Genomic DNA, 57,671 nt, shown 5'->3' with positions numbered 1-57,671 from the left:
ACCCGGCCCGGGATAAGACCGTGATCTGGCGCGGGGATGCGCGGGAACTCGTGGTGGACGCGGTGGTCAACGGGGCGCGCCCCAACCTGCTGGGCTACCGCGATTACAATAAGCCCTCCATTGACCAGGCCATTCATGGCCAGGCTGGCCCGTGGCTGCGCAATGACTGCGCCACGCTGTACTCGATGTCGGATCGCGAACTGGAACCGGGCGAAGCGGTGCTCACCCGCGGGTATCGCCTGCCGGCGCGCTATGTGCTCCACACCCTGCCGCCCACGGTGGAAGGTGAGGTCACCGATGCGGATCGCGCGGCGCTGGCCAGCTGCTACACCCGCTGCCTCGACCTGGCTTCGGAGAAGGGCGATATTACTTCGGTGTCCTTCTGCTCGCTGGCCACCGGCCATTCGCATTTCCCCTTCGCGGAAGCCACGCGGATCGCGCTGGATACCGTGGCGCAATGGCTGCACCAGAATCCGCGCTCGAATGTGAATCTGGTGGTCTTTGATATCTTCGCTGATGAAGATGCGGAACATTTCGTGCGCACGATTGAGCGCTGGGTGGAGGAATAATGAGCCAGGGAACTCCTGACTCCGTGGATCGCGGCCAATCTGGGTTCCAGGGTCAGTACGGTACGCCCGCAGCGGCGGGTTCGGGTGCGGGCGTGGGCCCGGATCCGAACGCCGGTGCAGCCGCGGGCGGCGGTACTGGCACAGGCACCGGTACTGGCTCAGCTACCGGCACGGGCGCTGGTACCGGCGCCGGCCCGGCGTGGCCGCCTTCCACACCTCCCGCGCCTGCTGGGGAAGAAGAACAGCATCCCAGCAGCCGCGGATTCTGGGTGATGATCACCGTGCTGGCGATTATTGCCCTGGTAGTTTTCGCGGTGCTGCTGACCCTCGGTTCGTCCAACGGGCGTTTCGGGGGCGGCGCCGCACATCCCACCACAACAGCTACCGCGCCGGCCACTCCCGGTGCAGGCGGCGCGGGGCAAGACTCTCCGGGCCAGGGCGGGCCTGGATCCCTCCCGAATACCACGCCCGGACCCGTTGAGACGCGCTACACCCAGCTCGCCACGGAGCGTGGCTGGGTTGCCGGTCAGGATTACATTCCCACCCAGCCCGATGAGATTCGCACCCAGCTCCAGGCCCTGCCGCAGCTGGAAACTGCCTCCGGGCAAACCGCCGGGGACCCGAAGGCCCCCGTGCACGTCACGATCTACTCCGATTACGCTTGCAGTTTCTGCAATAAACTCCACGCCGAATCCGTACCGCAGCTCCTGGAGCTGGCCAAAAAGGGCGATATTTACCTCGCGTACGTGCAGGTGCCGATCTTCAAAGACACCGTGTCCAGTGATCGCGCAGCCGCCGCCGCGCACGCGGCCGGATTGCAGGGCAAGTTCTGGGAGTATTCTTCTCTTCTTTTCGACGGCGCAGCTGCCGCCGGCCACGACCCTGACAAAGCACCGTCGATGTTCTCCAACGAGAACCTCGACGCTTACGCCACCCAGCTGGGCTTGGACGTGGAAGCTTTCCGGGCCGCGCGTGACAGCGCGGAAACCACCAGCTTCATTGCCGCCCAAGAATCCTTGGGGCTAGAAACCCTGGGGTTGCGCGGCACCCCCGCGATTATTATCAACGGCACCGCGAGCACCGGCTACCAGCCACTCACCGCAATCACCAATACGATTGAGCTCGAAAAAGCGCTGGTAGACGCGGCGGGGTAACGGGCTGAACAGCTACGCGGCGCGCGATATGCTCGCCACCTTCACCACGCTGCCGGTGGTCCTCTCCGCCCCGCTGTTCTACGAGCTCAGCTCCGCGCCCGCGTACCTCCAGGTCATCGCGCGCTGCAACCCGCTCACGTATCACGTGCAGTGGATGCGCGCACCGGCGGCTGCGGATATCGTGTTCGCGCTTCTCTGGGTTGGAACGACGACGGCGCTAGCCCGCTACGCCCTCAGCCGCGCAGATAGGCTCAGCTCCGAGCGGTAACCTCCCCGGCCCGGCGGCGCGAAGCACAAACTAGAGCTGATCACCTCACGGAGCGCACTCGCGCCTCACCCTTTCATCCTCACACCTCCGGCACATCAACCGCCTGCCACATCTCCCACAGCCGGGCGTATTCCCCGCCGCGTTCGACCAGCTCATCGTGGCTGCCCAGCTCGGCAACCCGCCCGTCGATCATCACGGCCACCCGGTCCGCGGAATGCGCGCTATACAACCGGTGCGCGATGGAAATAACGGTGCGCCCTTCCAGCACCCGGGCCAGGGCGCGCTCCGCCGAACGCGCCGCATTCGGATCCAGCATCGCGGTGGCCTCGTCCAAAATAAGGATCTGCGGGTCCAGCACAATAATGCGGGCCAGCGCCAATTGCTGGGCCTGCGCGGGTGACAGCTCGCGCGCCCCGCCCGCCAGGCGCTCCTCCAAAGGCAGATCCAGTTCCACCGCCGCGAGCGCGGCCCGCATTTCCTCCTCGCTGGCATCCGCGCGAGCCATGCGCAGATTATCGGCCACCGTTCCCACGAACACGTGGTGCTCCTGCGTCACCAGCGACACCGTGGTATGCAGGTGATCCTCCCGGATCCGGGAAGCATCCGCCCCACCAATCCGCACCGTTCCCGATTCGGGGCGGTTAATTCCGGCGATCAGCCGGGCCAGCGTGGATTTCCCGGCCCCGGACGGCCCCACAATCGCCAGGTGCTCCCCGCTGCGCACCTCCAGATCCACGCCCTTAAGCGCGTAGGCGCGTGGCTCGCTGGGCCGGGCGTCGTCGTTAATGGTGCGGCCGTAACGGAAACGCACCCCGCGCAATTCAACATCGGTTCCGCGCGGTACGTCGGGGCGCGACTCCGGCGGCACCGTATCCACCCCGAAAATGCGGGCGAAGGACACCAGGGAATACTGGAGTTCGGTGATGAACCAGCCGAGTTCTTCGAGCGGGCCGGCTAGCTGGATCGCGAGCATCGTGACCGTGATGACCTGGCCGAGGGTCGCGGCGCCGCGCGGGATGAGCAGCGCGCCCACCAGGGGCGTGACCAGGACCGGCAGCCACACGGTGAGCGCCACGCCGGCGCGGAACAGCCATACAATCCCCGGGCCGTAGGTTTCCACGCGCACGTGTTCCTCGATGAAGGTGTCCAGGCGCCCGAGGCGCACCCGCCCCAGGTTGAGGGCGTCGACGGTGGTTTTTTGGGTGACGGTTTCGGAAACCGAGCCGGCGAAAGCCGCGCGCACCGCGCTCCCGGACTGGAAAACCGGGACGATGCGGCGCAGGAACCAGCGCACTACCGCCGTGACCAGCGCCGTGAGGAATAGCGTCCAGCCGAGGGCCGGGGCCGCCAAGAGCGCCGCGCCCAGCGAAACGCACACGGTGGTCACCAGCACCACGAGACTGGAAATTCCGCGTTGGATGAAGAATTGCACGCGGGTGATATCGTCCGTGGTGCGGCCGAGGAGATCGCCGGAGCCGGCGCTTTCCACCAGGTCAAGGGGCAGGTGGGTGATGCCGTGCACCACGCCGTCGCGCAGCTGGGCGAAGACCCGGTTGCCGAAGTATTCCGCGCGCAGATCCGCGAGGAAGGTGAACAGCGTATGGACCGCGACCGCCCCGAGCATGAGGGCGATGAGCCCGGCCGCGCGGCTCGCGGCTTCCGGGTGGCCGGCGATATCGATGGCGCGGCCGATCACGATGGGTGAAATGACCGCCGCGATGGCCGCCACTAATTGCAGGCCGACGACCAGGCTGAATTCGCCCAGGCGCCCGCGGACAATGCGCGCCAGGGCACGCACGGAAAAACGGCGCGATGCGATGGGAAGGATCATGCCAGCTCCTCTCCGGGTTGCGGGGTTTTCGCGGCGGCGCGGTTTGCGGCGGCGGGCCGTGCCGCGGATCCGGTTTCACCGGGTTGCGGTTCTTCTCCGGTTTCCCGCACCACGATGCGGCGGTAGTCCGGGTGGTCGAGTAGGTGCGCGTGCGTGCCGCGCGCGATTTCTTTGCCGTCGCGAATAAGAACGACGACGTCAGCCACCCCCAGCACCAGCGGGGATGCCGAAACGACTACGGTGGTGCGCCCTTTTCGGGCTTGGGATAGGGCCGCGGCGATACGAGCCTCGGTGTGGGAATCCACCGCGGAGGTAGGGTCCACGAGGATGGCGATGTCCGGGTCGCTTGCCAGCAGCCGGGTCAACACCAGGCGTTGGCGCTGGCCACCCGAAACATTGCGGCCGCGCTCGGTGACGGTGCCGTCCAAGCCGCCTAGCGAATCCACGGCATCACGAGCCTGAGCCGTGGCCAGCGCCCAGGTGAGCCGATCATCGGCACTGGTATCCGCCGGGGCATGCTGGTGGCCGGCCTGTCCGCTCGAATAGTCCTCGAAAAGCTGGGCGAGGGTGCGGGCTGGCACCTCCGGGGCGTGCTCGCCCTGGAGGTTTTCGCGTAGAGTGCCAGCGAAAAGATCGGCGACCGGCCCCGAGTAGCGGATATGGGCGCGTAGTTCGTCCAAGGGAATATCCGCGGCGCGGGCTTCGCCCGGGGTGGGCGCTTTGCCGGCGGCGGGCCCTTCGCCCGGCTCACCGTTAGCTGTCGGAGCGGGCCAGCGCAGGCGGATATCGGCGTCGTCGTTCATCCGCGCGAGCCGCGCCGCAATCGCGGTGCCCTCCTCCACGTTCGCGCCCACCACGGCGGTGAAGCGCCCGGCTTCGATGTGCAGCTCCGCCGCGGCGTCGTACAGCGAAACCGCGTGCCAGGCAGGCGGGATCACGGTGCCGGTATCGGGCAGGAGCGGTTCGGCCGCGAGCGCGCGGGTAATTTTCTTGGCGCTCACCCAGGCAGCCACCGCAGTTGCCGCGAAGCTCGCGAACATGATGATGGGCATGGAGAGGATGGCGCAATAGCCGGCGAACGCGAAGAGTTCGCCGGCGGTGAGGTGCCCGCTGAGCAACATACTCACGCCCACCGTCACGATGACCGCCTGGAAAATAAGCGGGCCGCCGTTGGTCACGGTGGACATGAGGGCACGCGACGGGGCGGCGTCGAAACCGGCCTTTTTGACCGCTTCCGATTGTTCGCGGTAGCGCGCATTGTAGTAATCTTCCCCGCCAACGCCGCGCATCACCCGCAGCCCGACCACGCCGTCCGTGGCCAGCGTGGTCAGTTTGCCCTGTTCTTCGCGCAACGGTTCACGCCATTTGGCCATGATACGGGAAATCCAGGAGACAACCGCCATAACCAGCGGCAGGCCGATAATCACCGCGAGGCCAAGGGGCACGCTCATCCGCATCATGAGCACCGCCACCAGCCCGAAGGAGAGGAACGACGCAATCGTGGCCGGCGTATTAATGAGCATCGAACCGACCATATAGGTATCCGAGTTGAGCACGGAGACGACGTCGCCCGTTTGCATCTCCAGATTGGTGCGGCGCGGGAAAAGCCGGGCGGCGAGGGTGCGCTGCGGATGGATCATTGCCCGCATCCACAGCATATTTTCGGGGATTTCCGTGCAGAGCGTGAGCGCGAGGATAAGAGTGGCGACGACGAAAGCCCCTGCCGGAGCGAGGAGCTCAGCGGTGATACCGTGCTCCAGCCCGGAATCTAGCATTTTCCCGACGAAGTGAATTTGGGCCACGCTGGCCACCGAGGTTAGGCAAGCGATCAGCGTGGTCAGCGCGATCAGCCCGGCATTTTCACGGGTGATGGCGAGGAGGAATGCGAGGGGCCGGTTCGGGTAGGCGTGGATATGTTCCTCAGAAAAGCGCAGCGAGCGCGGGCGGAAGGCGGCGAAGCGGGAAATATGCGGGGTGGGTTTTGGATGCGTGGCGGAAGCGGAACGCGTAGCGGATGTGGACGCGGCCGATGGCTGGGTCATGGGATTCCTCAAGATGCTGTGGTTCGAATATTCCGTGGAGGTGGAGCAGAGCACGCAAAAATTGCGGGGGTACGAGGGGTGAGCGCGAGTGCGCCAATGTACCTACCGGTGAGTGTTGCGTGCGTGACCTGGCGTGACTGCCGCGCTTCAACGCGAGGCGCCACGCCGATCTACAGGAATAGTTGAATGCCCATGGGTGGAATCGTAGCACAGAAATTCCGGGCGCCGAGCGCAGCCCCGGTCGGTAGCAGCATGCCCGGAAGCGGAGCGTTCCGCATACCGAGCGCCAGATAAGCCAAGCGTTTCGCGAGTCGAGCGAGCCATAAGCCGGGTGCCCTATGATCCCCCATAACTCGAACCTCAGAATTCACACCAGCACCTGGGGAGGAGGCATGTGTTGTCAGAGCTGTACCTCGTATGTACGACATCGGCAGTACATCCCGGAAAACACATACCAGGTTCGGCGGCCTACGCGCTCGCGATATTGCCCGCGCGCGTACCAGAATCCAGCAGGCCCCGCAAAGTGTGCGTCCCGAACCTCGCGGCTCGTAAAGTGTGCGTGAGGAACATGAAATCAGGTGAAAACGGTGCTCGCACGCACACTTTGTTTCCAGGCACGATTCGGGAGCGGTACTGCCGTCCAGAGTTGAAATCAAAGACCCCGAGAGGGCTTATAGGACAAAATGTGTTGGTTACGATTCCGTAGGTTTCCCTAGATTTAGCCCGCCGAGCAGGCCTTCACCCGAGCCCGATCCCGTGTTTACGTAGTTTCCGACACCCCGCCCCGTTCGTACATACCGCGGATTGGCCCTCGCCAGGGTCCGCCGTCAAGCGTGCGAATCCGTTGCTTTGCGGGTCAAACGGCGGCGGATGCCCCTCCCGCGTACCCTGCCGCATGTGGCGGGCGTGGAGGGGCGCCAAACGCTTGTGTACGCGGACGACGGCGCGCTTTGCGTACGTGCAGGCTTGGGCGGGCGCTGAGCGGGAAAATGGGCGGAAAGCGGGTCTTCAATCCGGGCTTTTCCGCGCCAGAATGCGGGAAAGTCGGGGTTAAACCAACATGTTTTGTCCATCCAAAAACTCGAGTCAAACCGAGTTTGAATCCGACTTTAGCCTGCTAGTAAGCCGAAAAGTCCGGATAAAACCAACACCAAGTGTCCTATAGGCCGAAATGAAAGACCCCGGCGGTGAGAGCGCCGGGGTCCCTGATCGAAAGGAGGTTCCGATGAAAAGGAACTATCCGACAGCAACTATATGGCACAACGCCATCGCGGCGCAATGGAAAATTGGGGGGTTATGCCATTTAGGACGATGTCGCCAAACCGCTATGAGAAATGCCAGCGGCGCCCATATCAATTGTGGTGCTCAAGGGGGGAGTTGAACCCCCACGCCCTCACGGGCACACGGACCTGAACCGTGCGCGTCTGCCTATTCCGCCACTTGAGCAAGTGCACGTATGAGCTTATCGTCTCATCCCCGTTTAGTCCAAGTTTTTGCAGCGCGAATTTACGTGAGACGCGTCGCAGCGCTGGGGCTCGGGCTCGTGGTCCCGGCGGCCGCGCAGAGTTGCGGCAGCGGGAAGTACGCCGCGGCGAGGACGCACCTGCGCCACAGCGCCGCGCTGCCAGCTGGGCGTCGTCGCCCCACCACCCGCTCCGCTCACGGCGCGGAAGGTAGCGGCGCACCGGCGCGGGCGATTACAGTCGCCTATAGAAGCTGAAGCTACAGAAGCGCTATAAGCTACACGAGCTGCAGAAGCGAACAGGAATAGGGAAGGGGCAGGGCCATGGGCGCCCTCGGGAAGTTTGAAAAGGGAGTGGAGAACGCCGTCGCCGGGGCGTTCCGCGTTTTCCAGTCCGAGCTGAAGCCGGTGGAAATCCTCACCGACATCAAAAAGGCCATGACGCGCGATGCCGCGGAGCTTTCCCGCGACCGCACCGTTGCCCCGAATGTGTTCACCGTTGCGCTCGCCCCGGCGGATCTGGCTCGGGTGGATTCCTGGGGCCAGGAAGCCCTCCGCGAGGAACTCTCCCGTTCCGCCGTGGAATACGCCACCGAACAGGACTATTTATTCGTCGGCCCGATTGAGATCACATTCGAGGAGGATCCCCAGTTGCGCGAAGGAACAGCACGCACCCGGACAACCACGCAGCGCGGCGCCATCGCCCCGGCCACTCGCAGCGCCGGCACGGAGGAAAACCCGCTCATCCAGGTGGGGCGGGATCGCTACCTCCTCACCGGCACCACCGCGATTATCGGCCGCGGCTCCGATTGCGATATCAGCGTGGACGATTCTGGCATCTCCCGCCACCACCTCGAACTCCAGGTCACCCCGAATGGCGTGATCGCCACGGATCTCAACTCCACGAACGGCACCTTCGTGGAAGGCCACCGCATTAGCGCGGCCACCCTGGTGGACGGCAATACCATCACCATTGGCCGCACCCACATTATGTTTTGGACCGGAACGGCGTCCGCCTCATGAATCTCGCAATAACTTTATTGCGCTTCGGTTTTCTAGCGCTGCTGTGGCTGTTCATTTTCGCCGTCGTGCTGACGGTGCGCCGTGATGTGCTGGGAACGGACGTGCGCCGTCGTTCTTCTCTTCTTTCGGCACGACGCCGCAGCATCCACGCGCCCGCCCCCGCGGAAAACGACTCCCCCACACCGCCTGCCGCGCCGGTCGAACGGCCCGTCTACCTGGTGGTGACCGGGGGTCCGCTGCTGGGAACCGCGGTACCACTCAGCTCGCAACCGGTCTATATCGGGCGCGCCCCGGATAACACGCTCGTCCTGGATGACACGTACGCCTCCGGGCATCACGCCCGTATTTACGCGGCGGAGGGCCGGCGCTGGGTGGAGGATCTGGGCTCAACAAACGGTACCCTGGTAGGGGGGATCCGCATTAACGGCTCGACCGCGCTGGACCCCGGCGTTGTTATTCAGGTGGGGGAAACCACGATGGAGCTACAAGTTTGAGTATTCAGCTACGCTACGCGGCGTTTTCCGATGTCGGCCTGGTTCGTTCCAATAACCAGGACGGTGGCTACGCCTCGCCTCATTTGCTCGTGGTGGCAGATGGGATGGGCGGGGCGGCCGCCGGGGATATCGCCTCATCGGTGACGGTGGGTCATTTGGTGGCGGTGGATGATGTGCACGCCGCCGATGATTTGCTGCCGCTGTTGCGCCGCGCGGTGGAGGCCGCGCATGATGACATGCTCGCGCTCGTGGCGGAGAACCCGAAAATGGCGGGCATGGGCACTACCTGCATTGCTATGCTGCGTGCTTCGAATAAGCTCGCGATGGTTCATATCGGCGATTCGCGGGCGTACCTTTTGCGGGATGGCAAGCTCGGCCAGGTGACGCATGACCACACCCTCGTCCAGTACCTGGTGGATCACGGCCGGCTCACCCCGGAGGAAGCCGAACACCACCCCCAGCGCAATGTGATTATGCGAGCGCTCGGGGATACCCCCGGCGAAGTAGAACTGGACGAATCCGTGCGGGAAGCCCGGGTGGGGGACCGCTGGCTGCTATGCTCGGACGGCCTGTTCGGCGTGGTCGCGCACGACACCATCGAGCACGCCATGTCCGCCATTCCGGACCTGCACCAGCTGGGCGAACACCTTATTGATCTAGCGCTGGCGGCCGGGGCCCCTGATAACGTCACCGTTATTCTTGCGGATGTTATTGACGACGCCGCACTTACCAGCCCGCTGCCCTCCCAGCCTATTGTGGTCGGTTCGGCGGCGCGCGATTACCGGAGGCCCACCCGCGGGGGAAATTCCGCCGCGGCCAAGGCGGCGACGCTGACGCGGAATGCGAACGCCGGGGCTGGCTGCGGCACTGCGGGCACGGGAGCTGCGGCGGCGGCTGCGGCTGATGGTGCCGCGGGCACGAACGGGTCAGCGGCACCGGCTGGAGAAAATTGTTCAGGAACCGACACCAATTCCGGCGCTGGCACAGCTTCGCGCATTGGCCGCAAGAATAAAGCTGCAAAAAATAGCCCAGCGAGTGGGGCTACCGGCGGCGTGGACGGCGCATCCTGCGTGGGCCGCGGGTCGGGTGCCGGCCGCGAGAGTTCGGGTGCCGAGGGTAGTCCTCGCGCACGCTGGGGAGCACGCCTGGCTGTTATTCTGACTGTTTTGGCCCTGGCGGTGGCCGGCCTATTTGGCGCGTACCGCTGGACCCAGAGCCGCTACTACGTGGCCAATAACAATGGCACCGTTACGATTTACCGGGGAATCCCGCAGCGCCTCGGCCCACTGGAGTTCTCCCACGCGGCGGAAGCCACTGATCTCCAGGTCCGCGATCTCACCCCGGTGGCCCAAGATCGGCTGGCCACGCCCATCACGCGCGCTTCGCTGCGCGAAGCGCGCGCCGTCGTCGCCGCCCTGCGTGAGCAAAAAGCACAGAACAACGAACCTACGCCAGCGCCCGCGCCCGCTACGCCCGGTGCATCGGCAACGCCCGCGCCACCCGCGAACTCAAGCCCCGCGCCCAACGCGCCGGCCGCACCCGCACCGGAATCGGCCGCACCCGCGAACCCGGGAGAGAACCGATGAGCACGGTGGTTCCCCCGCGCACGCGCCGCGGCCGCTGGCCGGAAATTACCCTGCTGCTCCTGGCCGGAGCCATCGGGGTGGGTGCCTATTACCTGGTGTGGACCGGGCTGGATAATACCGGCGCGGATACTACCGGGTTGCCGCCCAGCTTCGCGCTGGTGGTGGGCGCCGGCGCCGCCCTGGTTTTTGCCTGCCACCTGCTTATTCGCGCACTGTGCCCCTACGCGGACCCGGTGCTTTTCCCCTGCGCGATCGCCCTCAACGGGCTGGGCCTGGCCATGATCTACCGGGTGGATGCCGCGGCAGATACCGACCACGCCCGCAGCCAGCTCATCCTCACCGCCGGGGCGCTGGTGTTCTTCGCCATCACCATCCTTGCGATGCGTAATTACCGGGTGCTGCAAAATTACATGTGGACCTCGCTCATCGCCGGGGTGGTGCTGCTCCTGCTCCCGCTCAGCCCGCTGGGCCGCACCCTCAACGGCTCGCGTCTGTGGATCGGGGTGGGCGGGATGTCCTTCCAGCCGGCGGAGGTCGCGAAAATCTGTTTCGCGGTGTTTTTCGCGGCCTACCTCGTAACCGAGCGCGATAACCTGGCGCTCGCCGGCCCGAAAATCCTGGGTATTCGCCTACCTAAAGCCCGCCATATTCTCCCGCTTCTTATCGCCTGGGCGCTATGCATGAGCGTGCTCGTTTTTGAACGCGATTTCGGTACCGCGCTGCTGTTCTTTGGGCTCTTCGTGGCGATGCTGTGGGTCGCCACCGAGCAGGTTTCCTGGCTGGCCATCGGCGCGCTCCTCACCGTGGGCGGCGTGTGGTTTATTTCGACAACGGTTTCCCACGTGCAGGCACGTTTCGCCATCTGGCTCGACCCCTTCGACCCGGAACTGTACGACGCCGTCGGCGGCTCCTACCAGGTGGTTCAGGGTCTCTTCGGCATGGCCTCCGGCGGGCTCTTCGGCGCGGGGCTCGGGCGCGGCTACCCGAACCTGGTGTACGCGGCACATTCCGATTTCATTTACGCCTCTTTCGCCGAGGAACTCGGCCTGGTGGGCGTGGGCGCGATCCTGTGTATCTACCTGCTTCTCATCAGCCGCGGCATGCGGGTCGCCCTGGAATCACGCGACGGCTTCGGTAAACTCCTCGCTTCCGGGCTGTCCTTCGTACTCGGGCTGCAATGCTTCATCGTTATCGGCGGGGTGACGCGCATTATCCCGCTGACCGGCCTGGCCCTGCCCTTCCTCGCGCACGGCGGCTCGGCGCTGCTCACCAACTGGATTATTATCGCGCTGCTCATCCGCATGTCACACACCGCGCGCCGCCCCGAAGAAGCGCGCCCGCTGCCCACCACCGACGAACTCGCGGTCCTGCGTGGGAGCGCCGATGAGGGCGATAGTGAGGGCGACGACGACGCGCGCCGCGCCCCGCGCGGCGCGGGAAGGCCGGCCGGCGGCGTGCGTTCGGCTGGCACAGCTAACTCGCCCAGCGGGGACTCCCGGAACTCAACGCCCGGCGGCGCCCGCACGGAGGTGGTGCGCCCGTGAATCGCCCTATCCGCCAGCTCGTCGCGGTCCTCGCGGTCATGTTTTTAGGTTTGGCCGGCTCCACCACCGCGATCCAGTTCTTCCAGGCCGCCAGCCTGAATGCCAACGCGTGGAATGTGCGTACGCTCTACCGCGAATACGGCACCCAGCGCGGTCCCATTATCGTGGCCGGGGACTCCATCGTCTCCTCCCAACCCATCGACGATGCCTACAATTACCTGCGTGTTTACGAGCGCCCGGAGATCTACTCGAACCTCACCGGCTACTACTCCATCGCCCATAACTCGATGACGGGCCTGGAACGCGCCATGAACCCGGTCCTGGGCGGCTCGGATTCCTCCCTGGCCGGTCAACGTATCGAAGAACTCATCACCGGTTCCCAACCCCAGGGCGGGGGCGTTGAGCTCACTATCGATCCCCAGCTCCAGGAGGCCGCAGCCGCCGCGCTGGGTAACCAGCGCGGCGCCGTCGTCGTACTTAATTCCCGCACCGGAGATATTCTGGCGCAGGTCTCCACCCCCGGATTCGATCCGAACGGGGTGGCCACGCACGATACCGCGGCCGCGCGCGAAAACTATCAGGCCCTCGAAACCGATCCCACCAAGCCGCTGATCGACCGGGCTACCGGAGGGGACCAGTACGCGCCCGGCTCCTCCTTCAAGCTGCTCACCGCCACCGCGATGATTGAGAACCTCGGGCTCACCCCCGATTCGCCGGTGGAGGCCCCCCGCACCTTCGTGCCGCCGGGAACCACCCACGATATGTGGAATCCGGGGCAGGCCGCCTGCGGGGACGGCTCCGGGAAAGTCACGCTCACCGAAGCTTTCGCGCAATCGTGCAATACGCCGTTCGCGATTGGCGGGATCGCGGTGGGCCCGGAAAAAATGGTCGCGCAGGCCGAAAAATTCGGATTCAATAGCGAGCTGGCCACCCCGCTGCCGGTATCCGCGTCGCGCTTCCCCGCGCCGGAAGATGCCGCCGCGCTCGCCATGGATTCCATCGGCCAACGCGATATTCGGGTCACCCCAATGCAGATGGCGATGGTCGGGGCGGCGATAGCTAATGACGGCGTCGTCATGAAACCGAATCTGGTGCGCCGCACCCTCACCGCGGATCTCGAACCCGTGAGCGAAAGCGAACCGGAAGTGCTGTCGCGGGCGATGAGCCAGCAAACCGCGAGCTATATGCACCAGATGATGGTCAATGAGGTCAAGCACGGCACCGGGTATCTTTTCACCCTCCCCGGCATTGAAACCTCCGGGAAAACCGGGACCGCGGAAATCACGAACGATATCCCCCCGCACGCGTGGTTCGTGGGGAATGCGACCATCGGGGACACGGCCTATACCGTGGCCGTTGTGGTCGAAAATTCGGGCAATGCCGTGTGGGATGGCGACGGTGGCTCCGTTGCCGCCCCCCTTGCCCGCACAGTACTTGAAGCTAAGGTGAACTAAGCAGATGCTCAGCAGAAAGGTGACGCGACGTGAATGATATCCCCCGCGTACTCGGCAACCGCTACCAGGTGGGCGAGATCATCGGTCGAGGCGGTATGGCCGAGGTACATCTCGGCTACGACACCCGCCTCTCACGCACGGTAGCGATTAAGATCCTGCGCACCGACCTGGCGCAGGATGCCACCTTCCTGGCCCGTTTCCGGCGTGAAGCGCAATCAGCGGCCGCGCTCAATCACCCCTCCATCGTGTCCGTGTATGACACCGGTGAGGAAACCGTGACCTCTACGGGCGGTACCGAGCTGGCGCTGCCCTATATCGTCATGGAGTACGTCAAGGGCCGCACCGTGGCTTCCCTGCTGCACGGCGGGGACCCGGTACCCATCGGGGAGGCCGTGCAGATTGTGGTGGGGGTGCTCTCCGCGCTGGAATACTCCCATCATGAGGGCATCATTCACCGCGATATCAAGCCGGGCAATATTATGCTCACCACCGGCGGCAAGGTGAAGGTCATGGACTTCGGGATCGCCCGCGCCATTGCCGATTCCGCTGCCACGATGACGCAGACCAATTCCGTGGTGGGCACCGCACAGTATCTCTCCCCCGAACAGGCGCGCGGGGAAGTGGTGGATGCGCGCTCCGACCTGTATTCCACCGGCTGCGTGCTCTACGAGCTTCTCACCGGGCGCCCGCCTTTCGTGGGCGATAGCGCGGTGGCGGTGGCCTACCAGCATGTTTCCGAAACCCCGAAGCCGGCTTCCCAGATCGCTTCCGATATTCCGGATGCTATTGACCGCGTGGTCATGAAATCCCTGGCGAAGAGCCGCGAGGACCGCTACCAGGACGCCGCAGAATTCCGCGCGGACCTGCTGGCAGCGGCGCGCGGGGAAGGCGTGGACGCCCCGGCGGTTTCTTCTTGGAATGCTTACGGGGCGGGTGCGATTGCCGGTGCCGGTATCGGCGCGGCGGGTGTTGCCGGTGCGGCGGGCCTTGGCGGCGGCGCGGGGGCCAATGCCGCGACGGCTGCCACTCAAGCATATTCGGCCGCTAACACGCGCCCCGCTTCCACTACTGCTTATCCCACCGCGACTGCCGGGAGCGCCGGTGGTCCTGCGGGCGGCGCCGGTGCGGGGGCGATTTCTAGTACGACGGCGCAGCCGGGCGGCGCGCCCACCTACCCGGGTGGGTACCCGACGGGCGCCTACCCCGGGGCTTACCCCACGGGCAGCTACCCCACCGGGAGCTATCCGGGCTATGACCCAACGGCCACCGGGGCACAACCGCCGGTAAAGAAGAAGTCCGGTGCGCCCTTCATCTGGGGCGGGGTGGTTTTGCTTGTTATTGCCCTGGGGATTCTGGGCTGGTTCTTCCTATCCGGGCGGGGCGGCTCCGCCGAACCGCAGCCCACCGAAACCGCGGTGGCGCAGGTGGCGATCCCCGATATGGTGGGGTGGACCGAGGTGCAGGCCAGCCAGCAGCTGACTAGCTTGGGCCTGGAGTTCGTGCGCGGTACGGATGTAGCCAGCGATACCGTGGACAAGGGGTTGGTTGTGTCCTCCAATCCGGCGATGCGGAGCACCGTGGATGTGGGCAGCCGGGTGACCTTGCACTTCTCCTCCGGTCCGTCCGCCGTGCAGGTTCCCGATGTGGTGGGGATGAGCACGGATCAAGCCTCCCAGGCACTGCGCGCGGCGGGGCTGACCGTGGGCGGTATGGAGCAGGTCAATGACCCGAGCGAGGACCGCGACCGGGTGGTGTCCACCAGCCCTAATGTGGGTGAAAGCGTGAAGCCGGGCAGCACCGTGAAACTGCAGGTGGCCAGCGGCAATGTGGCAGTTCCGGATGTGCGCGGCATGAGCGTGGATGAGGCGCGGGCGGCGCTGCGCGATGCGCGCCTCACGGTTGTGGGCCAAAGCGAGCAGGAAGTCAGCGACCCGGCGAAGGTCGGCAAGGTCGTGGATGCGAGCATCGCTCCGGGCACCGTGGTGCAGCGCGATACCGAGATGCGTATTACCGTGGGCATCGCCCCGGCACCTACTCCCACCCCGAGCACCCCGCCCGCCGGCTCAGGTTCCGGCGGCTCCGGATCGGGCGGATCGGGAGGCTCCGGCGGTTCGGGCGGCGGTGCCCATCCCAATCCCGCACCCACCGGCCAGGGGAACGGGTAAGTAACTAGCTACCGGTTCCGGGCAGCACGGCCTAGCTCGACGCCAGCTCAGGCACGGCGCGGTTCCGAACGGCCTAGCCCACGAAAAAGCAACCACAGCTACATTAACTTTTCTGAATCATGCACTGGTGTTGCTTTTGTGCGCTCCCGGCCCGGAGCGGTCTATGCTTGTATACCCCTGGGGGAAGAAGTAGGCATTGCGCAGGCCAACAAAGTGTACGTGGGTGACAGTTTTTCCCTGTTTTATTGTCAGGGACGTACATTTTGTGGCCTATACGGTTCAGAATGCACGGTTTGCGCCCCGCTGGAGCATCGCTGCCCCGCGGCCGCCGGGGGCGGGGTGTTTTTCCGGGGTGTACTGCGGATGTCGCACATGCGAAGTACACCTAGGAAAAACACGGCCCCTCCCCAGGTGCTGGTGAGGCGCCCGAGGTAGATGTAACTATTGCCGAACAAAGTGGTACTCCAGAACAGAAAACCGGCCGTTGGATGTAGCTCCAGTACCACTTTGTTTCCAGGGGCGGGCTACTGGCTGATGGTGGTGTCCTGCGGGCGGAATACGGTATTCACCCAGGGGAAAACCCACTCGAATAGCGCGAAAACAATCGCGGCGATGATGATGAGGGCCTCGATGACCTTCAGCCACGTCGGGCCGGGCAGATGCCGCCAAATAAATCCGTACATTACGTGCTCCGTTTCTTCTTCATGTCTGTCTGTTAGTACCGGGAGCAGTCCGGTTTGTAGGTGTTCGTGGACCGATGTCACGCGGACCAGGCCCGCGGGACTTCGCGCGGCCGGTGACAGGAACGTTCACGCCCGGGTTGCGCTCGAGCGCAACACCCGCGCCAGCCCCGCACCGCACCGGCCGCCTACTTCACCAGCTCCGCCGGGGCGCCCTCGGCGGCGTCGACCCAATGATCGAGGGTGGCGTAGGTGATCCAGCGATCGCTGGACACAAAGGGCGGATGGCAGGTGGTGATGGTGAGGATACGCTGGGTGGGTGCCTCCTCCGGCTTATTCGGCACCGGGGCCAGTACGCCCACCTGTGTGGGCGGCACCACTTCGTGTTCGCCCACCTTGTACACGTAGTAGGCGTTCTTGGTTTGTACGATGATAGGGTCGCCGGGCTGGAGCTCGGGCACATCGCGCATGGCCGCGCCGTAGGTTTGGCGGTGCGCGGTGATCGCGTAATTGCCGACCTCACCCACGTACTGGGTATCCGGGTAATGCCCGAAACTCCCGGTATCCACCACGGCTTCCAGGTCCACGCCGTATTTGACGGTGTAGCGCCAGTCGGCACCGAAACGCGGGATGTAAATAATGCCTTCCAGGTCACCCGTACGATTCACGTGATCCGCGGCCGGCGGAGCATCCGTGCGCGGGGTCCCTACCTTAGTGGCCCCCCGCGGATCGCCCCATTGCTTATTGACAGTCTCAATCTGCTGGGCCTGATCGCGATTCGCGCCCAGGTCAGTCCAGTACACCTGCCACACGATGAAGAGGCCCACCACGATGCCCGCGGTAATAAGCAGCTCTCCGATCACACCAATAATCGCGTTGAGGATGCCACCGCGGCGCTGAGCGGATGCGGCCGACCGGGTTGCGGTGAGGGCGGTGGCGGCGGCCTGGGCGGGAAGCTGCGCCGTCGTACCTGCACCGGACGTACCTGCACCGGCGGTAGCCGGGCGGTACCGCCCCACAGCTTCGTGCCGCGGCGCGCGAGCGGCGTTCCCTTCCGCCGCACGCCTTCCGGAGCGGTGCCCCCGTTCGGGCTGCTGTTCGCGCATAGTCTCACCTTCCACTGCCACCGGATTCGTACTAGAAACAGAATAGTGGTTCCGGCTCGAAAAATGCGGTGAGATAACTCCCCTCATTTTTTACGACGACGCCGCCCCTGCGCCCGCGCGCTACCCGCCGGCGGCCGCGCACATGGCCCCGCGCCGGCTTTTGTGAAAAAATACCAGAGGAATCGGGCGATGCGGCGCGCCACCGAGCGCGTTACTTCGTTAGGCTTAGGGGCGGAAGGAACCGCGGAAGGTAGAACATGACAGATCAACAGTACGACGAACCCGAACTTTCGGAAGCCGCCGGCAACGCTGCCCCGGCTCGGAAGTCGCGCAAGAGCGCTGCTCCCTCGGCGAAGGACGTGCGCCGCCCCGGCACCAAACGCGATATTGAGGCGCAGGCCAGCCGGGAAAAGGAAGCGGCGAAGCGCTCTCGTAAGGTCGCGCAGAAGGATCGCCGCTCGCCGAGCTGGTGGGCGCCGGTGATGTGCACGCTCATGATTATCGGGCTTATCGTGGTGGTACTCGCTTACGTGACGGGTGGCCGCTTCCCCATTCCGGGGTGGAATAACGGCAATCTGTTCCTCGGATTCGGCTTTATGATCGTCGGATTCCTCATGACAATGGGGTGGAAGTAGCCGATGGGGAAAGCAGTGAAGCGGGTCGGTATCCTCACTGCCGGCGGGGATGCCCCCGGGCTCAATGCCGCCATCCGCGGTTTCGGAAAAGCCGCGATGGGCAAATACGGCATGGAGCTCGTGGGGTACCGCAACGGTATTACCGGGCTCGTCAATAACCGCTATATGCCGCTGGATTCGGATTCCTTGGCCGGGATTTTGACGCAGGGCGGCACCATGCTTGGGACTTCGCGCGATAAGGTCCATAAGTTCCCGGACGGTAACGGCGGGTACGTGGATATGATCCCGCAGATCGCCCAGAACCTTGAAGATGAGCACATCGATGCGCTGGTGTGCATCGGCGGAGGCGGAACCGCGAAGAACGCGAACCGGTTGGCGCAGGCGGGGCTGCCTGTCATCCACCTGCCTAAGACCATCGATAACGACATCATGCACACGGACACCAGCTTCGGTTTTTCGACGGCGCTGTCCATCGCCACCGATGCTATCGACCGGCTCCATTCCACCGCACATTCCCATCACCGCATTATCGTGGTGGAGCTCATGGGGCATCGCGCCGGGTGGCTGACGCTGGGCGCCGGGATTGCCGGGGGTGCCGATATTATTCTTATCCCGGAGATTCCGTATTCGATTGAGTCGTGTGCGGCGTCGATCCGGCGGCGGGCGGAAAACGGGCGGCCTTTCTCCGTGGTCGCCGTGGCCGAAGGTGCACATTCCATTCCGGTGGCAGCGCAGCTGGCTGCCGCTAATGATCTGGTGCGCCACGCCCCGACCCCGGAGGCGAAGGAGGCAGCGAAGAGCCACCGGCGTTCCATTGAGGAAAACGAGCGGGAATCTACTTTCCTGGTGGCGCAGCAGCTGGAGGAGGCCACCGGCCTGGAAGCACGCGTGACCATCCTCGGCTACGTGCAACGTGGAGGAATTCCCGACGCCGCGGATCGGCTGTTGGGAACCGTGCTCGGGAGCGCGGCTGCCGATGTGGTAGCGCACGGGAAATCCGGCGTGATGATTGCCTCCCAGAACGGGCAGGCCGTGCCGGTGCCGCTGGAGGACGTGGCCGGGAAAGACAAGCTGGTCCCGGTGGATCATCCCTGGGTTGCCGCGGCGCGCGCCGTCGGCACCAGCCTGGGTGAGGCGATCTAGGAGTACCGCTAGTACTGCTGACAAATATGGGGGCGGCCGCGCCATGTGGCGGGCCGCCCCCATATTGTTTATGTTCGCGTTAGTTGGCGCATTACGCCTGGTTAGCGGGCGAACTTAGCGCCGCGCGTTCGTGCTTAGCGCCGCACCGCCGGGGTATCGGTTCCGTTACCGTCCCAATCACCCACGTACAGTTCGTCACTCACGCGCCCGTAGCTGAGAACGGAATCGGCGTTCCCGGCACCCAGCGAGTTCTTGACGTAGATGGTGTTGCCGCGGCGCACCGCGAAGGTATCGCGGCCATCGCCGTCGAAATCACCCAGGATGGTGGCATCACCGGCGCGCCCGTAGGCGAATACATGATCCGCGATTCCCGAGGAAATGTGGTTCTTCACGAAGTAGGTGCTCCCGCGGCGCACCGCGAAGGTGTCGACACCGTCGCCGTTGAAATCACCGGCGTACACGGTGTCCCCGTAGCGGCCGTAGTTAATGACCTGGTCCGCGTTCCCGCTGTGGAGGGAATTGAGGACGTAGAAGGTATTACCGCGCCGTACCGCGAAGGTATCGCGGCCATCGCCATCGAAATCACCCACGAGGATCTCATCGCCCACGCGCCCGTAGCTGAAGGCAATATCAGCGGCGCCGCCGTCCACGGAGTTCTTCACGTAGATCATGTTTCCGCGGCGCACCGCGAAAGTATCCGTGCCATCCCCGTTCCAATCCCCGACGAGCACCTCATCGCGCGCCCGGCCGTAGGAGAACACCGAGGATGCCTGCGTGGATGTCCAGTCATTCGATACGTAGAAGACGTTGCCGGTATCGGCCGGACGCACCGGGGTATCGATCTGGTTCACCCGCTCCTGGGCGCGCAGCACCTCGGCTTCGGCCTTCGCGAGCTTAGCGATGAGATCGCCAGCTTCGGCCATCTTGGCATCAACATCCTTGAAACGCGCCACGGCCTTTTCCCATGCCTTCTTGGTTTCCGGGAAGGTCTTTTGCGCCTTGAGTGCTTCATCGTAGGAGTGCTTGGCAACGAAGTGAACGCTGCGAGCACTCTTCAGGGCTTCCCGGGCCTTGTCGAGTTTTTCGCGCGCGGCCGGATCTTCCTTGCCGGCGTTCGCGCGCTGGAAAGCATCCTGCGCTTCCACCACCGCGCGGCGGGCTTCAGGGGTCCCGTGGGTCATATTTTCGCGAGCGCTACTGATGTATCTGTCCAGGCGAGCCAGGTACTCCGCGGTGGTGTATCCGGGCAGGAACTGATCGCCAATCATGCCCTTGCTCGCGAAGGTGTTCCCGAAGAAGTAATAGGGCAATTGATCGGGATCCGCAATGGCGAAGCCGGTGGTCACATAGCCCGGATCAATAATATTGACGTAATGCCCCACACTCGGGCCGCGCACGCCTCGGTCATACTCAGCCTTTTCCTTGTCATACCACAAGGTGAAGGGATCCCCACTGCGGCTGGGCATGGCAGCGATATTCTCGCCGTAATTGAAGCCCCCCACGTGATCGAAGAAGCCGCCGTGCACATTCACATTGGCGTTAAGCTGGGCATGAGCCATAAGCCCGGAGGAAATCTTGAGCGGGGCGAGCCCGTGGCGCGCCCGCAGCTCATTGAGCTTATCCACTCGGTGAATCGATTCGCGCATGAGATCAAGATTCGTCGCATCCCCGGGTTGCCCGAGCTTGGTGTATTGCGGAATCGGGACATCGTTGATGGTGCTCGTTTGAGAGAAAGCCTCAACAGCCACCGTATCGCCCATGGCCTCGAAAAATCCGAGCGATCCACGATTCCAGCGGGCCTGAGCTTCCCGCTTGGATGCTTCAAGGGCGGCATTCGCGCTATCCATCTGGCGCTGCGCCGCGGCCACGGCCGCCGGATCGGGCTGGGTAGCTGCATCGTATTTTGCCTGGGCCTGGTCAAATGCACGCTGCGCTGCCGCCAGTTTGGCAACGGCATCATCGTATTTCTTCTTGATCTCATCAAAGTTATCGACGTAATGCTTTTCGTTGTTATAGCGCGCTTCCCAGGTACTACGCCCCATATCAGCCCTGGCCCATTCCTGCGCGAGCTCGCGCGCTTCTGCCACGTCAATTCCCTTGGCTTCCAGTTCGGCAGCGATAGCATCGCGATCTTTAATAGCTTTCGCCAGGCAAGCTCGCAGCTGGTCCGGTGACATTTTCCCCGCATTGCAGACCAACCGGGCCGGCTCGTTCGGGGTGGTGGCCGGCAGAGCGTGGACTGCCAGCGGGGCGAGAAGCGTTCCCGCCAACATGAGTGCTGTTGTGCGCATATGTGTCTCCTTCGATCAGCGCTATGCTCCCAGGTAATTTTCAGAATATAGGCACATACGTTGAAAAATAAGTGACCCTGCGCACTGTCGCGAAGTCGCCGGGGACAGCCGGTGCAACCCGGAATACACACCCAGCTCAGGGGTCTGTTATCCCCAGCCGGGGATAACCCTGTGGATAATTACATCGATGTTATTTGGGTGCGGATTGCGAGGTGGCGGCGTCGTCGTACAAAGAAAGAACGACGGCGCAGCTTGACGCTCCCCTACCGGTACCCGAAGAAAATCGCGGCCACCAGGAATGCCGCGCCGAGCAGCAACACTGCAATATCGCGGGCGGTGAGCGCGCGGGAAACGCGGCGCCGGCGCGAAATCACGGCCATGAGCAGCGCGCCCATGAGGAGCCCGCCCACGTGGGACTGCCACGAAATATTGGTGCCGGGCAGGAAACTGATCGCGAGGTTGATGGCGATGACCACCGCCATTTGGGTGAAGCTGCCGCCGAAACGCCGCAGCACCACGAACATCGCCGCGAAAATGCCGAAGACGGCGCCGGATGCGCCGACGGTGCCGGTGTAGTAGTCGATGTCGGTGGAGACGGTGTAGAGGACCATGACGTTGCCGGCCACCGCGCTGAGCAGGTACAACCCCAGGAAACGCCACCAGCCGATCATGCGCTCAAGCACCGAACCGATCAGCCACAGCGCATACATATTGAAAAGCAGATGCGTGAAGCCGGCGTGCATGAACGTGGAGGAGATGAAGCGGTAGGGCTCTTCGTGGGCGATGCCGGGGGCGAAAATGAGGACTTGCCCCACGCGGGCGTCGAGCCATTGGGCCAGCAAAACCGCCACATTCACCACGATCAACGTGATGGTGACATAGGGGACGGGTTTGCGGATCTGAAGACGGCGCTTCTTGGGAACGTTGTGCACTTTCGGCCTCTCTGCGCGGTCATCCCGCTCGACAACTCTGAATCAAGCGTACCGGACGGCGCGGGGGTGTGACCGGGTGGACGGTACCGGACAGGCGCGGCACCGGATAGATGCGGAACCGGATAGATGCGGAACCGGGTGTAGCCCGCAAGCTCTCAACTTAACACTCAACTCAACACTCATGTATGTGAGTGTTAAGTTGAGTGTTGGGATGAGTGTTGAGTGAGTGTTCCCGCACGCCGAGCCGCGAGTGCACCTAAATGCCAGGTTGAGCGAGGCGGTAACGCTGCTTCGGACTTGTCTTAGGCTCAGTGCGCTGCACCTGCCCCTCAGTGACCAGGGTATTGAGCACAGCCCGGGTGCCGCCCAGGCTAATCCCGGCAGCGCCCGCGAGTTCGCGGCTGGTAGCACTGGCGTGGGTGCGCAGATATTCAAGAACACGCTCACGCGAGGACGTTCCCGCCGCGGCACCCTGCTCCGCGGGGGTCATGCGGCGGCGCTCGAAGGTGAGGCTGAAACTATCCAACCGGTCGACGGGCCGCGCTGGCGGAAGCATTTCCCGCTCCAGCTGAGTCATAATTTCCTGGTAGCCGCTCCCTCGGTTTTCCGCCACAAAACCGCCCTCTTCGAAAGGCGTGGATTCCAGCAGCCGCGCCAGGAATTGGTTGCGCGTGGAAGACAGCCCGGTTGTGCCCAGGGAATCAATGGTGACCGTGCCGAACAGCCCGCCTGGATTGATCACTTCCAAACGATCCGCGTAAAGGTTCAACTGCACCTGGGTGCCGCGCGCCACCGGAGAATAATCGCGATGCATAAGCGCATTCGTGAGCGCCTCGCGCACCGCAACGAGCGGATAATCCACCAGGTCATGCCGGAAAGCACCGCGCACCACGCCACCCACCCGCATATTTTTTGCGACGACGCCGACACCGTCGGCCACCAGGGCGGGAATGGGACCCGCCAGCGTCCCCGAGTCCAGATGCCGCTGCCCGGAAAGCGAAGAAGCTTTGGTTGATCCCGGGTAAACCGCGTAGGTAACCGTGAGGCGAGGGAAGAACTCCTGGGGATACGTACCTAAGCAGAGCAGACCAGCCAGGGTGGGATGGCGCTGCCCATCCGGGCCAGTTCCGATAATACGTAGCTGCTCCATCGCGGTTTCATCCGGAAGTTTCCCGAAAATGCGCGGGTGGTTGAGGCGTTCGCGTTCTAGGACCGCGTGGAGGAGGTCTGGGTCTAGGGAATCGAGGCTGGCTTCCTCCACCAGGTCGGTATCCCAATGCGGTTGTGTTTTGTTTTCCAGGAGGCGATCAATTTCGTAGGCGGAAAGTTTGCGGTCCCCATCGCCGGTGCGGATATAGGATCCGCCGTACACATTGCGGGTGGTGACATAGCAGGGTTTATCGCGCGGCTGGAGCGGCGGGATCGCGGCCATGACCAGCGTGGTTTCTCCATCAGTGGTGTCTCCATAGGGAACCATGGCGATATCCGCGCGGACCGGTGGCGTGAGGCTATCGCTGCACACCCCCGCGAGCGCATCGTAAATCCGCGCTGCCGGGAACTTAGGAACCGGCGTGAAGCCGCGGGCCTCATCGAGGCCAAGAACAATCAAGCCACCCGAACCGTTGCTGAATGCCGAGATAGTCTCCACGATACTTTTGGGCAAGCCGTGGGCGGCCGCTTTCACTTCGATGTGCTGAGAATCGCGCCCTTGCTGGCGAAAACCCTCAATAAGACGGCCCGTTTCCTCGCTTGTTGTGGGGATGCGCATAGCGCCATCCTACGAGCTCTCAACTTAACACTCAACTCAACACTCATGTATGTGAGTGTTGAGTTGAGTGTTGGGATGAGTGTTGAGTGAGTGTTCTGGCGCGCGGCGAGCATCGCCGCCGGCAGAGCACACAAAAGCGGGGCGGTACCTGGGTACCACCCCGCTCATCACGTATGCGGAATTTTGCGTATTGCTTAGTCAATAATCTCGACGGAGGAAATCACCACGTCATTGAGCGGGCGATCATTTCCGCCGGTGGGCACCGCGGCGATCTTATCCACAACCTTGGTGGATTCCTCATCGGCAACCTTCCCGAAGATGGTGTGCTTGCCGAGCAGCCACGGGGTGGGTGCCACGGTGATGAAGAACTGCGAACCGTTGGTGCCCTTGCCGAAGCGGGTTCCGGCATTGGCCATGGCCAGCACGTAGGGGGCATCAAAGTTGAGGCCGGGGGCGATTTCGTCGTCGAACGTATAACCGGGACCACCGGTGCCGTTACCGAGCGGATCCCCGCCCTGAATCATGAAACCGGAGATCACGCGGTGGAAGATCGTTCCGTTGTACAGCGGATCGGTCGAAGCCTGACCGGTGGCGGGATTGGTCCATTCGCGTTCACCGCGAGCTAGTCCGGTGAAATTAGCGACCGTTTCGGGCGCTTCGTTCGGGAAGAGTTCGACGCGAATATCGCCTTCGCTTGTGTGAAAAATTGCTTCCATGCGCTCAAGTCTCGCACACCTCATGGTTTTATGCCACGCGAAAAGCAAACGTGATTCACGTGACAAATGGGGGGTGAAAAGTGAAACAATAGAGGGGTACTCAATCGCAGGAGAATTCTGTGGTTCAACGGTAGGAGGTCAACGATGGCTTGTGGACGAAGCCGCGCGGACAAGCGTGCCAAGAAAGCGCAGCGGGAGGTTGACGCCATTATGGCGAAAATCGATGACCTGCGCAGCCAGGCCGAACGCACCGCAAAGAAAGCCCAGCTCAAGGGGAAGCGGAATCAGAAGAAGTGGGAGCACAAGGCAAAGAGCGCCGCGTCCGATTTCCAGGATTACGCGAAGCAGGCCGGTGAACGCCTGAGCGATTACGCCAATCAAGGTTACGAATGGGCGGCACCACGCGCCCAGGAGCTGGCCGAAAAGGCGAAGCCGTACGTGGAACAGGCGAAGGCCGTGGGCAACGATCTTGCGGAGAAGGCCAAGCCCTACGTGGAGCAGGCCCGCGATAACGCTTCGGAGTTCGTGGAGAACGTGCGCAATGATTACCTCCCGCGCGCCCAGCGTGCCCTGCACGCCGCCGCCGAGGCCGCCAAGGGGGAGGGTACGGTGGCCGAACGCGGCCAGAAGATCGCGCGGGTGGCCTCGCGTGAGATTCAAACTCCCGAACCGGTGAAGAAGTCCCGCGGGAAGGGCCGAGTTTTCGGCACCATCGCGCTGGTCGGCGGCCTTGGGGTTGCGGTCTACTACCTGTGGAAGCGCTCCCAGCCCACGGAGGATCCCTGGGCGGAGGCCTACTGGGAAGATGTGGACGGCGTGAAGGATCCCGCGGAAGATGTGGAGGATTCCGTGAAGGCCGGTGCTGAGGAGGTTGCGGAAGCTGCGGAAGAGGTTGTGAACGACGCCGCAAGCGCAGCTGGCGACGTAGCGGATAAAGCCAAGCGTGCTGGCTCCCGGGCTGAAGATGCCGTCAAGGAAGGCGCACACGAAGCCAAGGATGCGGCTGAAGAGGTAGCCGATAAGGCCAAGGAAGCCGCGCAGCACGCGGCTGACCAGGCCAAGGATATCGTCGAAGATATCGCGGAGAAGTAAAACTAACACAGCAGTAGCGAGCGCGGCCCGGGCTGTTATATGCCCGGGCCGCGCTGGTTTATATCTGCCTTATATTCGCGGATGCTGCGAGCCAGCTACTCCGCGGCCCAGCTATTCTCCGGCCAGCAGCTCCTTGACCCGCGGGATGACTTCGGTGCCGAAAAGCTCGATGGAGGAAAGATTCTGTTCGTGAGGCTGCGAGCCATAGGAGACCTTGAGGTCGTAGCGAGTGGCACCTAGCTCGCGCATGCCGGTGGCGATTTTGCGGGCCACGGTTTCCGGTGAACCCACCGCCAGCGCCCCGTTCTTCACCTCGTAGAGATACGCCTCCCGCGAAGGCGGGCGCCAACCGCGTTCCCGCCCGATGCGGGAATTCGTTTCCACGTAGTAGTCGAAGAAGTCAGCCACGGCTTCCTCGTCGGTGCGAGCAACGTAGCCGTACGAGTGGTAGCCGACCTCAGCTGCGCCGTCGTTCCCGAACTGCTCCCAGGCGCGCCGGTACAGATCCGTGAACGGAACAAAACGCGAGGTGGGGCCACCAATAATCGCGAGCATGAGCGGGAGTTTGTAATGGGCGGCGCGCACCACCGATTCCGGGCTGCCGCCCACGGCCACCCAGGTGGGCAGCGGACCGTGTTCGAGTGGCGGGTAGAGGGTTACGGCGTTCAGCGCTTGGGTGTGGGGCCCGCCCTTCCAGGTGACGGGCTGGCCGTTGCGGGCGAGGAGTTCGGTGAGTAGGGAGAGTTTTTCGTTGAAGAGATCCTCGTAATCGGCCAGGTTGTAGCCGTACAGCGGGAAGGATTCGGTGAAGGAGCCGCGGCCCACCATCAGTTCGGCGCGACCGTTGGAGAGTGCGTCCACGGTGGCGAAGCGTTCGACCACGCGAACCGGGTCGTCAGAGCTGAGGACGGTGACGGCGGAGGAGAGACGGATGCGCTGGGTGCGCGCGGCAATCGCGGCGAGGACTACATCGGGGGCGGGGATTGCGTAATCGTCGCGATGGTGTTCACCGATATTGAAAATGTCGATGCTGACCTCTTCGGCGCGCACCGCTTCGGCCACCACATTGCGCACCACCTGGGCGTGGCTGAGCTTGGTACCGGAGGCATCGGCGGTGACGTCGCCAAAAGTATCGATTCCGAAGGTGTAGGTCATATCAGGTCCTTTCGAGGGCCGGGTGAGATCCGACGGGCCGGGACACACTTCCAGTCTGAGCTTAGCCACAGAACGAGCCAGCGCCGCGCCTGATTGAATACTACACTACTTGGCCGAAAAGTGCTCCGATACCGAAGGTCAGGGCGAGGCCGAGGGTACCGCCCGCGGCGGTGCGGAGGGTGGGGCGCAGCGGCGGGACTTGACCGATCCACGCGGCGATCCAGCCGGTGAGCGCAAGCGCGGCGACGGTGACCACGAAGCAGATTGGGGCGATGGCACCGAGCGGGGCGAGCAGGCTGGCGGCGAAGGGAACTGCACCGCCAGCGAGGAAAGAGAAGAAGGACGAGAAGGCCGCTCCGAAGGGAGAGACAATGTCACGTTCCGTGGCGGGTCCGCCCGCCACGGCGCTCCGGCATGCTACATCCGCACAGCGCGCTACACTCGCCCGGGACGTTACACCCGCCCGGCGCCGCAGCGCGTCCAGTTCCGCATCGCGCTGGGAGGAAACGGAAATGTATTCACCGAGCGCCATGGATACTGCGCCACCAATGAGTGCGGCGAGCCCGGCGAGCAGAATCGCGGTGCTTGAGGCCCGCGCACCACCCATGGCTATCACTACCGCAGCCACGGAAACAATGCCATCGTTCGCGCCGAGCACTCCGGCCCGCAGCCGGTTCATCGCTTCAATACCCAACACACCTGGGATACCCGCCATGGTATCGGACATTTCTAAGCGACCCATGTCCCCATGCTTGAATTCGCATGCTTCAATTGCGCATTTCTCCACAACTAGAACCTCCATTAGTGGTACTTCTAGGCTTATTCTTATGCGGAAATCGTGGAAAAGATAGGAAGGTCAGGCTACACTCACTTGGATATAATGTGTTTTATTTTTGGCGGCAGGGCCCGCGATGAGGGGGTGGCACCGCCAGTGGCCCTGGGAATACTTCACCGCTCGCTTTCCGTTCTTTCTTTATGAACACCACTGGGGATAAAGATCTGATCGGCCTGCTGGGGGCGGGTAAGCTTGGCACTGCTATAGGACGCTTGGCTGCGGAGGCGGGTTTTCCACTGGCGGTAAGCGTGCGTCCGGGTAATCCGCTCTACGATCTCACTTTGCCGACCTTGCTGCCGACCGCTCGCCTGGTTTCTTTCGAGGAGCTGACCCGCACGGCGGATATTTTGATTTTGGCGCTCCCGCGGCCTGCACTTGCTTCGATTGATTTGACCGGGGTTCGTGGCGTTGTTGTTGATGCCACGAATGCCTGGGAGGCGACCGACGGGGCCGCGGCCAATGGCATTTCGAATACCAGCGCTGCACCTGCCCGGCACACCACCGCCGCGCTGCAAGCACGCTATCCGGAGCTGGCTATCGTCAAGAGTCTCAATCATGCGGGGTATACGGAGTTGGCCGCGGAGGCTCGCCCGCACGGAGCTCCGGCGCGCCGTACGGTGGCTGTGGCCGGGGATGACGCTGCCGCACGTTCCCGGGTGGCTGCTTTTATTGATGCGATTGGTTTTGATCCGGTGGAGCTGGCTGCTGAGCATGCGCCGCTGCTGGAGCCGGGTGGGGTGGCTTTCGGGCAGCGCTTGGAGCTATCCGATTGGCCGGTGGATATCTTGGCGGCCCAGAACTAAGTGCAGCTAAGGGCGCATTCCTACGTTGATGAGGGGTGGGGTGCCGGAGGTGGCGCCGTCGTACACAAGGTAGTAGGTATAGTCCGCTAGACCGTTCTCAACTGCCGGGTTGTCCACGGAAAAGACGCAGAGAATATCGGTGGGGCGCGGTTTGATATCGCCTTCGCCGGGCACCTGTGCGTCAAAGCGATCAGTTTCTCTCACGTACCCGCCGGTATCTTTCACATGCCCGCCGCTGACTGTGGTGCTCAGGGGTTCGCGAGCGTTGCATCCGCGGAAAACGGGGTGTGCAGCGGCGGCGGTGCGCTGTTCTTCATCCGTGAGGCGTGGATCGCCGGTGAGTTCGGGGAGCAGATTTTCCCATTCCGATCCCGCCGCGGCAAGGGTTTGACGGTCAGCCTGCGCGCGTTCTTCGGTGGGTGCGGTGACGGAATGCCCGTCCTCAAACTGGAAGGACACCTCGCCCGTTTGCACGAACTGACTGCCGTTCCACACGAAGTTCACGGTGGTGGTATGCGGCGGATACGCGCGTTCCATGGCTCGCGTCACTCCACCGACGGGCGTATAGGACGTGTACGTAATCCGCGCCTGGCCGGCCTTGAATTCCATGGAATGCACGCTAAAGGACCACAGGCCGTCATAATCTTGGGCGATGTGGGTGCCCCGGACGCTGTTTTTCACACCCCACTGATGGTTGCCAATGGCGGAAACGAGCCTGAGGTTCGCATCGTAAATCCCGATGGCGCCGATGGCCGGGTCCCCCACCCCGCAGGACATCGCGACCGCGCGATATTCCACGCCGCCGAGCACCAGCGGCTCGGTGAGGTGAATGGTTCCCGGCTGCATCCCCGTTTCGCGATCCGGAAGAATCTTCCCGTGCGCCACGGTCACAGGCGCGGGCGGGTTACGTTTGCTGTAACACACATCCGGAAGAATATAGGTTCCGTTGCGCATTTCTTTATCCGTGGGGCCGGGCACCGGCGCGGGGCTAGATTCCGCCGCGGTAATGGGCGACGACGACGCACCTGCCGCTCCGCCCGCCTCAGCCGATGCCGTTGCGGTAGCCGAGGGGCCAGCCGCCGGAGTTGAGGAGGTTCTCCCATTGAACCACCACCAGAGCCCGCCAGCCACGCCGAGTGCAAGCACCAGAAATGCCGCAATCAGGGACGTGCGGGTGGCGCGGCCGCGCGGTTCTTGCTGAGTTTGGGCTCCATTGTCGCTCATGCCATCAGTTTACCGGGAGGCTACGACACGTTTTTGGGGCAGAAATGGTTGCCTACACCGCGCACGTCGTGGCAAGCTCCGAATTAATTGGTTCCGGACCGGATGGTCTCGTTTCGCGGCGAGGTCTTTTTCGCGTAAGTGTTTAGTGGTGATGTGGAAGGTGCCGCCCGTAAAGAAACTCGCCTAGGATGGCTAATATTACCGTTCCAATTCCGAGGAGGAGACGTGATTCGACGTCCCAGTATCCGCGAGGTGTCACAATTAGCCGGGGTGTCATTAGGAACTGCTTCCAACGTTCTCAATCATCCGGAACGGGTTTCCGACCACACGCGTAAAAAGGTCGAAGCAGCTATCGAAAAACTCGGGTTCATTCCCTCCGAAGCCGGGCGCCGTTTACGTAAAGTCGATTCCAAATTGGTGGGAGTCCTAGTTCTCGACGTCGCCAATCCATTTTTCGCCGCTGCCGCAAGCGCGATTGAAGCCCGTTTGGCAGAAGAATCATGTTTTCCCGTTATCGGTTCAACAGGGGGAGATCCCGACCGCGAGGCTGGTTTACTTCGCCTTCTACTCGGCCAGGAAGTACGTGGAATTATTCTGACACCGTCCTCAGGTGCCGAGAAAAGCCTCGAACTTCTCGAAATTCGGAGAATACCCCTCGTTCTACTTGATCATCCCGCGCTCAAGGACGGGATGAATGCTGTTTCCGTTGACGATACCAAAGGTGCTCAAATAGCTATCGAGCACCTTCGAAGTCTCGGCCATCATCGCATTGGCTTTATCAACGGCTCAGCTAAAGTACGGCAAGCGCAGGCGCGAAGAATAGGAGTTCGCCAGACCGTTATGAAATCCGATGACCTGCTGACCTTGGTGGAAATCAGCGCCGAGCGTTTTGATGCCGCAAGCGGTGAACGCGCCATGACGAAGCTCCTTTCCTCCCACCCGGAAGTTACCGCTGTTTTTTGTGCCAACGACTCCCTTGCCATCGGTGCAATGCGTGCTGCCAGGCGGCATCATCTTTCTATCCCACGCGATATGTCCATTATTGGCTTTGATGATATTGACGTTGCCCGCGAACTCATCACTCCGCTGACAACCGTTCGTCAGCCCATGGAGCAACTGGGAGAAACCGCAGCTCGCCTTCTTCTGGAGCAACCCGCCGAAGCTCAAGACATTGCTTTTATTCCTGAGCTGATAATTCGAGAATCGACGGCGCCCCCACGCCAACCTGTCAATTAATACCCGAAAGTGGCGTTATTGCGCCCTTTCTTTGGGTAGCGCAGCCGCGCGAATAAGCAACCAAGCTGCGTTTGCTCAGAAGCAAACAACGTTTGCCACTTGACGTTGAAACGTATCAAACGTAGTATTTCATTACGGATTGAAACCTTTCAATCCTTCAACGAAGGAGTTGACTTATGGTTAGCACCCCGACTGTTGACCAGATTTTGAATGACACGACGCAGAAGTCTGATTCAAGATGTGGCTTTGTTTTACGAGTCCGTGAAGACAAGTTGGATGAATATCTCCAAGCGCACTGCCATGTATGGGAAGAGATGCGCGACGCCTTGTCACGTTCCGGATGGCGGAACTACTCACTCTTCGTCGACCCGGAAACCGCCGTTGTTTTTGGCTATTTTGAAGCCGATGACGTCTGGCAAGCGATGAACTGCATGGAAAACGAGGAGATTAACACCAAGTGGCAGGCCGAGATGGCTCAGTACTTTGTACAGCCTGATGGCGGCACGAACTACTTCTTATCCCAGTATTTCTATCTTCAGTGACATCTGATTTCAACGGAGAGAACATGTCAAAAAAGCCATTAACCGGATGGAAGGCAACGATCGCCGTTTCCATGTCCAATTACATTGACTCAGGGTCCATTATTGCGATTGCGACCTCGCTTGGTTTTTGGGGTGCCGCGTACTTCCCCGACGACAACGGCAGAATCGCGGGATTGCTCGCTGCTTTTAGTTCCAATGCTTTCGGTGCCGCCATCGGTGCTCTTATTGGTGGACCGCTCTGTGACAAATACGGACGAAAAGTCATCTACACCTACGACCTCCTCGTCTACGCACTGGGTGGACTTATTGTGGTCTTCGCCGGTAACCTCCCGATGCTCTTCATAGGATTCGTCATAATCGGACTTGCGGTAGGTGCATCAGTTCCAGCAGGTTGGACATATATTGCTGAATTTGCACCAACCGAAAGTCGAGGCAGGCATATTGGGGCAACCCAATTGGCCTGGTCATTCGGACCGTTCATCGGTTTCGGTCTCGCGAGCGCCGTGACACCCCTGGGACTGCTCGGATCTCGACTGGTCTTCGCTCACCTCGTGGTTATCGCTTTGATTACCTGGTATATCCGCAGAAATCTGGAAGAATCAGAGGCCTGGCAGCAAGCCAAGGGTGGTTCCGAAACCAAGCCGCCCTCAATGTTCCAGTCCTTCAAGGCACTGTTCTCCTGGAAGTGCAATATCCGCGCACTGATCTTCCTCGCGGTTATCTACACCTGCTGGAACCAGGCCGCCTCGCAAAACGGTATTTTCCTCCCGACCATCCTCAATAGCGTTGGCTACGACCAGCTGGCCTCAAACCTCTTCTCGATGCTCTCGTGGGGCGTGGTCATCATCGGCACCGTCTTCTTCATGTACTTCGTGGACACGATGCCCTACCGCACCCACTTCTTCATCGGCGCCGTTCTGGCCATCGTTGCCTGGCTGATCCTCATTTTCGGTCCTTCCGATTCCGCCTTCACCGCTTTCGGTTACGCGATCATCTGGGGAATTTCGGCTGGTCCTTCCGCCCAGGCCTTCTACTCGGTCTGGGCACCGGAACTCTTCGCCACTCCGTACCGCGCCGGTGCGCAGGGAATCATCTTCTTCCTGGTACGAGTCGCATCCGGCCTAATTTCCCTTATCTTCCCGGTCATCCTCCAGTGGGAGAACGGACTCATGATCGACGGACTGATCCTTATCGGATTCCTCTCGATTTCTCTCATTGTTGGCACCCTTGGCGCACCGAAGACCCAGGGCAAGTCGCTCGAGGATATCGAGATCGAGCGGTACGGGCGAGTTGTTTCAGCTGCGTCGTCGAAATAAAACCGCAAAGAAATATTGAGAAAGGAACAGACAATGGTGAAACTCAGTGATCTCAGCGCGAAGAACCGCGAGATCCTCGAACGCCAAGATGTTGAACTCCCCTCGTGGGCTTTTGGAAATTCCGGTACGCGTTTCCGTGTTTTCACAACGCCCGGCGTCCCGCGTGATCCCTTCGAGAAAGTCTCTGACGCGGCACAGGTGAATGCCTATACTCACGCTGCCTCGAAAGTTTCTCTCCACATCCCGTGGGATCTCACCGATGATTACGATGCACTCCGCAAGCACGCGGAGGACCTGGGTGTAACAATCGGGACGATTAACTCGAATGTTTTCCAGGACGAAGATTACAAGTTCGGCTCCTTGTGCAACGTGAACCCGAAGATCCGCCAGAAGGCAATCGATCATCATAAGCAATGCGTCGATATCATGCGCAAGACCGGATCGAAGGATCTGAAGATTTGGCTGGCTGATGGCACCAACTACCCCGGTCAAGATTCCATTCGGGAGCGTCAGGATCGGCTGGCGGAATCGCTTGCGGAAATTTACGCCGAACTCGATGACGATATGCGGTTGGTTCTGGAATACAAGTTCTTCGAGCCGGCTTTCTACCACACCGATGTTCCGGACTGGGGCACGTCGCTTGTTCAGTGCCAGGCGCTGGGCGAACGCGCCATGGTGGTTCTTGATACCGGCCACCATGCTCCCGGAACCAATATCGAATTCATCGTGGCTCAGCTCCTCCGAGTGGGACGCCTTGGTGCATTTGACTTCAATTCTCGGTTCTATGCCGACGACGACCTTATCGTCGGGGCTGCGGATCCGTTCCAGCTCTTCCGCATTCTCAATGAGATCGTCGCGGCCGGTGCCCTGGATGAAGGATCGCCCGTGAACTTCATGCTTGATCAGTGCCATAACCTGGAAGAAAAAATCCCGGCTGAAATCCGCTCCGTGACCAATGTGCAGGAAATGACCGCGAAGGCCCTGCTCGTGGATCGCGATGCTCTCAAGGAAAAGCAGGTGGCCGGAGATGTTCTCGGGGCGAATGACATTCTTATGGATGCCTTCTACACGGACGTCCGCGGCCTCCTGGGCGAATTGCGCGAGTCCCAAGGCATTGATCCGGATCCCATGCGGGCCTTTATGGAATCGGGCTATCTGGAGAAGATTCGGAAGGAACGGGTTGGCGGAACTCAGGCAAGCTGGGGTGCCTAATTCTCCCGCTTCCCTACGGAGTCTTACTAACCATCCCGCTCTGAACTATTGAAACTATTGAGCGCCACACCAGCTTCGGGCCGAGCTCTTACGGGCCCGGCCCGAAGCTCAAATGAGGAATTAGAGTAATGAAAACTTTTGTTGCCATCGATTTAGGTGCTTCCTCCGGCAGAGTCATAACCGGCACAGTCGCTGACGGAAAACTGAAGTCGACAGGCGAAATCACTAGATTCCCAAACGGACCTATCTGTGTTCCAGGCACCGAGAAGAATAACCTTTTCTGGCCGCTACTCCAGGTGTGGGAGCATATTTGCGCGTCACTGAAGAATCTACGCGGAACGTCTATCGAGTCAATTGGCGTGGATACCTGGGCGGTTGATTACGTCCTCCTCGGTGCGGAAGGCGGACTCATCAGTCCCCCCTTTAGCTATCGCGATAGCAGGACTCACGGCGTTCCTGAAACAGTGTATTCCCGCTACTCGGCAACGGATATTTACACACATAACGGCCTGCAAAACATAGATATCAACACAATTTTCCAATTGCTCGCAGCTGCTCACAGCAGAGACTACCGGCCGGTCGTGGAACAGGCAGAATCGCTCCTCCTCCTGCCAGACCTCGTCAATTATTGGCTGACCGGAAAGAAATATGCGGAGATAACAAACGCGTCATCAACTGGCTTTGTCAATCCGCGCACTAGATCCTGGTCGCCCGAGATGACTGGCATATATGAGGAGATATCCGGCATTGATATCTCCGCGAAACTACCCGAACTCATCGAACCTGGAACTCGAATTGGTGCTGTTCGGCCTGAGATTTGCGATCTACGCACTCAGAACGGAGAAAGCACTCCGGTGGTGGCGGTGGGTAGTCATGACACGGCGTCAGCGGTAGCAGCCGTGCCCGCTAGTGAACACAAGAACTTCGCTTTCATTTCGTGCGGGACGTGGTCATTGGCCGGACTTGAATTAGAAGCGCCGATCCTCAGTGAAGAGTCTCAGCAAGCTAACTTCACTAATGAGCTCGGTGTTGATGGGACCACCCGCTATTTGAAGAACATTATGGGGATGTGGATCTTCAATGGTTGCGTGGCCCAATGGAAAGAAATCGATCCCAGTCTCTCAATTGCTCAGGTCGTTTCCCTTGCGGCATCAGCACCGTCCCTTCGCACTGTTATCGATGTCAATAACCCGATCTTCGCGACGCCGGGAGATATGATCGCCCGAATTGATTCTCTAGCTGAAGCAAGTGGGCAACCACGCCCCCGGGATATTGGAGAATATGCCCGTTGTATCACCGATTCCTTAGCTCTTGCACATGCCCAAACCATCGAGCAGGCTGCACATCTTGCACAGATGGATATAGATGTCGTCCATATCGTCGGAGGAGGATCTCAGAACAAATTACTGTGTCAGCTAACTGCCGATGCGTGCGGACTTCCCGTCGTCGCAGGCCCCACGGAAGCAACGGCGCTTGGAAATCTTTTACTCCAGGCACGAACGGCTGGTTCGATATCGGATTCACTTACCTCACTACGCGAGGTTGTACGTGCATCGACCGAACTCACCAGCTATACACCCCAGAACAATCAAAGCGTTTGGCAAGAAGCCCGACGTCGAATTTTCTAACAAAGATGGAGAGACCATGACTTCTCAATTAACTGTTGACGCCCTCCTGGAACAAATGGGAGTGACCGGACGTCGCCTCGACCACCTGCACGCCGCGGAAGCCGGCGCCGGAAATATCTCTATTTCCGTTGATTGGGATACCGATCTCGAATCAGTTTTCCCGGAAAAGCAGGCCAGCGTCAAGCTCCCCTGGAAGGTACCTGCTCTGGCGGGACGAACGGTGTTCGTAACCGGATCAGGATGCCGTTTGCGTGAGGTTGCGGACGCGCCCGAAAAGAACGTGTCGGCTTTCATTGTGGATGAAGGTGGCGAAACCGGTACCTGGTACACGCATCCAAACAAGGCGTATCAGCGCCCCACGAGCGAATTCAATTCGCATCTTGCGGTGCATAACGACCAGGTGGCTCAGCGCGGCGTGAGTTTCCAGGCTATTGTGCACGCGCAGCCTCCGTACCTCGTTGCGCTCTCACATATTCCCGAGACTCTCAACAACAAGGATTTCAATCGCATGATCTTCCGGTGGGAGCCGGAAACCATCGTTCAGGTTCCCGAAGGTATCGCCGTCCTCGAATTCATGGTTCCCGGTAGCGACGAACTCATGGAGAACAATGTGATCGGACTTCGCGATCATCGCATCGCGCTCTGGGCCAAGCACGGAATTATGGTTCGCTCAGATTCTTCCGCGCTTTCCGCGGTCGATACCATCGAGTACCTCGAAACCGGCGCCATGTACGAACACATGAACGCCGCGAGCGGTGGAAAGGGAACCGGCCTCAGTGATGACGAAATCCGCCGAGTCGTATCCACATTCAATGTAAAGACCGATATGTACTAAGAAGCACAAGATCTAAGAGCATTGGCTCTCATCTTCCTCCCGGACGCTGGGCCGCGGCGAGGTGGGGATGTCCCGCTCACTCTGAGCACCCCGCTCGCCCTGGCTCAGCGTCCAGCTGAGGAGAAGTACCGTGATGCCGGCGAAGGGCACCACGCACAGACCGGTGCGCAGCCCGAAGGTATCGGCCACCATACCCACAATCGGCGGGGAAACCAGGAAACCGATGCGCATGAGCCAGGAAATGACCGTCAGGCCCGTGCCCGGTTTGAGTCCGGGAAGTTCGTCAGCTTGTTGAATAGCCGCCGGCACCAGCGTGGCCGAACCAAAACCGGCCACCGCGAAACCGGCAATCGTGCCCGGCACGCTCGGGAACAGCAGCGCCAGCCCCATCCCCGCGGTAATGAGCGCCGCCCCGCCCTGGGCCACGGTGCGCCGCCCGAAGCGATCCACCAGCCCATCGCCCAGCAGCCGCCCCACGAACTGCGAGCCAACCAAACCGACATACCCCGCCGCGGCTAAGCCTCCCACGGCACCGAGCTGCCCCACGTACAGAGTCGCCCAACTGGATCCAGCATCCTCAATAAGACCACCCATCGTGGCAATGAGCACAAGCGCACCCAGCATCGCCACGGTGCGGAACGTCAGTGGTCCCGAAGTTTCGGCCGGCACGGGAGCCCCGGAAGGCGCGGCTTCTTGCGTACCCTCAGATAGGTTCGACGACGCCGACCCATCCCCCGGCGCGCCTACCCCGTCACCAGCGTGATCTGCGGTCGTACCGCTTGGCCCGGGGTCTGCGGCGTCGTTCCCCGGCAAGCAGAAGCGTCGGGCCACCAGCGCGACAACAGCCCACAGCGTCCCGGACAGCACCAGATGCGCGGGCACCGGCAACCCAATCCAGATCGCGGCGGCGGACATGAGCCCGCCACTCATCGCGCCCACGGACCAGGTCGCGTGGAAAGTATTAATGATCGAGCGCCCGTAATGGCGCTGCACCCGCAAGCCATGCGCATTTTGCCCCACGTCGGTGGCCGCATCGCAGGCGCCCCCGAGGAACATTCCGGCCGCGAAGAAGATTCCGGTGGGCCCCACACCCGCCACAATAAGACCGAGCGCGGTGAAAAGGGTACCGGCCACCGCCACCGGCGCGGATCCGAATTTACGAATGAGTGGCGCGGCGAAAACCCCCGCGATAATGCCACCGGCCGGAAAAGCCGCGAGCGCAAGGCCGTACACGGCGTTATCGAGCTCGTGAATCCGCTTAAGTTCGGGGAAACGCGGCACAATATTAGCGAAAATCGCACCGTTGGTGAAGAAGAGCGCGCTCACCGCCAGGCGGGCATCGCGCAATTGGGTGGCGCTATAGTGGCGTGAACTCGGCGGGCGGCGACGCCGCGAAACATAGGACTGTTCAGTCACAACTATCCTTTGCGTGCGAATCTTTTGCGTGCGGTGTAACTCCTCCACCCTACCGAGAAAAGAGGGGCCGCGGGTTCGCCGCCGCATGCAAACTGCACGGCAGAAAAACCCGCGACCCCGCTCTCACCAGATAGCCTAGATCTTCTCACCTCCGGTCGTTTCCTGGGCCGGCAGCGCCAGAGAAATCGCGAAGGCGATCACCGCGCAGACCAACCCAACAATCGCGGCCTGCGAATACCCGGCGGTAATATCGCCGGCTACCGCGTTACGAGCCACGAAGGAGGCCATCACCCCGGTACCCACGCCCGCGCCCAGGTTGAAAGCCGCGGAGGTCAGACCCGGGAGCACCCCCGGCCGGGTGGGCGAAGCGTAAAGCACGCCCATGGCGTTGAGGGTGGTATTGGACATCGCGGTATAGGTGGCACCCATGAGGAAGGCCAGGGTGAAGAGCACCCAGCGGTTCTCGAACCCGAAAACCACCACACCTGTGATGAGCACGATGCTGCCCAGCAGCCCGGCGCGCAAAATCGCGCGGTAGCCCAGCCGCGGGGCGTACTTGCCTACGAAGGGTGCCAGCAGCCAGCCCAGTAGCGAGAAGGGCGTGAGGTAGAGCAGCGCTGATTCCGTACCGCCCATACCCAGACCGTTCTCCACATCCTGGGACACCGCCGGGATAAGGTACATGAGCACCGAGAAAGCGGAAGCCAGGGTGAAGAACGCCGTCCCGGTCACGCCCCAGGTTTGGCGTTTGACCAGCTCGGGCAGCGGGACCAACGGGTCCGCAACCCCGCGCTCCACCAGCACGAAGGCTACCGCCAGCACCACCGCCGCGATAATTGCGACAATGGTCCAGGTATTCCCCCAGCCCAGCGAACCGAAGCCGAAGGTGAGTGCCATATTTGCCGACCATAGCGAGCCGGTGAGGGTCATTGCCCCGCCCCAGTCCATGCGGCTGGCCGCCGGAACACGGGTTTCCGGGACCCAGGCCACCACGCAGATGAGGGCCAGCACTTCCAAAGCCAAGATCGTCCAGAAAATTCCCTTGTAGCCGGCATGATCCACAATCACTCCGCCCAGGAGAGTGTCGATCCCGGCTACCCCGGAATTAATCGCGGCAACCAAACCGATATAGAAACCGTATTTCTTCGGGTGCAGGATGGCACGCAGGGTGAGGTTACCCAGCGCGAAAGTCGCCCCGCAGAAACCTTGGAGGAAGCGCCCCACCATGAGCATGGCCACGCTGCTAGTCACCAGTACCAGCACCGTTCCCACCACCATAAAGCTCACGGAAATCAACAGGGTCACGCGCCGCCCGATTTTATCGGCCAGCGGCGGGAAGAAAATCGCGAGCGCCGCGGCTACCGCGAGGAACACCGTGGAGCTCCAGCCGATCACCCCGGCATTAGTATTGAGGGCGCTGGCCATATCGCCGATAGCCGGTGCCAGCATTGTGGCATTGAGCTGGAAACTCGCGATCACCAGCATGAGGGCGGTGAGTACCAGCTTCGGGTTAATCGCGCGGTTCCCGGCGGCGCGCACCGTGGTCCCCTCAATAAATTCGGAGGGGAGCTCCCTTGAGAGTTCAGCCATGGAATTCTCCTTCACGCATTATGGACCGATATCCGGCAGAACTTAGGCCAGGCCCACGAAGGGCTGGTTCGGGGTAGTTTGCTGTGCGAGCAAGGCATCCAGCCGCGCGAAGAACGCCTTCTTATCGGCTTCCTCCACCACGTACGCGTTGGCGGGCAGCGGGAATTTCTCCCAGGCCATGGCCGAATATCCGCGGGTGAGCTCCGAACTGGTTTCAATATCCACCCGGTAGCGGTTTTCGCTGAGGATAAGTTCCGGATGTAGGAGCGTGGCAAGTGTCATGGAATCGGGATGCGTGGAGCCATCCACTCCTACCGATTCGTTGAAGTCCAGGGTGGTATCGCATACCTTCTTGAAGAACTTCGCGAGGGTCGTATCCTTATCGGCCAGCGCATTGTATTCCGCACGGGTGATGGTGGCATCACGCAGGGTGATGGGATCCCAGGTCACCACGTGAATATCCTCAAAGCCGGCCGTAAAAACAATCTGTGCGGCTTCCGGATCCACATAGAAATTAAATTCAGCCGCGGAAATCGTATTTCCACGGCCGTTATTAGATCCACCCATAATGTAGAGGCTCTTGACGTTCTTTACAAAAGTGCGGTCCTTGACTACCGCGGTCGCGATATTCGTCAGCGGCCCGATCGCTACCACGCTCACCTCACCCGGTTGGGCAGCGGTAATACGAAGAAGAGCGTCAACAGCGTGCTCATCCTCGACGTGCGTCGTCGTAAAATCAATACTCAAGCCGCCGGTGCCGTCACCGTGCACGTCCTCGGCAGACACCCACTCGCGTAGCATCGGCTGCGAGCAACCCACGTGAATGGGGACCGCGCCGAGCTTACCGGCAGCGTTGAGCGTCATCTGCGCATTTTTAATCTGCCGCTCAAAACCAACATTTCCGGCCACCATGGTGATAGCCCGCAAATCAGCCCGCTCATCGAGAAGGCCGAAAAGAATCGCCACGCAATCATCCTGCGCGGTATCAGTATCGAGGATAAAAGGTACCTTCGTCATGAGTGCTCCTAGTAACTCTCGTGGCCGTTTTCCCCGGTCACGATGGCGACCGAGTTCGACGATCCCACCAGGGCCGCTCCGGCCCGGATCAAAGATAGTGCATGGTCAAAGGTGGAGATACCACCTGATCCCTTGATGAGAACGCCCGCGGGTGCCAGGCTTTTCAAGAACTTAATGGATTCGACGCTCGCCTTTTCCACCGAGCCGGACGACGCATTTTTGAGGTACTTCACACCGGCTTCCACGGAAAGTTCCACCGCGGCGCGGCGTTCATCCTCGGTGAGGAGCGGCAGTTCAAGCATCACTTTGACGGGCACACCCGCGGCGACGACGCCGGCAATATCCTCGCGGAACTTGTCATATTCGCCGTCTTTAAGCCACCCGATCTGCACCCCGATATCAATCTGGGTAGCGCCGGCCTTTACCAGCGCTTCGGCTTCCGCGGCTTTCCCGGCGGAGGTCATCACCCCGGTGGTCGGGAAATCAAGGGCAGAGGCCACCTCAATCCCGGTTCCTTCCAGCACCTTCGCGGTAATAGGAACCTGAGATCCGGCGACCATTGCCGCGTTGAATCCGTATTCGATGGCCTGCTCGGCGTGGCGGATCGATTCGGCCCGTGTAGTTCCGGTCTTAATGAGGGTGTGTTGGATATACGGAGCTAAATCGCGCGGGTTCGTAATATTTTCCGGCGCGATACGCGTAGTTTTTTCCATTATTTATCCTTCCGTTGGGATTGTTATGAGTTTCGTGGAAGTACGACGGCGCAGCGTTCGGCACCAAAGCGGGTATGAAGATCGTCAATGCTGGGTATACCCGGCAGCACTCCTTCTTTTTCTACGGTAAAAGCACCGGCGCAATTCGCGAAGCGAGCCGCCTCCACCGGTCCGGCCCCGCAGGTAAGCGCCGCCGCGAGTGCCGCATTCGTGGCATCCCCCGCCCCGGTGGTATCCACAACAGCGCGCGGCTTCTCGGCTGGAATTTTCTCCGCCCTGCCCCCGCTTTCGCACACATAGCAACCCGCTGCTCCGTGGGTGAGTACCACGGTGCACTCCAGGGCTTGGGCGATACGCGCGGCTTTCTCTTGGGGTGGGAGGGACGCGAGCTCGGCGGCTGCGACGTCGTCCTCCAACATCTGCAAAAGCGCGACCGCTTCTGTTTCGTTCGGCGTGATGACATCGACCTGCCGCAACACATGTTCGGGTAGGCGCGGCACCGGAGCCGGGTTGAGGATGACGCGCGCTCCGGCCGCGCGCCCAAAGGTGATGGCCCGGGCCACGCTGGCCGCGGGAATTTCGCAGGAAATGAGGACCGTATCCGCGCTTTCAAAAACGGCGGCGTGCGCACCGATATCCGCCGGGCTGAGCTGGTCTAAGACTCCGTTGGCTAGGATAATGCGATTTTCCCCGGTGGCATCCGTAATAATCGCACCAACCATAGTCACGCCTTCTTTGGTGACAACGGCGGAGGCGTCCACACCCTCGGCCGCCCACATCTCACGTGCGGCGTGGGCGTACCAATCCGAACCGACAGCGGTGAGTAAGCTGACCGGGATACCTAACCGAGCTACCCCGACTGCCTGGTTCGATGCTTTGCCGCCGTGTTCTTGGCTGAAGCGCGCCCCGGAAATGGTTTCTCCATCCGCGGGCGGGCGCGCGGTGAAAAATGACAGGCCGACGCCGTAGCCGCCGACAACAAGTATTCGCATTGCTCCCCCTCGAACTCGTGCGTTAAGGCGAGGGTAGCAGCGTGAACAAGTATATACAAGTAGGTACAGCTAGTGGACAAGTTTAGGCCGGTAGCGGGGTGCGGTGCACGATGGAGTGAATCCGCAGGCGATCCGGGCGAATCCAGATCCGCGAAGTTTCTACCGGGCGGTCGGAGGCGTCGTAGGTTACTTGCTTCATATCGATAAGCGGGAAACCGTGCGGAATTCCGAGGATACGCGCAAGATTGCGATCCGCCCCGGTGGCCGAAATTGTGCGGCTGCCGTGCGAGAGGGCGATGCCGAGGCCATTTTCCAGAGTGCCGAAGAGGGAATTTTCCGCGTAATCCTGTTTCACGAGGATGGCACGTTCCGCGCACAGCGGGGGGAGAACCACCCAATTATCAAGGAGCGTGATGGAGCCTTCGGCATCGCCACGCATGCGGCGCAGGTGGAAAATACTGCCGTCTACTCCTAGCGCAGCCGCAATCGGCGGCGGGGCAGGAATGACTTCCTGCGCGAGCACCCGGGTGGTGTAGTCGATGCCGCGCTGCTCAAGTTCTTCGGCGAGGGTGGTGAGGGAGGAGGTGAGCGGCGAGCGCACAATATCGTGGGCGATGAACGTGCCGCGCCCACGCACCCGCACCAGCAGACCTTCGTCGATGAGCTGATCCACGGCTTTACGCAGCGTCCCCCGGGCCACATTGAGTTGTTCGGCGAGGGTGATTTCCATGGGAAGCTGATCACCGCGCCGCCACGCACCGGTACTCACTTGTTCACGCATCCAGGTGGCGAGCTGCCGAAAAATCGGAGTGGGGGCATTGCGGTCAAGGCCCGGGGACTCGGTGTGCATGGTTCCTCACCATCGCTTCCTGGACGTCTATGTTCGGCTCTATGTTCGGATCCGGGCTGCTTTGCCCGGCATCTCTAGGGTACCGCGCGGCCTGGGAGGGCGCTGGAAAGTGCCTGATGGTGGGCTGGCGGGGGCGGGAGTGCGCCGGGGCGGAGGCGTGGGTAGCACGCGCGCGAGGCTCGGGTGCGAGCGGATTCGGAACACGAGGTCCGGGCGGCGCCGGAGACGGTATGTTCTTTCCGAGCTGTACCGCGTATGTACCACAAACGCAGTACGTTCCCCGCCATCGTCTCTTCGGCACCGCAAAATCTAGCGGCAAAAGTATAGAGTCGTCAGTTTATCGGAAATCGAGTCGTCAGTTTATCGGAAATCGAGTCGTCAGTTTGTGGGGATTTCAGTCGTCAGTTTATGGACCGCACAGTCGTCAGTTTATAGCGCGCGGGCGATCCTGCTGAAGATATCCTTAGATATAGCTGCCCTGGAACGCGTTGAAGAAATTATTGATACGGAACTCTATCGGCAAGCGCGGGAGCAAGACGACGGTATTCGGTACTCCATGGACGAGGTCATGCGCATCGTCGCAGAGGATTGATATCGATACCTTCTGACTAAATGAGCCAAGTCAAGTTAGGGGTGCGCGCCTTAGCTTTGCGTTGATTTCCACTACTAGGCGGCATAAAGATATAATCAGGATTGAAATGTCAGTGTTTCATTGCATGACCATTTCCTTTCAATCAGAGGCACCCGGCGTTCCAGCGCCGGGTGCCTTGCATTTCGCGCAGCCCGGGTGAGACCTATAAGACACCTGACCTCGGCTTTCGGCTTCACAAAATGTACATTTCGGACCTGATGAGCCGCAAAATGTACGTCAGGAACATAAAACCCGCTTAAAACTGTCACCCACGTACATTTTGCTGGCTGGACTGGCAAGGCCGTCAGGATGGCAGGCCGCCGCCCGCCAGCGCCAGCGGCACGGGCGCACCGAAGTGTGCATAAGAAACCCAAAAACGGAGAAAACGGTGCTCATACGAACACTGTACGAGCGGGCTAAAGGCCAAACATCAAGGAAGTCTGGTGGAGCTAAGGGGACTCGAACCCCTAACCCCCTGCTTGCAAAGCAGGTGCGCTACCAATTGCGCCATAGCCCCTAAGATTCCGGCGCGGGATCCGGAACGTGGTGCCAACGAGAATGCTCATCCATCACGTGCACCAGGGCAGCGACAGCACAACATCCAGCAGCAAGTGAGCCGAGGAAGAAAACAACCCGTTTCATAACCCTCCTCGTAACCGTGGGCCTAGATGGACTCGAACCATCGACCTCAGTCTTATCAGGACTGCGCTCTAACCAACTGAGCTATAGGCCCGGTGACCACATGAGTTTACACCGGCGAGCCGCCGTTTCCAAATCGTTTTGCTTGCGGTTCGCGTCACACCGGTCCGATGGCGTGCGTAAACACCGTTTTTATGCCCGGGAACCCACACCCCCGTTCGCGCGTTTTCCCGCACCCGCACGCGCATTTTCCCGCACCCGCACGCGCGTTTTTTACGACGACGCCGGCGCCGGCGAAGCCGGCGCGCCCGGCCGGCTGGTGGCTAAACGCGCCATAGCAGCCTGCAGATGGCTAGCTCAGCCGTAGCAGCAGGCAGGTGGCTAGGCCAACCGCAGCAGCCGGCGTAGCGGCACCCCGAGCCAGGGAGTCACCAGGCGGATGGCCGGGCCGGTGAGCACCGCCGCCGCGAGGGTGCCTTCGCGTACGCCCACGAGCTCCCCGAGCACCGCGAGCGACAATGCGGTGGCCAGAGCAACCAGGGCGGCGTCGTTATAGACCTTGATGGCGCCGAAATTAGTCCAGCGATGCACGCCGAAGCGGCGCACTGTTTTCCGGTAGATCGCGATGACCACGCCTTCACCGGCGTTGACGACCGCCCCGGAGCTCACCTCCACGCAGATTCCTACCGCGAGCACCGCCACCCCGCCCAGGCACAGCAGCCACTGCTGGGTATAGCTCGAATACGTGATCGGGCCGAGGATCGCGCCAGCCGCGTCGATACCCGTGGCCATAAGTACAGCCATGGGTAATTGCAAGAATTCTAGCGGCGGGAATTCGCGGCGCAGCAAGGCCACCTGGATCGCGATGAATGCCACGTGCATGCACCCGGTCAGGGTGCCCACCGAAATCGGGGTGATGCGCGAGACCACGTAGGGGAGCGAAGAAATGGGGGAGGTACCCAGGTCAGATGCGATAGCCAGCTGGATACCGAAGCCCATAATGAATAGGCCCAGGGCCAGCACAAGATAGCGAATAACCCACAGCCACCACGGGACGCGCGCCCTACTCATCGGTGACTGTCAGGCGCAGTCCTCCCACCAGAGCCGCGAAGAGATTGTAGATAAGTGCCGCGATCGCGGAGAGCGCGGTCAGAAGCACAATATGGATAATCCCCACCAGCACAGCGAAAGCCATCCAGCGGCCAAATTCCATGTATTCACCCACCCGCAGCAATTCTTCATTGCCAAGGGTGTCGAAAAGATCCGACATTTGGGAGAACACGTGCATGCCGTCCAGCACGAACCAGATGAGCATCATCGCGATCACGATCATCACGCCAATCGCCACGGACAGCAGGAATCCGATTTTCATGGCGGACATCGGCTCCACCTTGGCGATGGTCATCCGAATCCGGCGGATTCCCACGGTTTGCTTCGCGGGGGCAGCACCTTCCGGAGCGGATACCCGCGGGTAGGCGCTCGCCCGCTGCCCGGTAGCAGCCGGACGCCCCGCCCCGGCGGCTGACCCGCTGGCGCCCCGGCTCGGGGCGCCAGCTGCGCCGTCGTACCGCGGAGCCGAATGCGCAGGTGCGGAAGCAACGGCCGGACCGCTGTGGCCCTCCGCGGCCATCGGCATGGCGCCACGCACCCGGGTTGCCTCCAATCCCGCGGCATCACGCCCGCGGCCGGGCTGATGTTCCGGAATGTGTTGTGTATCTGTCATCTCAGTTCTCCAAGGTTTCCGCGGCCGGTGCCGTAGGTTCCTCCGGTTGCGTAGCCGCCGTAGGTTCCGCCGATTCCGATTCGGTAGCCGGTTCCTCCGCTGCCGCCTGCTCGCCGGCGGCGGGGACCTCATCTTCTTCTATCTCCACCTCAGCATTACGCGCGACAGCAATAATTCTGTCACCCTTATCGGGCCGCACGAAAGTAACGCCCTGGGTGTTGCGGCCGGTGAGCGACACTTCATCAACCGCGGCGCGCATCACCTTGCCCGATTCCATAATAGCGAGCACTTCATCACCGCTGGACACCATGAGCGCGCCCACCAGATCCCCGCGGGCTTCGGTCAGCTTCGCCACCTTAATACCCATACCGGCACGCCCCTGCACCCGGTATTCATCCGCGCTGGTCCGCTTGGCAAAGCCCTGTTCCGTCATCACGAAAACCTGGGAATCATCATGCACAACATCCATGGTCAGCAACGAATCATCCCCGCGGAATTTCATACCCGTCACCCCGGAAGCCGCCCGGCCCATCGGCCGCAGCGATTCCGCATTCGCCGTGAAACGCAAAGACATCCCGTGGCGGGAGACGAGCAGCAGGTCATCGGCATCATCCACGAGGGAGGCGGCCACCACCTCGTCGCTGCTCCCATCCGCCAGCTCGCGCAACTTAATCGCAATCAAACCGCCCGAGCGCGGGGAATCGTAATCCTGGAGCGGGGTCTTCTTCACCAGCCCGGACTTCGTGGCGAGTACCAGATACTTCGCGTCGTCGTAACTACGAATCGAGCGCACCGCCGCTATCGTTTCGCCGGGCTGGAAGGCCAGTAGATTCGCCACGTGCTGGCCCTTAGCATCACGCCCACCTTCGGGAAGTTCGTAACCCTTGAGACGGTAGACCCGCCCGAGGTTCGTGAAGAACAAATGCCAATCGTGGGTAGAAGCAATCCCGAAATGATCGACTACGTCGTCTACGCGCAGCGAAGCCCCGCGAATCCCCTTGCCGCCGCGATGCTGGGCGCGGTATTCGCTCACCTTGGTGCGCTTGACGTAACCCGAGCGCGTGACCGTGACCACCACGTCTTCTTCGGGAATGAGGTCTTCCACGCTCATCTCCCCGTCATAGGGGAGGATGGTGGTGCGCCGGTCATCACCGTACTTATCGGTAATGGCCTGCAGCTCTTCGGAAATAATGAAACGCTGGCGATCCTCCGAAGCCAGGATCCCGCGGTAGTCCTCCACGAGGGCCCGCTTTTCTTCGTATTCATCCAGGATCTTCTGGCGTTCCAGGGCGGCCAGGCGGCGCAGCTGCATTTCCAGAATCGCATTGGCCTGATCCTCATCAATATCGAGGAGCTCCATGAGGCCGGTGCGGGCCACATCCACGGTAGCCGAAGCACGAATCAGCGCAATAACTTCATCAAGAGCATCGAGAGCCTTGAGGTAGCCCTCGAGGATATGCATGCGCTTGAGGGCTTCGTTGAGGCGGTATTCGGTGCGCCGGCGGATCACATCCATCTGGTGCGCGACCCAGTGCCGCACGAAACCGTCGAGGGAAAGCGTACGCGGCACCCCGTCCACCAGCGCCAACATATTCGCCGGGAAATTATTTTGCAGCTGAGTGTGCTTGTAGAGATTATTGAGGACTACCTTCGGTACCGCGTCGCGTTTGAGAACGACGACGATCCGCTGGCCGGCACGCCCCGAAGTTTCATCACGGATATCAGCAATACCCGGGAGGCGGCCATCCTTAATACCCTCCACCATTTTGTCGAGCAAACGGTCCGGATTGACCTGGTAGGGCAGATCGGTGATGACCAGGCAGGTGCGGCCGCCGATCTCATCCACTTCCACCACCGCACGCTGGGTGATGGACCCGCGCCCGGTCCGGTAAGCATCCTCAATACCGCGAGTCCCCAGGATCGTTGCCCCGGTGGGGAAATCCGGGCCCTTGATACGGCGCATGAGCTCGCCCAGGAGTTCTTCCCGGGAAGTATTCGGGTGGGCGAGGTACCACTGCACGCCGTCATTCACTTCGCGCAGGTTATGCGGCGGGATGCGGGTGGCCATACCCACCGCGATACCTTCGGAGCCGTTGACGAGCAGGTTCGGGAAGCGGGAGGTGAGGATGGTTGGTTCCATGAGCGAGCCATCGTAATTCGGCTCGAAATCAACCGTATTTTCCTTGATATCCCGTACCATTTCCAGGGCGAGGGGAGCCATCCGTGCTTCCGTGTACCGCGGGGCAGCCGCCCCCAGATCACCGGAGGTACCGAAATTGCCCTGCCCGGACACCAGCGGGTAGCGCATGGACCACGGTTGGGCCAGGCGGACCATGGTGTCGTAAATCGCGGCATCACCGTGCGGGTGGTAGTGCCCCATAACATCGCCCACGATTTTCGCCGACTTAGAGAAGGAGGAATCAGGCCGGTATCCGCCGTCGTACATCGCGTAGATAACGCGCCGATGCACGGGCTTGAGGCCATCGCGCACGTCCGGCAGCGCGCGACCCACAATAACGGACATGGCGTAATCGAGGTAGGAACTCTCCATTTCGCGCTGGAGATCCACCTCCATAATCGCGCCGTGATTATACGTGGACGTCGTTTCGCTTTCGCTCATAATGATGACAAATCCTAGATATCGAGGAAGCGCACGTCGTGCGCATTACGTTGAATGAAGCCGCGGCGAGAATCCACATCTTCGCCCATGAGAACACTGAAGGTTTCGTCGGTTGCGGCGGCCTCCCCGATGGAGACCTGCTTGAGGGTGCGGAATTCCGGATTCATGGTGGTATCCCACAGTTCTTCCGCGTTCATTTCACCCAGACCCTTATAGCGCTGGATGCGCTGGGATTCTTCGCGGGGCAGCCGCCAGCCCTTATCTTTACCTTCTTCGAGCACCTCATCGCGTTCCCGATCCGAGAACACGTAGGAATGCGGGGCATTCGTCCATTTGATGCGGTAGAGCGGGGGCATAGCCAGGAATACATGCCCGGCTTCGATAAGCGGACGCATATAGCGGTACACCAGAGTGAGCAGGAGAGTCGCAATATGCGAGCCGTCCACATCCGCATCGGCCATGAAAATGATCTTGTGATAGCGCAGCTTATCGATATCGAATTCATCACCGATGCCGGTGCCGAAAGCGGTGATAAGCGATTGGATGGTATCCGAGGAAAGCGCCCGATCCAGGCGGGCCTTTTCCACGTTAAGGATCTTGCCGCGGATGGGCATAATCGCCTGGTGTTCCGGATCGCGCCCGTTCACGGCGCTACCACCGGCGGAATCACCCTCCACGATGAAGATTTCGCATTCCTCGGGTTTATTCGAGGTGCAATCCTTAAGCTTGCCTGGCATCGAGGCGGATTCCAGCACAGACTTGCGGCGGGTCGCTTCCCGGGCTTTGCGGGCGGCCGCGCGGGCGGCAAAAGCCTGGGTACCCTTGCGAATAATTTCTTTGGCATCCGCCGGGTGTGAATCGAGCCAGTCGCTGAGCTGGGTGTACATCTGCTGCTGCACGAAGGTGCGCGCTTCGGTATTCCCGAGCTTGGTTTTGGTCTGACCTTCGAACTGGGGATTACCCAGTTTTACGGAGATCACCGCGGTGAGGCCTTCGCGCACATCATCACCGGAAAGATTCGGGTCCTTATCTTTGAGGAGCCCATGTTCGCGCGCGTACTTATTAATAACCGAGGTGAGGGCGGAGCGGAAACCTTCTTCGTGCATTCCGCCTTCGGTGGTGTTAATCGTATTGGCGAAGGTATTGACCGATTCGGAATAGGCCGAGGTCCACTGCATGGCCACTTCCACTTCGATCTGTTTCTCATCATCTTCAGCTTCGAAGTAGATGATGTCGTTATTGATGATCTCCGACTTTTTCATCGAGTTGAGGAACTTGACGTAGTCGAGCAACCCGCCGGAATAGCAATAGGAGACTTCGCGCCGGGCCGGAACTTCCGCCGCGGTTTCACCTTCCGCCCCGGTGACTTCATCACCTTCCGAGGTGGCGGAGCGGCGCTCATCAATGAGGTTGATGCGCAGGTTCTTATTGAGGAAGGCCATCTGGTGGAAACGCTTACGCAGCGTTTCGAAATCGTAATCCGTAGTTTCGAAAATATCCGGATTGGCCCAGAAAGTCTGGGTAGTTCCTGTTTCGGTGGTTTCTTCCCCGCGTTCCAGTTCCCGGGTGGGAACCCCGTTTTCATAGGCGATCCGCCATACATAACCATCGCGCTTGACGATAGTTTCCATTCGGGTGGATAGTGCGTTCACCACGGACACACCCACACCGTGGAGGCCACCGGATACCGCGTAGCCGCCCTGGCCGAATTTACCGCCGGCGTGCAGCACGGTCATGACCACTTCCACCGCGGGGCGCCCTTCGGTGGGGTGCATATCCACGGGGATACCGCGCCCGTTATCTTCCACGCGAACCCCGCCATCCTCACGCAGGGTCACCGTGATGGTATCCGCATAGCCGGCCAGCGCTTCGTCAACCGAATTATCCACGACTTCGTAGACCAGGTGGTGCAAACCGCGCTCCCCGGTGGAGCCAATATACATACCGGGGCGTTTGCGCACCGCCTCGAGGCCTTCGAGGACGGTAATATTCGATGCATCATAAGATTGATCGGGGGATACTTCGCCGACGTGATGCGCAGGGCTCTGCTGAACCGGGTGCTGTTCCGGCTCGGGATGACTCGTTGTTTCCGACACGCGCGGAACACTCCTTCAGGCTAACTCTCAAAAATGGGCCTCTCCCGCGTTGACCGCCGTTCTGGTAGGTACCTACGCTGGAGAGTCCCTCGTCTATTCTAGCCTATAAGCAGCTATGAAACTGAGACGGAGGACCGCTGTGCTGGAGATGTCCGAGCAAGAATTCGAGGAGGCGGTGGCCGATGCCATCGATCTGCTGCCCGAGGCTTTTCTTGCTTCCCTTCCCAATGTGGTGTTTTTAGTGGAGGAAGAACCCGAGCCGGATATGCTCCGCCCGGAGGATTACGACGAGGACGGCCTACCCGCGGTGCTCGGTTTTTACGATGGGGTAGCGCTGACCGAGCGCGGTGATGATGCCGGCTTACTTCCCGACCGCATCTTTATTTTCCGCGGCCCGCTTATGCGCTGGTGCGAAACTCGCGAAGAATTAGTGGAGGAAATCGGGGTCACCATTATCCACGAGGTCGGACATTTTTACGGTTTGGACGACGACGCCCTACATGCCCTGGGCTGGGAATAGCCAGCATCGGTGCGCCTGGCTATCCGTAAGTATCCCGGGGCCCGCGCCCGGGAACGGAGAGCGGCCCGTGCTTCCAGCTGGGCCGATGCGGACCCAGAATCACAATATCTTTGACAATCCCCTCCCCTATTTCAGCGGCAATCCGCCCGGAAAGGGTGGCGAGGAGCGCGCGCATCTGGGTTTTCCACGAGGTGGAGGAAGCGCGCAGAGTGAGAACGCCGTCGTCGGAAAAATCCTCAATACGGCAGTGCCGTGCTACATTCGGTCCCACAATATCTTCCCAGCGCGCGGAAACGGAGGCGATATCGAGGTGGCTTTGCCAGCCGCGGTCGCGGATGGTGCGAGCCAGGAGTTCACCTACCGGATGCGGGTCGCGCCAGGAGGGCCGGGCCCCGGATCCCACATCACCCCAACCCGGGCCGGGGCTAGCCACCGGATCGCCAATGCGATCCGCCACGCCGGGTTCTCCGGCTGCGCCCGTGCTATTCGCCGCAGTGTAACGGGGTGCCGCGGCGGGGCGGCGGGTACGCACATCCCCGCGCCGGAAGGCCGCTTCCCGGGCGGCATCCAAGGCGTGAAGCGCGAAGAGATCTCCAGCCTCACGCGCCATCGCGCACCTCCTCGGTTACCGCGCTACCGTTCGCTTCTTCGGTCAACGCACCGTCACGAAGCTCACCGGTAATGCTGCCCGCCGCGATATGGAGGCGATCCCCGCGCAGGCTTTCGGGCAGGTCATCGCCCACCGCGGCGGTAACAATCACCTGGTCAGCCTGGGCCACCAGTTCAGCTAGGCGCTCCCGGCGCCGGGCATCAAGTTCCGCAAAAACATCGTCGAGAAGGAGAATGGGTTCGCTATCCTCGCTCAGTAACTTCCAGCAGGCCAGACGCAAGGCGAGGGCGTAACTCCAGCTTTCCCCGTGACTGGCGTAGCCTTTGGCCGGCAGGGTTCCTAAAGATAAGCGCAGGTCATCGCGGTGCGGACCCACCAAATTCACGCCGCGCTCAATTTCTTGATCCCGGCGTTCATCCAGCTGAGAACGCAGCAGAGACCGGGCGGTTTCCACATCCCGCAGCGCCTCTTCTTGTGCGGTGACGGCCTGGCAGCTGGCGGCGGCGTCGTTTAACAGTGCGGCAGCATCAGGGAGGGCGAAAGTGCCGCGCCACGCATTCGCCGCGTAATCGAGGCGGGCGTGCCCGCGGTTACCGGACACAATGTTGTACATATCCGTGACATACGGGCGGAGCCGCGCCACCAATTCGGCGCGGGCGGCCACGATCTGGGCGGCAAGTGCGGCCAGCTGTTCATCCCATACATCAATGGCGGCGTGATCCACTGCTTGTCCGCGGCGGCGCGAGGCTCCGGCAGTTTTCAGGAGGGCGGCGCGCTGACGGATCACCCGTTCATATTCACTTTTCACCGAGGCTAGACGCGGGCGCAGCTGCACCATAAGGTCATCCAGGAAAGCGCGCCGTACCGCTGGTTCTCCACGTACCAGGGAGAGATCTTCGGGTGCGAAGAGCACCGCGCGGATCGTGCCGAGAATTTCTATCGGGCGCACATTACCGCGATTGAGGCGGGCTCGATTAGCGCGCCCAGCGTAAATTTCCACTTCCACGGTGGTCGGTGATTCGCCACGCACCACCCGGGCCTGTACCACGCCGGCGGTCGCACCCTGGCGGATCAGGGCATTATCGGAAGAAACTCGATGGGAGGTGAGAGTGGCGAGATAGGCGATAGCCTCCACCAGATTGGTTTTCCCCTGGCCGTTCTCGCCCACGAGGATAGTCACCCCGGGGCGGAAACGAGCCACTTCACGCCGGTAGTTACGAAAATCCGCCAGCGCTAAGTCAGAGATGTACACTCACACCCGCGCCTTAGGAATAGGTGCGAATCGGCATGAGGAGGAGGCGGAACTCATCCGTATCGGAGCCGGTTTCTTCGGGTTGGCCGGTAATAACCGCAGGTTTCGTGGGGCTGGTGAAGGACAGGCGCACGAAGGGCGTATCTACCGCGGTCAAGCCATCTTGCAGGTAGGCCGGATTGAAAGCCATCGCAATGTCTTCTCCGGTGAGGGTTGCCGGCAGTGCTTCGCTGGTTTGCGCCGAATCGTTTTGACCGGCGTCCAAGACCACGCTGCCCTCGCTAAAGCTTAGGCGCACCGCGCTATTTTTTTCGACGACGAGCCGCGCACGCTTGATGGCATCAAGCAACATGAGGCGATCAATCACAGCGTAGCCATTGACGGTATCCGGGAAGAGAGCCCGAACCTGCGGGTAATCGCCGTCGATAAGGCGAGCCACATTCTGGCGGTCCGCAGCCCGGAAACCAATGAGGCCGGTACGGCCGGTGGTATCCAGGGTCATGCGCACATTACCGACGGAACCGAGGGACTTCGCAATATCGGAAAGCCGACTGGCCCGCACCAGGATTCGCGCGGAAATCTGCGGATCTTCCGGTTCCCAGGTGAGGTTAGCGATGGCCAGGCGGTAGCGGTCAGTTGCCATGAGGGCAATATTTTCACCGTTGATTTCAATGCAGACCGAGACGAGGAGCGGGAGGGTGTCATCGGTGGAGGCGGCGGTGACAGCCTGGGCTACCGCATGCTGCCAGGCCGCACCATCAACCACGCCCGATACCCCGTCAAGGGGCGGAGCGGCCGGGTAATCTTCCAGCGGCATCGAGGTCATGACCATGCGCGAAGAGCCGCATTGGAGATCAAGTTTGGTTCCTTCGACAGTGAGGTCAATGGGCTTATTGGGGAGTGCGCGGGCATATTCAGCCAGCAGACGCCCGTGCACCAAAATAGTTCCGGCTTCTTCTACATCACCGGTAATTTCAGCGTAGGAGGAAATATCAGGATCGTACGAGGAGAGTGCAACGACGCCGGTGTCTTTGGCTTCAATTTTGATCCCGGAGAGGATGGGCAGCGAAGGGCGGGTGGGGATAGTGCGTGCCGTCCACGAGACGGCGTCCGCGAAGACATCGTGTTCAATCCGCAATTTCACAGCGAACCTTCCTCCCAATGACAAGAACTTCTAGAGCTACTTTACGCGAGGGAGGGCCCGGAAGGAAAAGAATTTAGCGGCTTTGTAATTACAACAGTGTAGTTTATCGCGGCGGGTGCACAGGCCCTCGGCGACCGTTTGTTGTTCGTGCGAGTGTTAATAGGTAGTGGTAGTAGTAGGTGCTGTGGACACTGTGGAAATGTGTTCGAAACGGCGTGAGCATGCGGATCCTGCTTGTGGATGGGCCTGTGGACGGCATTGTGGATAATAGCGGCTTTCGGGGGATGAGACACTTTCCTCAAATGGCTATCCACCGCTAGATCTCGCCGATCCGCTTAATTTACGCTCGTATCCACAGCTTATCCGCAAGACCTGTGGATAGCTTTCCTGCACGTAATGTGGGTGAGGAAACAGGGGCGCTTGTGAGGCGGGCCGTGAACCGCACGTGACATATGAGGAGCCGGACTCGAAACATGACTTGGCTCATTTAGTCAGGTTTTTGGGGGTAGGCGCGCCGCACCAGTGGTGCAAAGCGCTGTAAAGGTCTGGGCTAAGCCTAAAAGTCGCTTCGATAGCGGAGTTTGCTTAGTCAGATGGCAGCGTCGTCGTACTAAATTAGTCGCACTACATGTGCCGAATTCAAAGTGCCGCACTAAACGTGCCGCACGGACGAAACGCGAGCTACAGCGTTACTCCGCCTGGCTGGCGGCCTGCTTAATACGCACGGAAAGCTCGGATACCTGGTTATAGGTGGTCTGCCGCTCGGCCATCTGCTTATCGATTTTTCGATAAGCGTGCATGACGGTGGTGTGGTCGCGTCCGCCGAAAAGCGAACCGATCTTGGGGAGAGAAAGATCCGTCATTTCCCGGCACAGGTACATGGCGATTTGCCGCGCGGTCACCGGAATCCGGGAACGATCCGCGCTGGTGAGATCATCAATGGTGATGGAGAAGTAATTCGCCGTTTGCGCCATAATGAGGCTCGGCTTAATATCCACCGAATCCGGATTGGTAATAAGATCCTTGAGAACCATCTCGGATAGCGTGAGCGAAACCGGCTGCTTAGACAGATCCGCGAAAGCGGTGACCCGCCGCAGTGCGCCTTCCATTTCGCGCACGTTTGTGGTCATATGCGTGGCGATATATTCATGCACCTCGCGCGGCACGCTAATGCCGTCCACATGCGCTTTCTTTTCCAGAATAGCGATACGGGTTTCCAGATTCGGGCGGTCAATACTGGCCACCACCCCGGAGTTAAAACGCGAAAGCATCCGCTCTTCGAAGCCATTGAGTAGATTCGGGGCCACATCGGAAGTAATAACAATCTGCTTATTGGAATTCGTGAGAGCATTAAAGGTGTGGAAGAACTCCTCCACGGTGGTATCACGCCCGCCAATGAATTGGATATCGTCGATCAGCAAAATATCGACCTTGCGGAAAGAATCCTTGAATTCGCTTTGCCTGCCGTCACGTACCGCGTTAATAAAAGCATTGGTGAACTCTTCGGCACTGATATAACGCACGTGAATATTCGGGTAGAGCGAGAGCGCATAATTCCCGATCGCGTGCATGAGATGGGTTTTCCCCATCCCGGAATCCGAATAGAGAAAAAGCGGATTGTAGGTAGTTCCTGGTGCCTCGGAAACCGCTAGCGAAGTTGCGGTCGGAAAACGATTCGAATCCCCAATCACAAAATTATCGAAAGTGTATTTCGGGTTGAGCCCGGCGGCCGTGGAGATCGCCGCGAAAGAAGGATCGGCGGAATTCCCGTAAATTTTTTCTTCCCCGGAGGCCATCGCCAAAGTTGCGAGCGAGGTTGGCTCAGTTTTTTCGACCGGTGCGGTTACGTGTGGCGCCGGTACGTGCGGTGCGGTTACGCGCGGGGAACTGAGGGCCGACGGCGCAGCAGCGGCCACTGGCTCGGCGGGAAGCTCCGGGTAGCCCCCCGGTTCCTCCCGGGTGAAATCCCGATAGGTAGCGGACTGATTCCATTCCGAATCCGGGGATAGTGCGGTGGGAGTTTCCGCGCGGCGCGGAGCCGGAGCGGTCTCTACCGGGCGGGATTCGCGGCGTTCCGCAGCCGGGAGCGGGGATTCATTGACGCTTGGATCAATGGAAATAACCAAGCGAATGTTGTGGCCAAGAATATTGGACAGCGCCCCGGTCATAAGATCAGCAACGTGTTCTTCGATCCAATTCTTCACGAACTCGGATCCCACCACGATCATGAAGATGTCCTCGGCGGTGGCCAGCGGGTGGGCCATGCGCACAAAAGCGGATTGTGAATCGGAGAGGTCGCCCTGCATGCGCAGCAATTCCAAGGCAGCCAGCCAAGCATCGCGCGCGGGGTTCATCTCCGCCATGACATCCTCCTGAGGACTCTTTCAAGAAAAAAGGGGGCGAGCCTCGCAGCCAGGTGATCCGAGCGCCGTTGATGATCACGACTGTAAGTTTCACGCTATCTGGCGAGGCCATGCCCTATCTCTGTCTGCCTATCGTAGGTGAATGACGCGCAACACGCTAACAAGTTATCCACAGGCTTCTCCACACCTGTGGAAATTACATCCCTGTTATTCACAGGTCACTTGCGCGCTGTGGAGCCTTAAAAACCTATCCTCAATCTTTTCCACAGATGTGCATAGGTCGAAAAAATTGCTTTGGTACGTGTTTTCTCACAGTGATCATCCTTGAGATAACGGTCACCGCACGCTAAAAACCTTTGACTCATCGGCCCGATCTCGCGTAAAGTCATCTAGTCCATGCGTGGTTCAGCCGCGCGTTATTTGTCAAGAAGGGCCGCCACCGCTTGTGGATAAGCCCGTCAATATCTAGTGGAGGGGATCACCGTGGTTAAGCGGACTTTCCAGCCGAATAATCGCCGTCGCGCTAAGGTACACGGTTTCCGCAAGCGCATGTCGACCCGCGCGGGTCGCGCTGTTCTGGCAGCTCGCCGTCGCAAGGGTCGCGCCAAGATTTCGGCTCAGTAAATGCTTCCAGCCGTTCACCGCATGCGGAGTTCGGCGGATTTCGACTCGGCCTTTTCCGGAACGCGCGGCTCTGCGCGGCGCGTCCAAGTCATCCTCGGCTCCCAGTCGGAATCGACCCTAACCGGCCCTC

Annotated in this window: 48 protein-coding genes and 3 tRNA genes (2 of these 51 cut by a window edge); 22 read left to right on the top strand and 29 right to left on the bottom strand. The window is 61.0% G+C overall.

All coding sequences use genetic code 11. The features are described 5' to 3' along the window. The 3 genes in view from HMPREF9237_RS02255 to HMPREF9237_RS02245 are tightly spaced (at most 28 nt apart) and all read left to right on the top strand, a layout consistent with a single transcriptional unit that may run on beyond the window. Positions 1-569, top strand: the 3' portion of a protein-coding gene (locus HMPREF9237_RS02255; protein WP_016442099.1) for a macro domain-containing protein. It extends 313 nt beyond the left edge of the window; 569 of the gene's 882 nt are visible here — the last part of the coding sequence; its start codon lies off the left edge, out of view; the stop codon is at positions 567-569. Then, positions 569-1,723 (top strand): DsbA family protein, encoded by a 1,155-nt coding sequence (locus HMPREF9237_RS08795; protein WP_016442098.1) that lies wholly within the window; start codon positions 569-571, stop codon positions 1,721-1,723. The genes HMPREF9237_RS02255 and HMPREF9237_RS08795 overlap by 1 nt, the downstream gene beginning before the upstream one ends. A gap of 28 nt (positions 1,724-1,751) precedes the next feature. Beyond that, on the top strand, positions 1,752-1,991 hold the full coding sequence (locus HMPREF9237_RS02245; RefSeq protein ID WP_016442097.1) for a hypothetical protein: 240 nt from the start codon (positions 1,752-1,754) through the stop codon (positions 1,989-1,991). Between the two features lie 79 nt (positions 1,992-2,070). On the opposite strand, the gene HMPREF9237_RS02240 is transcribed toward HMPREF9237_RS02245, so the two are convergent. The 3 genes from HMPREF9237_RS02240 to HMPREF9237_RS02230 form a co-directional block, all read right to left on the bottom strand. Further along, positions 2,071-3,822: an ABC transporter ATP-binding protein gene (locus HMPREF9237_RS02240; RefSeq protein ID WP_016442096.1), complete on the bottom strand. Its 1,752-nt coding sequence runs from the start codon at positions 3,820-3,822 to the stop codon at positions 2,071-2,073. After that, positions 3,819-5,864, bottom strand: a complete 2,046-nt coding sequence (locus HMPREF9237_RS02235) for an ABC transporter transmembrane domain-containing protein (RefSeq protein ID WP_016442095.1) — start codon at positions 5,862-5,864, stop codon at positions 3,819-3,821. Before HMPREF9237_RS02235 ends, HMPREF9237_RS02240 begins: the two co-directional genes overlap by 4 nt. 1,359 nt (positions 5,865-7,223) lie before the next feature. After that, a tRNA-Leu gene (locus tag HMPREF9237_RS02230) sits at positions 7,224-7,310 on the bottom strand. 340 nt (positions 7,311-7,650) lie between these two features. On the opposite strand from HMPREF9237_RS02230, the gene HMPREF9237_RS02225 reads away from it, so the two are divergent. From HMPREF9237_RS02225 to pknB, 6 genes are read left to right on the top strand one after another with little or no spacing between them, the layout of a single operon-like run. After that, the gene (locus HMPREF9237_RS02225; protein ID WP_016442093.1) at positions 7,651-8,349 is read left to right on the top strand and encodes an FhaA domain-containing protein; all 699 of its coding nucleotides are present in this window, start codon (positions 7,651-7,653) and stop codon (positions 8,347-8,349) included. Further along, positions 8,346-8,843 carry an FHA domain-containing protein FhaB/FipA gene (locus HMPREF9237_RS02220; protein ID WP_016442092.1) on the top strand — a complete coding sequence of 166 codons (498 nt, stop codon included), beginning with the start codon at positions 8,346-8,348 and terminating at the stop codon, positions 8,841-8,843. The genes HMPREF9237_RS02225 and HMPREF9237_RS02220 overlap by 4 nt, the downstream gene beginning before the upstream one ends. Then, positions 8,840-10,429, top strand: a complete 1,590-nt coding sequence (locus HMPREF9237_RS09705; protein ID WP_016442091.1) for a PP2C family protein-serine/threonine phosphatase — start codon at positions 8,840-8,842, stop codon at positions 10,427-10,429. The genes HMPREF9237_RS02220 and HMPREF9237_RS09705 overlap by 4 nt, the downstream gene beginning before the upstream one ends. Further along, entirely contained in the window at positions 10,426-11,973 is a 1,548-nt protein-coding gene (locus HMPREF9237_RS02210; protein WP_016442090.1) for an FtsW/RodA/SpoVE family cell cycle protein, read from the top strand. Before HMPREF9237_RS09705 ends, HMPREF9237_RS02210 begins: the two co-directional genes overlap by 4 nt. Then, on the top strand, positions 11,970-13,427 hold the full coding sequence (locus HMPREF9237_RS02205) for a penicillin-binding transpeptidase domain-containing protein (protein WP_016442089.1): 1,458 nt from the start codon (positions 11,970-11,972) through the stop codon (positions 13,425-13,427). The genes HMPREF9237_RS02210 and HMPREF9237_RS02205 overlap by 4 nt, the downstream gene beginning before the upstream one ends. 29 nt (positions 13,428-13,456) lie before the next feature. Beyond that, complete coding sequence (pknB, locus tag HMPREF9237_RS09790) at positions 13,457-15,592, top strand: Stk1 family PASTA domain-containing Ser/Thr kinase (protein ID WP_016442088.1); 2,136 nt, start codon at positions 13,457-13,459, stop codon at positions 15,590-15,592. A 524-nt stretch (positions 15,593-16,116) separates the two neighbouring features. Here the strand turns inward: pknB and HMPREF9237_RS09575 are convergent. Both HMPREF9237_RS09575 and HMPREF9237_RS02195 read right to left on the bottom strand, forming a co-directional pair. Further along, positions 16,117-16,275 (bottom strand): hypothetical protein, encoded by a 159-nt coding sequence (locus tag HMPREF9237_RS09575; protein ID WP_016442087.1) that lies wholly within the window; start codon positions 16,273-16,275, stop codon positions 16,117-16,119. A 185-nt stretch (positions 16,276-16,460) separates the two neighbouring features. Continuing rightward, positions 16,461-17,378, bottom strand: a complete 918-nt coding sequence (locus tag HMPREF9237_RS02195) for a class E sortase (protein WP_016442086.1) — start codon at positions 17,376-17,378, stop codon at positions 16,461-16,463. A 257-nt stretch (positions 17,379-17,635) separates the two neighbouring features. On the opposite strand from HMPREF9237_RS02195, the gene HMPREF9237_RS08790 reads away from it, so the two are divergent. Both HMPREF9237_RS08790 and HMPREF9237_RS02185 read left to right on the top strand, forming a co-directional pair. Then, entirely contained in the window at positions 17,636-18,013 is a 378-nt protein-coding gene (locus HMPREF9237_RS08790) for a cell division protein CrgA (protein ID WP_016442085.1), read from the top strand. Between the two features lie 3 nt (positions 18,014-18,016). Further along, on the top strand, positions 18,017-19,156 hold the full coding sequence (locus HMPREF9237_RS02185; protein ID WP_016442084.1) for a 6-phosphofructokinase: 1,140 nt from the start codon (positions 18,017-18,019) through the stop codon (positions 19,154-19,156). Between the two features lie 134 nt (positions 19,157-19,290). On the opposite strand, the gene HMPREF9237_RS02180 is transcribed toward HMPREF9237_RS02185, so the two are convergent. The 4 genes from HMPREF9237_RS02180 to HMPREF9237_RS02165 form a co-directional block, all read right to left on the bottom strand. Beyond that, positions 19,291-21,447 (bottom strand): CAP domain-containing protein, encoded by a 2,157-nt coding sequence (locus HMPREF9237_RS02180; protein ID WP_016442083.1) that lies wholly within the window; start codon positions 21,445-21,447, stop codon positions 19,291-19,293. A 263-nt stretch (positions 21,448-21,710) separates the two neighbouring features. After that, a complete protein-coding gene (locus HMPREF9237_RS02175) occupies positions 21,711-22,379 on the bottom strand; it encodes a rhomboid family intramembrane serine protease (protein ID WP_016442082.1) in 669 nt (222 codons plus the stop codon). A gap of 256 nt (positions 22,380-22,635) precedes the next feature. Then, on the bottom strand, positions 22,636-24,147 hold the full coding sequence (locus HMPREF9237_RS02170) for an ATP-binding protein (RefSeq protein WP_016442081.1): 1,512 nt from the start codon (positions 24,145-24,147) through the stop codon (positions 22,636-22,638). Between the two features lie 194 nt (positions 24,148-24,341). Further along, complete coding sequence (locus HMPREF9237_RS02165; RefSeq protein WP_016442080.1) at positions 24,342-24,863, bottom strand: peptidylprolyl isomerase; 522 nt, start codon at positions 24,861-24,863, stop codon at positions 24,342-24,344. A gap of 144 nt (positions 24,864-25,007) precedes the next feature. On the opposite strand from HMPREF9237_RS02165, the gene HMPREF9237_RS02160 reads away from it, so the two are divergent. After that, complete coding sequence (locus HMPREF9237_RS02160; RefSeq protein ID WP_016442079.1) at positions 25,008-25,955, top strand: hypothetical protein; 948 nt, start codon at positions 25,008-25,010, stop codon at positions 25,953-25,955. Between the two features lie 111 nt (positions 25,956-26,066). On the opposite strand, the gene HMPREF9237_RS02155 is transcribed toward HMPREF9237_RS02160, so the two are convergent. Together HMPREF9237_RS02155 and HMPREF9237_RS02150 are read right to left on the bottom strand one after the other, a co-directional pair. Next, positions 26,067-27,110: an LLM class flavin-dependent oxidoreductase gene (locus HMPREF9237_RS02155; protein WP_016442078.1), complete on the bottom strand. Its 1,044-nt coding sequence runs from the start codon at positions 27,108-27,110 to the stop codon at positions 26,067-26,069. A gap of 100 nt (positions 27,111-27,210) precedes the next feature. Beyond that, positions 27,211-27,852 (bottom strand): VIT1/CCC1 transporter family protein, encoded by a 642-nt coding sequence (locus HMPREF9237_RS02150; protein WP_196800224.1) that lies wholly within the window; start codon positions 27,850-27,852, stop codon positions 27,211-27,213. A 233-nt stretch (positions 27,853-28,085) separates the two neighbouring features. Here HMPREF9237_RS02150 and HMPREF9237_RS02145 point away from each other — a divergent pair, with 233 nt between their 5' ends. Then, positions 28,086-28,748, top strand: a complete 663-nt coding sequence (locus tag HMPREF9237_RS02145) for an NADPH-dependent F420 reductase (RefSeq protein WP_016442076.1) — start codon at positions 28,086-28,088, stop codon at positions 28,746-28,748. 6 nt (positions 28,749-28,754) lie between these two features. Here the strand turns inward: HMPREF9237_RS02145 and HMPREF9237_RS02140 are convergent, their stop codons facing one another. Beyond that, a complete protein-coding gene (locus HMPREF9237_RS02140) occupies positions 28,755-29,972 on the bottom strand; it encodes a hypothetical protein (RefSeq protein ID WP_016442075.1) in 1,218 nt (405 codons plus the stop codon). A gap of 225 nt (positions 29,973-30,197) precedes the next feature. Here HMPREF9237_RS02140 and HMPREF9237_RS02135 point away from each other — a divergent pair, with 225 nt between their 5' ends. The 6 genes from HMPREF9237_RS02135 to HMPREF9237_RS02110 all read left to right on the top strand — a co-directional run bounded on the left by HMPREF9237_RS02135 (position 30,198) and on the right by HMPREF9237_RS02110 (position 36,741). Continuing rightward, complete coding sequence (locus HMPREF9237_RS02135; RefSeq protein WP_016442074.1) at positions 30,198-31,208, top strand: LacI family DNA-binding transcriptional regulator; 1,011 nt, start codon at positions 30,198-30,200, stop codon at positions 31,206-31,208. 176 nt (positions 31,209-31,384) lie between these two features. Beyond that, positions 31,385-31,750 (top strand): L-rhamnose mutarotase, encoded by a 366-nt coding sequence (locus HMPREF9237_RS02130; protein WP_016442073.1) that lies wholly within the window; start codon positions 31,385-31,387, stop codon positions 31,748-31,750. A 23-nt stretch (positions 31,751-31,773) separates the two neighbouring features. Continuing rightward, entirely contained in the window at positions 31,774-33,066 is a 1,293-nt protein-coding gene (locus HMPREF9237_RS02125; protein ID WP_016442072.1) for an MFS transporter, read from the top strand. 33 nt (positions 33,067-33,099) lie between these two features. Beyond that, positions 33,100-34,278 carry an L-rhamnose isomerase gene (rhaI, locus tag HMPREF9237_RS02120; RefSeq protein WP_016442071.1) on the top strand — a complete coding sequence of 393 codons (1,179 nt, stop codon included), beginning with the start codon at positions 33,100-33,102 and terminating at the stop codon, positions 34,276-34,278. Positions 34,279-34,406: 128 nt separating this feature from the next. After that, on the top strand, positions 34,407-35,906 hold the full coding sequence (locus tag HMPREF9237_RS02115; RefSeq protein WP_016442070.1) for a rhamnulokinase: 1,500 nt from the start codon (positions 34,407-34,409) through the stop codon (positions 35,904-35,906). Positions 35,907-35,922: 16 nt separating this feature from the next. Then, positions 35,923-36,741: a class II aldolase/adducin family protein gene (locus HMPREF9237_RS02110; protein WP_016442069.1), complete on the top strand. Its 819-nt coding sequence runs from the start codon at positions 35,923-35,925 to the stop codon at positions 36,739-36,741. 12 nt (positions 36,742-36,753) lie between these two features. Here HMPREF9237_RS02110 and HMPREF9237_RS02105 read toward each other — a convergent pair whose 3' ends face one another. From HMPREF9237_RS02105 to gyrB, 13 genes are all read right to left on the bottom strand, one after another. Further along, complete coding sequence (locus HMPREF9237_RS02105; RefSeq protein WP_016442068.1) at positions 36,754-38,157, bottom strand: MFS transporter; 1,404 nt, start codon at positions 38,155-38,157, stop codon at positions 36,754-36,756. A gap of 135 nt (positions 38,158-38,292) precedes the next feature. Next, complete coding sequence (locus HMPREF9237_RS02100) at positions 38,293-39,747, bottom strand: MFS transporter (RefSeq protein ID WP_016442067.1); 1,455 nt, start codon at positions 39,745-39,747, stop codon at positions 38,293-38,295. A 42-nt stretch (positions 39,748-39,789) separates the two neighbouring features. After that, positions 39,790-40,764: a nucleoside hydrolase gene (locus HMPREF9237_RS02095; RefSeq protein WP_016442066.1), complete on the bottom strand. Its 975-nt coding sequence runs from the start codon at positions 40,762-40,764 to the stop codon at positions 39,790-39,792. Positions 40,765-40,772: 8 nt separating this feature from the next. Next, positions 40,773-41,477 (bottom strand): deoxyribose-phosphate aldolase, encoded by a 705-nt coding sequence (gene deoC / locus HMPREF9237_RS02090; RefSeq protein WP_016442065.1) that lies wholly within the window; start codon positions 41,475-41,477, stop codon positions 40,773-40,775. Positions 41,478-41,500: 23 nt separating this feature from the next. Then, positions 41,501-42,469, bottom strand: coding sequence for a ribokinase (locus HMPREF9237_RS02085; RefSeq protein ID WP_016442064.1), 969 nt, complete (start codon positions 42,467-42,469; stop codon positions 41,501-41,503). An 82-nt stretch (positions 42,470-42,551) separates the two neighbouring features. Next, positions 42,552-43,319, bottom strand: a complete 768-nt coding sequence (locus HMPREF9237_RS02080; protein ID WP_016442063.1) for a GntR family transcriptional regulator — start codon at positions 43,317-43,319, stop codon at positions 42,552-42,554. Positions 43,320-44,391: 1,072 nt separating this feature from the next. Next, positions 44,392-44,467: transfer RNA gene (locus HMPREF9237_RS02070), tRNA-Ala, on the bottom strand. After that, a complete protein-coding gene (locus HMPREF9237_RS09785; protein ID WP_269208109.1) occupies positions 44,467-44,592 on the bottom strand; it encodes a hypothetical protein in 126 nt (41 codons plus the stop codon). Before HMPREF9237_RS09785 ends, HMPREF9237_RS02070 begins: the two co-directional genes overlap by 1 nt. A 17-nt stretch (positions 44,593-44,609) precedes the next feature. After that, a tRNA-Ile gene (locus HMPREF9237_RS02065) sits at positions 44,610-44,683 on the bottom strand. 287 nt (positions 44,684-44,970) lie between these two features. After that, on the bottom strand, positions 44,971-45,660 hold the full coding sequence (locus tag HMPREF9237_RS02060; protein ID WP_016442061.1) for a YczE/YyaS/YitT family protein: 690 nt from the start codon (positions 45,658-45,660) through the stop codon (positions 44,971-44,973). Next, a complete protein-coding gene (locus tag HMPREF9237_RS09690) occupies positions 45,653-46,312 on the bottom strand; it encodes a DUF3566 domain-containing protein (protein WP_016442060.1) in 660 nt (219 codons plus the stop codon). Before HMPREF9237_RS09690 ends, HMPREF9237_RS02060 begins: the two co-directional genes overlap by 8 nt. A 1-nt stretch (position 46,313) precedes the next feature. After that, complete coding sequence (gene gyrA / locus HMPREF9237_RS02050; RefSeq protein WP_016442059.1) at positions 46,314-48,932, bottom strand: DNA gyrase subunit A; 2,619 nt, start codon at positions 48,930-48,932, stop codon at positions 46,314-46,316. Between the two features lie 14 nt (positions 48,933-48,946). After that, entirely contained in the window at positions 48,947-51,028 is a 2,082-nt protein-coding gene (gene gyrB, locus HMPREF9237_RS02045; RefSeq protein ID WP_016442058.1) for a DNA topoisomerase (ATP-hydrolyzing) subunit B, read from the bottom strand. Between the two features lie 148 nt (positions 51,029-51,176). Here gyrB and HMPREF9237_RS02040 point away from each other — a divergent pair, with 148 nt between their 5' ends. Next, on the top strand, positions 51,177-51,548 hold the full coding sequence (locus tag HMPREF9237_RS02040; protein ID WP_231366691.1) for a metallopeptidase family protein: 372 nt from the start codon (positions 51,177-51,179) through the stop codon (positions 51,546-51,548). 19 nt (positions 51,549-51,567) lie between these two features. Here the strand turns inward: HMPREF9237_RS02040 and HMPREF9237_RS02035 are convergent, their stop codons facing one another. The 4 genes from HMPREF9237_RS02035 to dnaA form a co-directional block, all read right to left on the bottom strand. Continuing rightward, positions 51,568-52,158 carry a DUF721 domain-containing protein gene (locus HMPREF9237_RS02035; RefSeq protein WP_016442056.1) on the bottom strand — a complete coding sequence of 197 codons (591 nt, stop codon included), beginning with the start codon at positions 52,156-52,158 and terminating at the stop codon, positions 51,568-51,570. Continuing rightward, on the bottom strand, positions 52,148-53,410 hold the full coding sequence (gene recF / locus HMPREF9237_RS02030) for a DNA replication/repair protein RecF (RefSeq protein WP_016442055.1): 1,263 nt from the start codon (positions 53,408-53,410) through the stop codon (positions 52,148-52,150). The genes HMPREF9237_RS02035 and recF overlap by 11 nt, the downstream gene beginning before the upstream one ends. Positions 53,411-53,423: 13 nt before the next feature. Then, entirely contained in the window at positions 53,424-54,554 is a 1,131-nt protein-coding gene (gene dnaN / locus HMPREF9237_RS02025) for a DNA polymerase III subunit beta (RefSeq protein ID WP_016442054.1), read from the bottom strand. Between the two features lie 689 nt (positions 54,555-55,243). Next, the gene (dnaA, locus tag HMPREF9237_RS02020; protein ID WP_016442053.1) at positions 55,244-56,917 is read right to left on the bottom strand and encodes a chromosomal replication initiator protein DnaA; all 1,674 of its coding nucleotides are present in this window, start codon (positions 56,915-56,917) and stop codon (positions 55,244-55,246) included. A 483-nt stretch (positions 56,918-57,400) separates the two neighbouring features. Here dnaA and rpmH point away from each other — a divergent pair, with 483 nt between their 5' ends. Both rpmH and rnpA read left to right on the top strand, forming a co-directional pair. Then, positions 57,401-57,541: a 50S ribosomal protein L34 gene (rpmH, locus tag HMPREF9237_RS02015; RefSeq protein ID WP_039898524.1), complete on the top strand. Its 141-nt coding sequence runs from the start codon at positions 57,401-57,403 to the stop codon at positions 57,539-57,541. After that, positions 57,542-57,671, top strand: the 5' portion of a protein-coding gene (gene rnpA, locus HMPREF9237_RS09875; RefSeq protein ID WP_016442052.1) for a ribonuclease P protein component. Its footprint extends 245 nt past the window's final position; the window shows 130 of its 375 coding nt (coding positions 1-130); the start codon lies at positions 57,542-57,544; its stop codon lies beyond the right edge, outside the window.

This window comes from Actinotignum schaalii FB123-CNA-2, assembly GCF_000411135.1.
GTDB lineage: Bacteria > Actinomycetota > Actinomycetes > Actinomycetales > Actinomycetaceae > Actinotignum > Actinotignum schaalii_A.
Note: the sequence above shows the minus strand (reverse complement) of the source record. Positions and strands in the feature narration are given on the sequence as shown.

Excerpts from the sequence above, each read along its gene's own strand:
- HMPREF9237_RS08795 (WP_016442098.1), top strand. The coding sequence starts at position 569 with ATGAGCCAGGGAACTCCTGACTCCGTGGATCGCGGCCAATCTGGGTTC.
- HMPREF9237_RS02245 (WP_016442097.1), top strand. The coding sequence starts at position 1,752 with ATGCTCGCCACCTTCACCACGCTGCCGGTGGTCCTCTCCGCCCCGCTG.
- HMPREF9237_RS02240 (WP_016442096.1), bottom strand. The coding sequence starts at position 3,822 with ATGATCCTTCCCATCGCATCGCGCCGTTTTTCCGTGCGTGCCCTGGCG.
- HMPREF9237_RS02235 (WP_016442095.1), bottom strand. The coding sequence starts at position 5,864 with ATGACCCAGCCATCGGCCGCGTCCACATCCGCTACGCGTTCCGCTTCC.
- HMPREF9237_RS02225 (WP_016442093.1), top strand. The coding sequence starts at position 7,651 with ATGGGCGCCCTCGGGAAGTTTGAAAAGGGAGTGGAGAACGCCGTCGCC.
- HMPREF9237_RS02220 (WP_016442092.1), top strand. The coding sequence starts at position 8,346 with ATGAATCTCGCAATAACTTTATTGCGCTTCGGTTTTCTAGCGCTGCTG.
- HMPREF9237_RS02210 (WP_016442090.1), top strand. The coding sequence starts at position 10,426 with ATGAGCACGGTGGTTCCCCCGCGCACGCGCCGCGGCCGCTGGCCGGAA.
- HMPREF9237_RS09575 (WP_016442087.1), bottom strand. The coding sequence starts at position 16,275 with ATGTACGGATTTATTTGGCGGCATCTGCCCGGCCCGACGTGGCTGAAG.
- HMPREF9237_RS02195 (WP_016442086.1), bottom strand. The coding sequence starts at position 17,378 with ATGCGCGAACAGCAGCCCGAACGGGGGCACCGCTCCGGAAGGCGTGCG.
- HMPREF9237_RS08790 (WP_016442085.1), top strand. The coding sequence starts at position 17,636 with ATGACAGATCAACAGTACGACGAACCCGAACTTTCGGAAGCCGCCGGC.
- HMPREF9237_RS02185 (WP_016442084.1), top strand. The coding sequence starts at position 18,017 with ATGGGGAAAGCAGTGAAGCGGGTCGGTATCCTCACTGCCGGCGGGGAT.
- HMPREF9237_RS02180 (WP_016442083.1), bottom strand. The coding sequence starts at position 21,447 with ATGCGCACAACAGCACTCATGTTGGCGGGAACGCTTCTCGCCCCGCTG.
- HMPREF9237_RS02170 (WP_016442081.1), bottom strand. The coding sequence starts at position 24,147 with ATGCGCATCCCCACAACAAGCGAGGAAACGGGCCGTCTTATTGAGGGT.
- HMPREF9237_RS02165 (WP_016442080.1), bottom strand. The coding sequence starts at position 24,863 with ATGGAAGCAATTTTTCACACAAGCGAAGGCGATATTCGCGTCGAACTC.
- HMPREF9237_RS02160 (WP_016442079.1), top strand. The coding sequence starts at position 25,008 with ATGGCTTGTGGACGAAGCCGCGCGGACAAGCGTGCCAAGAAAGCGCAG.
- HMPREF9237_RS02155 (WP_016442078.1), bottom strand. The coding sequence starts at position 27,110 with ATGACCTACACCTTCGGAATCGATACTTTTGGCGACGTCACCGCCGAT.
- HMPREF9237_RS02150 (WP_196800224.1), bottom strand. The coding sequence starts at position 27,852 with ATGGGTCGCTTAGAAATGTCCGATACCATGGCGGGTATCCCAGGTGTG.
- HMPREF9237_RS02145 (WP_016442076.1), top strand. The coding sequence starts at position 28,086 with ATGAACACCACTGGGGATAAAGATCTGATCGGCCTGCTGGGGGCGGGT.
- HMPREF9237_RS02140 (WP_016442075.1), bottom strand. The coding sequence starts at position 29,972 with ATGAGCGACAATGGAGCCCAAACTCAGCAAGAACCGCGCGGCCGCGCC.
- HMPREF9237_RS02130 (WP_016442073.1), top strand. The coding sequence starts at position 31,385 with ATGGTTAGCACCCCGACTGTTGACCAGATTTTGAATGACACGACGCAG.
- HMPREF9237_RS02125 (WP_016442072.1), top strand. The coding sequence starts at position 31,774 with ATGTCAAAAAAGCCATTAACCGGATGGAAGGCAACGATCGCCGTTTCC.
- rhaI (WP_016442071.1), top strand. The coding sequence starts at position 33,100 with ATGGTGAAACTCAGTGATCTCAGCGCGAAGAACCGCGAGATCCTCGAA.
- HMPREF9237_RS02115 (WP_016442070.1), top strand. The coding sequence starts at position 34,407 with ATGAAAACTTTTGTTGCCATCGATTTAGGTGCTTCCTCCGGCAGAGTC.
- HMPREF9237_RS02110 (WP_016442069.1), top strand. The coding sequence starts at position 35,923 with ATGACTTCTCAATTAACTGTTGACGCCCTCCTGGAACAAATGGGAGTG.
- HMPREF9237_RS02100 (WP_016442067.1), bottom strand. The coding sequence starts at position 39,747 with ATGGCTGAACTCTCAAGGGAGCTCCCCTCCGAATTTATTGAGGGGACC.
- HMPREF9237_RS02095 (WP_016442066.1), bottom strand. The coding sequence starts at position 40,764 with ATGACGAAGGTACCTTTTATCCTCGATACTGATACCGCGCAGGATGAT.
- deoC (WP_016442065.1), bottom strand. The coding sequence starts at position 41,477 with ATGGAAAAAACTACGCGTATCGCGCCGGAAAATATTACGAACCCGCGC.
- HMPREF9237_RS02085 (WP_016442064.1), bottom strand. The coding sequence starts at position 42,469 with ATGCGAATACTTGTTGTCGGCGGCTACGGCGTCGGCCTGTCATTTTTC.
- HMPREF9237_RS02080 (WP_016442063.1), bottom strand. The coding sequence starts at position 43,319 with ATGCACACCGAGTCCCCGGGCCTTGACCGCAATGCCCCCACTCCGATT.
- HMPREF9237_RS09785 (WP_269208109.1), bottom strand. The coding sequence starts at position 44,592 with ATGAAACGGGTTGTTTTCTTCCTCGGCTCACTTGCTGCTGGATGTTGT.
- HMPREF9237_RS02060 (WP_016442061.1), bottom strand. The coding sequence starts at position 45,660 with ATGAGTAGGGCGCGCGTCCCGTGGTGGCTGTGGGTTATTCGCTATCTT.
- HMPREF9237_RS09690 (WP_016442060.1), bottom strand. The coding sequence starts at position 46,312 with ATGACAGATACACAACACATTCCGGAACATCAGCCCGGCCGCGGGCGT.
- gyrA (WP_016442059.1), bottom strand. The coding sequence starts at position 48,932 with ATGAGCGAAAGCGAAACGACGTCCACGTATAATCACGGCGCGATTATG.
- HMPREF9237_RS02040 (WP_231366691.1), top strand. The coding sequence starts at position 51,177 with ATGTCCGAGCAAGAATTCGAGGAGGCGGTGGCCGATGCCATCGATCTG.
- HMPREF9237_RS02035 (WP_016442056.1), bottom strand. The coding sequence starts at position 52,158 with ATGGCGCGTGAGGCTGGAGATCTCTTCGCGCTTCACGCCTTGGATGCC.
- dnaA (WP_016442053.1), bottom strand. The coding sequence starts at position 56,917 with ATGGCGGAGATGAACCCCGCGCGCGATGCTTGGCTGGCTGCCTTGGAA.